61 protein-coding genes (1 of these 61 running past the window's edge) are annotated in these 54,788 nt (G+C 58.3%); 30 read left to right on the plus strand and 31 right to left on the minus strand.

The genetic code is table 11. The features are described 5' to 3' along the window. Positions 1–428: 428 nt before the first annotated feature. Both HNR03_RS30525 and HNR03_RS30530 read right to left on the minus strand, forming a co-directional pair. A complete protein-coding gene (locus HNR03_RS30525) occupies positions 429–641 on the minus strand; it encodes a DUF1059 domain-containing protein (protein WP_008074349.1) in 213 nt (70 codons plus the stop codon). 180 nt (positions 642–821) lie between these two features. After that, entirely contained in the window at positions 822–2,108 is a 1,287-nt protein-coding gene (locus HNR03_RS30530; protein ID WP_259158128.1) for an MFS transporter, read from the minus strand. 136 nt (positions 2,109–2,244) lie between these two features. On the opposite strand from HNR03_RS30530, the gene HNR03_RS30535 reads away from it, so the two are divergent. The 3 genes from HNR03_RS30535 to HNR03_RS30545 all read left to right on the plus strand — a co-directional run bounded on the left by HNR03_RS30535 (position 2,245) and on the right by HNR03_RS30545 (position 4,112). Then, positions 2,245–2,703, plus strand: a complete 459-nt coding sequence (locus HNR03_RS30535; RefSeq protein WP_259158004.1) for a helix-turn-helix domain-containing protein — start codon at positions 2,245–2,247, stop codon at positions 2,701–2,703. Between the two features lie 432 nt (positions 2,704–3,135). Continuing rightward, positions 3,136–3,441: a panthothenate synthetase gene (locus HNR03_RS30540; protein ID WP_259158006.1), complete on the plus strand. Its 306-nt coding sequence runs from the start codon at positions 3,136–3,138 to the stop codon at positions 3,439–3,441. A gap of 218 nt (positions 3,442–3,659) precedes the next feature. Further along, the gene (locus tag HNR03_RS30545; RefSeq protein WP_259158008.1) at positions 3,660–4,112 is read left to right on the plus strand and encodes a hypothetical protein; all 453 of its coding nucleotides are present in this window, start codon (positions 3,660–3,662) and stop codon (positions 4,110–4,112) included. 25 nt (positions 4,113–4,137) lie between these two features. Here the strand turns inward: HNR03_RS30545 and HNR03_RS30550 are convergent, their stop codons facing one another. The 3 genes from HNR03_RS30550 to HNR03_RS30560 form a co-directional block, all read right to left on the minus strand. Further along, positions 4,138–5,037 (minus strand): bifunctional helix-turn-helix transcriptional regulator/GNAT family N-acetyltransferase, encoded by a 900-nt coding sequence (locus tag HNR03_RS30550; RefSeq protein ID WP_259158130.1) that lies wholly within the window; start codon positions 5,035–5,037, stop codon positions 4,138–4,140. Positions 5,038–5,197: 160 nt separating this feature from the next. Further along, positions 5,198–5,857: a DUF2931 family protein gene (locus tag HNR03_RS30555; protein ID WP_259158010.1), complete on the minus strand. Its 660-nt coding sequence runs from the start codon at positions 5,855–5,857 to the stop codon at positions 5,198–5,200. Then, positions 5,857–7,404 (minus strand): DUF2235 domain-containing protein, encoded by a 1,548-nt coding sequence (locus HNR03_RS30560; protein WP_259158012.1) that lies wholly within the window; start codon positions 7,402–7,404, stop codon positions 5,857–5,859. The genes HNR03_RS30555 and HNR03_RS30560 overlap by 1 nt, the downstream gene beginning before the upstream one ends. A gap of 217 nt (positions 7,405–7,621) precedes the next feature. Between HNR03_RS30560 and HNR03_RS30565 the strand changes: the two genes are divergently transcribed. Then, positions 7,622–8,101: a phage infection protein gene (locus HNR03_RS30565; RefSeq protein WP_259158014.1), complete on the plus strand. Its 480-nt coding sequence runs from the start codon at positions 7,622–7,624 to the stop codon at positions 8,099–8,101. A gap of 117 nt (positions 8,102–8,218) precedes the next feature. On the opposite strand, the gene HNR03_RS30570 is transcribed toward HNR03_RS30565, so the two are convergent. Further along, positions 8,219–8,893 carry a TetR/AcrR family transcriptional regulator gene (locus tag HNR03_RS30570; protein WP_259158015.1) on the minus strand — a complete coding sequence of 225 codons (675 nt, stop codon included), beginning with the start codon at positions 8,891–8,893 and terminating at the stop codon, positions 8,219–8,221. A 96-nt stretch (positions 8,894–8,989) separates the two neighbouring features. On the opposite strand from HNR03_RS30570, the gene HNR03_RS30575 reads away from it, so the two are divergent. Next, positions 8,990–9,415 (plus strand): hypothetical protein, encoded by a 426-nt coding sequence (locus HNR03_RS30575; RefSeq protein ID WP_259158017.1) that lies wholly within the window; start codon positions 8,990–8,992, stop codon positions 9,413–9,415. Positions 9,416–9,520: 105 nt separating this feature from the next. On the opposite strand, the gene HNR03_RS30580 is transcribed toward HNR03_RS30575, so the two are convergent. Beyond that, positions 9,521–9,865: a cupin domain-containing protein gene (locus tag HNR03_RS30580; RefSeq protein ID WP_222587415.1), complete on the minus strand. Its 345-nt coding sequence runs from the start codon at positions 9,863–9,865 to the stop codon at positions 9,521–9,523. A gap of 212 nt (positions 9,866–10,077) precedes the next feature. On the opposite strand from HNR03_RS30580, the gene HNR03_RS30585 reads away from it, so the two are divergent. After that, the gene (locus tag HNR03_RS30585) at positions 10,078–10,377 is read left to right on the plus strand and encodes a hypothetical protein (RefSeq protein WP_259158022.1); all 300 of its coding nucleotides are present in this window, start codon (positions 10,078–10,080) and stop codon (positions 10,375–10,377) included. Between the two features lie 144 nt (positions 10,378–10,521). Beyond that, positions 10,522–10,794 (plus strand): hypothetical protein, encoded by a 273-nt coding sequence (locus tag HNR03_RS30590; protein ID WP_259158024.1) that lies wholly within the window; start codon positions 10,522–10,524, stop codon positions 10,792–10,794. A gap of 31 nt (positions 10,795–10,825) precedes the next feature. Here HNR03_RS30590 and HNR03_RS30595 read toward each other — a convergent pair whose 3' ends face one another. Continuing rightward, positions 10,826–11,470: an HD domain-containing protein gene (locus HNR03_RS30595; protein ID WP_259158026.1), complete on the minus strand. Its 645-nt coding sequence runs from the start codon at positions 11,468–11,470 to the stop codon at positions 10,826–10,828. A gap of 264 nt (positions 11,471–11,734) precedes the next feature. Then, the gene (locus tag HNR03_RS30600; protein ID WP_259158028.1) at positions 11,735–12,274 is read right to left on the minus strand and encodes a carbonic anhydrase; all 540 of its coding nucleotides are present in this window, start codon (positions 12,272–12,274) and stop codon (positions 11,735–11,737) included. Positions 12,275–12,554: 280 nt separating this feature from the next. On the opposite strand from HNR03_RS30600, the gene HNR03_RS30605 reads away from it, so the two are divergent. Then, complete coding sequence (locus HNR03_RS30605; protein ID WP_259158030.1) at positions 12,555–13,478, plus strand: LysR family transcriptional regulator; 924 nt, start codon at positions 12,555–12,557, stop codon at positions 13,476–13,478. Between the two features lie 123 nt (positions 13,479–13,601). On the opposite strand, the gene HNR03_RS30610 is transcribed toward HNR03_RS30605, so the two are convergent. Beyond that, positions 13,602–14,144 carry a hypothetical protein gene (locus HNR03_RS30610; protein WP_259158032.1) on the minus strand — a complete coding sequence of 181 codons (543 nt, stop codon included), beginning with the start codon at positions 14,142–14,144 and terminating at the stop codon, positions 13,602–13,604. A 160-nt stretch (positions 14,145–14,304) separates the two neighbouring features. Then, positions 14,305–14,775, minus strand: coding sequence for an anti-virulence regulator CigR family protein (locus HNR03_RS30615; RefSeq protein WP_259158034.1), 471 nt, complete (start codon positions 14,773–14,775; stop codon positions 14,305–14,307). A gap of 200 nt (positions 14,776–14,975) precedes the next feature. On the opposite strand from HNR03_RS30615, the gene HNR03_RS30620 reads away from it, so the two are divergent. Together HNR03_RS30620 and ftsH are read left to right on the plus strand one after the other, a co-directional pair. Continuing rightward, positions 14,976–15,623 (plus strand): BON domain-containing protein, encoded by a 648-nt coding sequence (locus tag HNR03_RS30620; RefSeq protein WP_222587423.1) that lies wholly within the window; start codon positions 14,976–14,978, stop codon positions 15,621–15,623. An 84-nt stretch (positions 15,624–15,707) separates the two neighbouring features. Further along, positions 15,708–17,558 (plus strand): ATP-dependent zinc metalloprotease FtsH, encoded by a 1,851-nt coding sequence (gene ftsH / locus HNR03_RS30625; protein ID WP_259158037.1) that lies wholly within the window; start codon positions 15,708–15,710, stop codon positions 17,556–17,558. Here ftsH and HNR03_RS30630 read toward each other — a convergent pair. Then, positions 17,546–19,936 (minus strand): phosphoketolase, encoded by a 2,391-nt coding sequence (locus HNR03_RS30630; protein ID WP_259158038.1) that lies wholly within the window; start codon positions 19,934–19,936, stop codon positions 17,546–17,548. The two genes, ftsH and HNR03_RS30630, sit on opposite strands and share 13 nt — an antisense overlap. A 112-nt stretch (positions 19,937–20,048) precedes the next feature. Then, the gene (locus HNR03_RS30635; RefSeq protein WP_259158039.1) at positions 20,049–20,591 is read right to left on the minus strand and encodes a c-type cytochrome; all 543 of its coding nucleotides are present in this window, start codon (positions 20,589–20,591) and stop codon (positions 20,049–20,051) included. A 537-nt stretch (positions 20,592–21,128) separates the two neighbouring features. On the opposite strand from HNR03_RS30635, the gene HNR03_RS30640 reads away from it, so the two are divergent. Beyond that, complete coding sequence (locus HNR03_RS30640) at positions 21,129–22,496, plus strand: erythromycin esterase family protein (RefSeq protein WP_259158041.1); 1,368 nt, start codon at positions 21,129–21,131, stop codon at positions 22,494–22,496. Between the two features lie 36 nt (positions 22,497–22,532). Here HNR03_RS30640 and HNR03_RS30645 read toward each other — a convergent pair whose 3' ends face one another. The 4 genes from HNR03_RS30645 to groL all read right to left on the minus strand — a co-directional run bounded on the left by HNR03_RS30645 (position 22,533) and on the right by groL (position 26,848). Next, complete coding sequence (locus HNR03_RS30645) at positions 22,533–23,240, minus strand: phosphoribosyltransferase (RefSeq protein ID WP_259158043.1); 708 nt, start codon at positions 23,238–23,240, stop codon at positions 22,533–22,535. 54 nt (positions 23,241–23,294) lie between these two features. Further along, positions 23,295–24,179 (minus strand): universal stress protein, encoded by an 885-nt coding sequence (locus HNR03_RS30650; protein ID WP_222587430.1) that lies wholly within the window; start codon positions 24,177–24,179, stop codon positions 23,295–23,297. Positions 24,180–24,328: 149 nt separating this feature from the next. Further along, positions 24,329–25,216 (minus strand): universal stress protein, encoded by an 888-nt coding sequence (locus HNR03_RS30655; protein WP_259158045.1) that lies wholly within the window; start codon positions 25,214–25,216, stop codon positions 24,329–24,331. A 15-nt stretch (positions 25,217–25,231) separates the two neighbouring features. Continuing rightward, entirely contained in the window at positions 25,232–26,848 is a 1,617-nt protein-coding gene (gene groL / locus HNR03_RS30660) for a chaperonin GroEL (RefSeq protein ID WP_259158046.1), read from the minus strand. A gap of 289 nt (positions 26,849–27,137) precedes the next feature. On the opposite strand from groL, the gene HNR03_RS30665 reads away from it, so the two are divergent. The 3 genes from HNR03_RS30665 (at position 27,138) to HNR03_RS30675 (ending at position 28,929) form a co-directional block, all read left to right on the plus strand. Beyond that, positions 27,138–27,635 (plus strand): BCAM0308 family protein, encoded by a 498-nt coding sequence (locus HNR03_RS30665; RefSeq protein WP_259158048.1) that lies wholly within the window; start codon positions 27,138–27,140, stop codon positions 27,633–27,635. 23 nt (positions 27,636–27,658) lie between these two features. Beyond that, positions 27,659–27,892: a hypothetical protein gene (locus HNR03_RS30670; protein ID WP_222587434.1), complete on the plus strand. Its 234-nt coding sequence runs from the start codon at positions 27,659–27,661 to the stop codon at positions 27,890–27,892. Between the two features lie 491 nt (positions 27,893–28,383). Continuing rightward, a complete protein-coding gene (locus tag HNR03_RS30675) occupies positions 28,384–28,929 on the plus strand; it encodes an Hsp20/alpha crystallin family protein (RefSeq protein ID WP_259158051.1) in 546 nt (181 codons plus the stop codon). A gap of 93 nt (positions 28,930–29,022) precedes the next feature. On the opposite strand, the gene HNR03_RS30680 is transcribed toward HNR03_RS30675, so the two are convergent. Beyond that, a complete protein-coding gene (locus tag HNR03_RS30680; protein WP_259158053.1) occupies positions 29,023–29,943 on the minus strand; it encodes a universal stress protein in 921 nt (306 codons plus the stop codon). Between the two features lie 78 nt (positions 29,944–30,021). After that, a complete protein-coding gene (locus tag HNR03_RS30685; RefSeq protein ID WP_222587437.1) occupies positions 30,022–30,276 on the minus strand; it encodes an Lpp/OprI family alanine-zipper lipoprotein in 255 nt (84 codons plus the stop codon). A gap of 233 nt (positions 30,277–30,509) precedes the next feature. Between HNR03_RS30685 and HNR03_RS30690 the strand changes: the two genes are divergently transcribed. Continuing rightward, entirely contained in the window at positions 30,510–30,935 is a 426-nt protein-coding gene (locus HNR03_RS30690; protein WP_222587438.1) for a potassium channel family protein, read from the plus strand. A 37-nt stretch (positions 30,936–30,972) separates the two neighbouring features. Here the strand turns inward: HNR03_RS30690 and HNR03_RS30695 are convergent, their stop codons facing one another. Next, positions 30,973–31,857: a universal stress protein gene (locus HNR03_RS30695; RefSeq protein ID WP_259158056.1), complete on the minus strand. Its 885-nt coding sequence runs from the start codon at positions 31,855–31,857 to the stop codon at positions 30,973–30,975. A 282-nt stretch (positions 31,858–32,139) separates the two neighbouring features. Between HNR03_RS30695 and fnr the strand changes: the two genes are divergently transcribed. Both fnr and HNR03_RS30705 read left to right on the plus strand, forming a co-directional pair. Beyond that, positions 32,140–32,883, plus strand: a complete 744-nt coding sequence (fnr, locus tag HNR03_RS30700; RefSeq protein WP_259158132.1) for a fumarate/nitrate reduction transcriptional regulator Fnr — start codon at positions 32,140–32,142, stop codon at positions 32,881–32,883. A 24-nt stretch (positions 32,884–32,907) separates the two neighbouring features. After that, positions 32,908–33,891, plus strand: a complete 984-nt coding sequence (locus tag HNR03_RS30705) for a zinc-dependent alcohol dehydrogenase family protein (RefSeq protein ID WP_259158057.1) — start codon at positions 32,908–32,910, stop codon at positions 33,889–33,891. On the opposite strand, the gene HNR03_RS30710 is transcribed toward HNR03_RS30705, so the two are convergent. Beyond that, positions 33,881–34,792: a universal stress protein gene (locus HNR03_RS30710; RefSeq protein WP_259158059.1), complete on the minus strand. Its 912-nt coding sequence runs from the start codon at positions 34,790–34,792 to the stop codon at positions 33,881–33,883. The two genes, HNR03_RS30705 and HNR03_RS30710, sit on opposite strands and share 11 nt — an antisense overlap. A gap of 221 nt (positions 34,793–35,013) precedes the next feature. On the opposite strand from HNR03_RS30710, the gene HNR03_RS30715 reads away from it, so the two are divergent. Beyond that, the gene (locus HNR03_RS30715; protein ID WP_259158060.1) at positions 35,014–35,577 is read left to right on the plus strand and encodes a GNAT family N-acetyltransferase; all 564 of its coding nucleotides are present in this window, start codon (positions 35,014–35,016) and stop codon (positions 35,575–35,577) included. A gap of 53 nt (positions 35,578–35,630) precedes the next feature. Here the strand turns inward: HNR03_RS30715 and HNR03_RS30720 are convergent, their stop codons facing one another. After that, complete coding sequence (locus tag HNR03_RS30720; protein WP_259158062.1) at positions 35,631–36,554, minus strand: universal stress protein; 924 nt, start codon at positions 36,552–36,554, stop codon at positions 35,631–35,633. Positions 36,555–36,845: 291 nt separating this feature from the next. Between HNR03_RS30720 and HNR03_RS30725 the strand changes: the two genes are divergently transcribed. The 7 genes from HNR03_RS30725 (at position 36,846) to HNR03_RS30755 (ending at position 43,040) form a co-directional block, all read left to right on the plus strand. Continuing rightward, complete coding sequence (locus HNR03_RS30725; RefSeq protein WP_259158064.1) at positions 36,846–37,772, plus strand: universal stress protein; 927 nt, start codon at positions 36,846–36,848, stop codon at positions 37,770–37,772. Positions 37,773–37,936: 164 nt separating this feature from the next. Further along, positions 37,937–38,341, plus strand: coding sequence for an antitoxin Xre-like helix-turn-helix domain-containing protein (locus HNR03_RS30730; protein WP_259158066.1), 405 nt, complete (start codon positions 37,937–37,939; stop codon positions 38,339–38,341). Continuing rightward, the gene (locus HNR03_RS30735) at positions 38,335–39,027 is read left to right on the plus strand and encodes an RES family NAD+ phosphorylase (RefSeq protein WP_259158068.1); all 693 of its coding nucleotides are present in this window, start codon (positions 38,335–38,337) and stop codon (positions 39,025–39,027) included. Before HNR03_RS30730 ends, HNR03_RS30735 begins: the two co-directional genes overlap by 7 nt. Before the next feature lie 103 nt (positions 39,028–39,130). Beyond that, complete coding sequence (locus tag HNR03_RS30740) at positions 39,131–39,631, plus strand: PaaI family thioesterase (RefSeq protein WP_259158070.1); 501 nt, start codon at positions 39,131–39,133, stop codon at positions 39,629–39,631. 40 nt (positions 39,632–39,671) lie between these two features. After that, positions 39,672–40,244: a chorismate mutase gene (locus HNR03_RS30745; protein WP_259158073.1), complete on the plus strand. Its 573-nt coding sequence runs from the start codon at positions 39,672–39,674 to the stop codon at positions 40,242–40,244. A gap of 1,080 nt (positions 40,245–41,324) precedes the next feature. Then, entirely contained in the window at positions 41,325–41,753 is a 429-nt protein-coding gene (locus tag HNR03_RS30750; RefSeq protein WP_259158074.1) for a nuclear transport factor 2 family protein, read from the plus strand. A gap of 222 nt (positions 41,754–41,975) precedes the next feature. Then, positions 41,976–43,040 (plus strand): alpha/beta fold hydrolase, encoded by a 1,065-nt coding sequence (locus tag HNR03_RS30755; RefSeq protein WP_259158076.1) that lies wholly within the window; start codon positions 41,976–41,978, stop codon positions 43,038–43,040. Between the two features lie 107 nt (positions 43,041–43,147). On the opposite strand, the gene HNR03_RS30760 is transcribed toward HNR03_RS30755, so the two are convergent. Next, positions 43,148–43,489, minus strand: coding sequence for a hypothetical protein (locus HNR03_RS30760; RefSeq protein ID WP_259158078.1), 342 nt, complete (start codon positions 43,487–43,489; stop codon positions 43,148–43,150). A 184-nt stretch (positions 43,490–43,673) separates the two neighbouring features. Between HNR03_RS30760 and HNR03_RS30765 the strand changes: the two genes are divergently transcribed. Beyond that, entirely contained in the window at positions 43,674–43,937 is a 264-nt protein-coding gene (locus tag HNR03_RS30765) for a hypothetical protein (RefSeq protein WP_259158079.1), read from the plus strand. On the opposite strand, the gene HNR03_RS30770 is transcribed toward HNR03_RS30765, so the two are convergent. Beyond that, complete coding sequence (locus HNR03_RS30770; RefSeq protein WP_222587453.1) at positions 43,934–44,095, minus strand: DUF2986 domain-containing protein; 162 nt, start codon at positions 44,093–44,095, stop codon at positions 43,934–43,936. The genes HNR03_RS30765 and HNR03_RS30770 overlap by 4 nt on opposite strands. A 91-nt stretch (positions 44,096–44,186) precedes the next feature. Then, positions 44,187–45,974: a SulP family inorganic anion transporter gene (locus tag HNR03_RS30775; RefSeq protein ID WP_259158081.1), complete on the minus strand. Its 1,788-nt coding sequence runs from the start codon at positions 45,972–45,974 to the stop codon at positions 44,187–44,189. A 301-nt stretch (positions 45,975–46,275) separates the two neighbouring features. Between HNR03_RS30775 and HNR03_RS30780 the strand changes: the two genes are divergently transcribed. From HNR03_RS30780 to HNR03_RS30790, 3 genes are all read left to right on the plus strand, one after another. After that, a complete protein-coding gene (locus tag HNR03_RS30780) occupies positions 46,276–46,854 on the plus strand; it encodes a hypothetical protein (RefSeq protein WP_222587455.1) in 579 nt (192 codons plus the stop codon). A 64-nt stretch (positions 46,855–46,918) separates the two neighbouring features. Then, positions 46,919–48,391, plus strand: a complete 1,473-nt coding sequence (locus HNR03_RS30785; protein WP_259158083.1) for a DUF3300 domain-containing protein — start codon at positions 46,919–46,921, stop codon at positions 48,389–48,391. Between the two features lie 26 nt (positions 48,392–48,417). Next, positions 48,418–49,308, plus strand: coding sequence for a DUF2950 domain-containing protein (locus HNR03_RS30790; RefSeq protein WP_259158133.1), 891 nt, complete (start codon positions 48,418–48,420; stop codon positions 49,306–49,308). 27 nt (positions 49,309–49,335) lie between these two features. On the opposite strand, the gene HNR03_RS30795 is transcribed toward HNR03_RS30790, so the two are convergent. After that, positions 49,336–49,770: a GFA family protein gene (locus tag HNR03_RS30795; RefSeq protein WP_259158085.1), complete on the minus strand. Its 435-nt coding sequence runs from the start codon at positions 49,768–49,770 to the stop codon at positions 49,336–49,338. A gap of 112 nt (positions 49,771–49,882) precedes the next feature. On the opposite strand from HNR03_RS30795, the gene HNR03_RS30800 reads away from it, so the two are divergent. Beyond that, a complete protein-coding gene (locus HNR03_RS30800; RefSeq protein ID WP_222587458.1) occupies positions 49,883–50,338 on the plus strand; it encodes a VOC family protein in 456 nt (151 codons plus the stop codon). A gap of 57 nt (positions 50,339–50,395) precedes the next feature. Here the strand turns inward: HNR03_RS30800 and HNR03_RS30805 are convergent, their stop codons facing one another. From HNR03_RS30805 to HNR03_RS30825, 5 genes are all read right to left on the minus strand, one after another. Beyond that, positions 50,396–50,920, minus strand: coding sequence for a DUF3833 domain-containing protein (locus HNR03_RS30805; RefSeq protein WP_259158088.1), 525 nt, complete (start codon positions 50,918–50,920; stop codon positions 50,396–50,398). A 19-nt stretch (positions 50,921–50,939) separates the two neighbouring features. Beyond that, positions 50,940–51,491 carry a chalcone isomerase family protein gene (locus HNR03_RS30810; RefSeq protein ID WP_405046103.1) on the minus strand — a complete coding sequence of 184 codons (552 nt, stop codon included), beginning with the start codon at positions 51,489–51,491 and terminating at the stop codon, positions 50,940–50,942. 145 nt (positions 51,492–51,636) lie between these two features. Further along, positions 51,637–52,017, minus strand: a complete 381-nt coding sequence (locus HNR03_RS30815; RefSeq protein ID WP_259158089.1) for a fe2+ zn2+ uptake regulation protein — start codon at positions 52,015–52,017, stop codon at positions 51,637–51,639. 73 nt (positions 52,018–52,090) lie between these two features. Continuing rightward, positions 52,091–54,331, minus strand: a complete 2,241-nt coding sequence (locus tag HNR03_RS30820; RefSeq protein WP_259158091.1) for a TonB-dependent siderophore receptor — start codon at positions 54,329–54,331, stop codon at positions 52,091–52,093. A 110-nt stretch (positions 54,332–54,441) separates the two neighbouring features. Continuing rightward, positions 54,442–54,788 carry the 3' portion of a ParB N-terminal domain-containing protein gene (locus tag HNR03_RS30825; protein ID WP_259158092.1) on the minus strand. Its footprint extends 55 nt past the window's final position, so only the last 347 of its 402 coding nucleotides appear in the window; the start codon falls outside the window, past its right edge — the gene reads right to left on this strand; it ends in the stop codon at positions 54,442–54,444.

Genomic DNA, 54,788 nt, shown 5'->3' on the forward strand with positions numbered 1-54,788 from the left:
TGTTGACTATCAGTCTGACTCCACAAGCACCCACACGAATTGCTTGATTCAGTTGTTAAAGAGCGGTTGGTTAAGATCTTTCGTCTCAACCGAGGAGCGCATCTTACAGCACATCTCCTCAAAAGCAAACCCTTAAAAGCGCATGATTTTTTCATTCAAATCAATTACTTACGCTAGGAGCAAGTTCAATATGCTCGTTAGCGGGAGGCGAATAATACAGGATTAAAACAGGTGGTCAACCCCCGTCTAAAAATTCTTTCCCCTCCCCCAGAGCCTGGGTGCTGACTCACCGCTTTTGGCGATTGCCGCCAGACGCCCATCGTTAACTCCAGGTCGATTAAAGACCTTCGCGAAAGACCACCATTAAAGAAGCGGGACAGATCACGATGGGTCAGCATTTGCCGTCATCGTAGTCTGCCCCTCTCATGCTAAGCGGGGCGCGGTGCTTCAACAGGTGGGGTACCGTCGTGAAACATCGTTTTCAGTTGAGCACGCAGTTCTGGTGAGTCGGTGTGCTTGTGAACGCTGACCGCATGCTGTGCGGCAGCCTCGAGCAGTTCGTTTTCAGAGTCTGCGCTGAGCGCGACGGAGCATTTGGAGTCGCTTGGAAACTCGCGGCAGTCGATGTATTTACGCGCCATGATCTTCTCCTCTTTACGACGAAGGCAGGCCGTGACCTGCGTGAACGATCACTCGACGCGCCACCCCATGTATTACCCAAGACTGCAGGTCGTATCGAGTGTGCTGACTCTTAAAGTATAGGCCCGCCTCCGCGGCCACCAGCGACGCGATGCCTGCTGAAAGACCAGAATTGATGCCAGTTAACGGGGCCTTGCCACTTGATGGGTCGTTAAGAGATGACGCGTGAGAAACCATAGAATCAATGCGCTGGCGCTGATCAAAGCGCCCAGCAGGCTGACTGCTGTCCAGCCCCAAAGCGCATACACCTGAGTCGCAGCGGCCGCACCCAGTGCGCTACCGACCGAGTAGAAGCACATATAGGCACCGACCATGCGGCTTTGGGCGTCGGGGCGTGCCGCGAAAATGATGCTCTGATTGGTGACGTGTATCGCCTGCACCGCAAAGTCGAGCACCACTACACCGCAGACCAGCGCGACCAGGGATGTCTCGGCAAACGTGATGGGCAACCAGGACAGCGTCAGGAGCACCAGCGAAATGCCGGTCACGCGTTGCCCATGACCTTGGTCGGCCCAGCGCCCCGCTCTTCTGGCCGCAAGTGCGCCGGCGACCCCGGCCAATCCAAACAGGCCGATTGCCGTGTGTGAAAGTGATAAAGGTGGCGCGCTCAATGGCAGCACCATCGACGTCCACAGTACGGAAAAAGCGGCAAAGATCATTAGACCCAGCAGGCCTCTGACGCGAAGTGTCCGCTCGGTGATGAACAGTTTGAAGAGCGATCCTATGAGCGCCCGGTAAGTAGCTTGATGCCTTGGCGACGCAGTGACTGGAACCACCCTCCACAGCACCAACGCAAGTATCAGCATCACCGCCGAGGACAGAAAATACACAGCGCGCCAGCCCGCGACGTCCGCGATCAGGCCAGAGGTGAACCGCGCCAATAGAATGCCCAGGACAATGCCACTGGTCACCGTGCCCACTGCCTGTCCGCGTTGCGATGGCGTTGCCAACGCCGCGGCGTAAGCCACCAGCACTTGGACGACCACTGCCAGCAGGCCCATTACGATCATTGCACTCAACAGGGCGATCCATTGCTGTGCTGCGCCGACGACCGCCAGCGCAATGGCAGACAGCAATACCTGAGTCAAAATCAGCCGCTTGCGGTTGACCAGATCGCCGAGCGGAACGATGAACAGCAGCCCCAGCGCGTATCCAATCTGAGTCGCGGTCACCACGACGCCGATCATTGATGAAGCAACACCCAGACTCTGAGCCATTGAGTCGAGTAAAGGTTGTGCGAAGTAAACGTTGGCTACTGCGAGCGCACAGGTGACAGAAAACAGTAACGTGAGCGAAGCAGAGAGTCCTGGAGTTCGGTGAGCCCTGGTGCTTTCTTCGATATCCGCAGGCGGCAATGCCGAGGGCTGACTGAGGAAACGCTGGGTAGCCGGGTCGGCATCTGCTGTCATGTACGCCTCCTTGGCGCTAAACTGGTTGCGATTAAAAACCAGATCGATTGTTGCCGTATCTTGTTTCAAATTGCAACCACATTACACCAACTCAGTGGACAGGCTTGGCAAACACATATTCCGGAAGGTCAAAAAAATGGTCGCAGACGCATCACCGCAAAGCAGCGAATGCCCCGTAGCAAGAACACTCGAGGCCATCGGAGATCGCTGGTCGCTCATGATCATCCGCGATGCCTTCGACGACATCCGTCGGTTCAGCGAATTTCAGAAGAGCTTGGGCGTAGCCAAGAATATTCTGACATCACGACTGAAAACGTTGGTTGCAGTCGGCGTATTCGACGTCCGACCAGCGTCCGATGGCAGCGCCTATAAGGAGTATGTGCTGACGGATAAAGGACGGGAGATCTTCCCGGTGGTGGTCAGCATGAGGCAGTGGGGCGAACGTTATCTGTTCCAGTCGCAGGAGGCGCGTTCTGTGCTGTTGGATAAAGAGTCAGGCCAGCCGTTGATGCCGCTGGATGTTCGCTCATCAAAAGGTCGGAAACTTGGCCCATCGGACTGCCGCAGGGTACGACTCGTTGACGGCGGGTCGTGAGCCGACAGCAACTACCTGATTGGAAGACCACCGCGCGACTTTCTGAAAGATCCGGAGGCAATCCATGAGCAAACAACCTCAGCCCCGCAGCCGCTCCAACCCTCAGCCCCGATCCCGTCCGGTAGTGCCCAGCCTGCCCGGTAAAACGGGAAATAAATCAGGGGGTTCACGCGGTATCTTTCCGTCGAAGCCTTCGAATTGAGCGATAAGCGGTTTATTTTCCGAATCGCGAAGCGAGGTCTGCTATCAGGACGTTCTCAATTCCCGACATGAGCCTTCATGACCACCCGTAACCCTGCCCCGAGAGCCGGCACCCGCTTGGCTATTCTTGATAACACGCGCTGCGAGGATTGTTGAATCGATGGCCAGCGGCACGGGCACCAGGCGCACAGGTCTGGTTACAGGTTTGCGGGTTGAGCAGAGGATTGAATCATGAAGATGTTAATGATGGTCGAATGCCCTAATGAACCCTTCAACTCCCTTATCAAAGCCGGCACGGCGGGCCAGCTGATTGAGCGCATTCTGGCGAGCATCAAGCCGGAGGCGGCTTATTTTACCGAGCAGGATGGCATGCGTGGCGGGATCTTTCTGGTCGACGTCAATGAGCCATCCGATATCCCCGCCTTGGCCGAACCCTTTTTTCTTAACTTCAATGCCAGCTGCAAGTTCCGCATCATGTTGAGCGCGCAAGATCTGCAAAAGGCTGATTTGGGAAGTCTCGGGCAAACCTGGGGGTGAGGCGCATCCATTGCTGCCATCGGTCACCATCAGATCAATGAAGTTCTTTTAAAACTCCGCGCTGCGTAAATGATTGGCTTTAACGCGGGATTCAAATAAGGACCCGGCCTCATCAGTCGGGTTTTAAATGCCCTACCCTCCAAGTCACTCCACAGAGGCGATTAATGAGCTATACCGGCTAATCTCCTATTGCAGTTCTTCAATACCGGAGGTTGGCAATGAAGCTCAGATATTCACTGACTGCTCTATTGATCAGCGCAAGCCTCTTTGGCTGCGCCACTTCATCACACCCAGGAGCGAGCGTCACCCTGGTTGCCACCCGACAGAACACCGGTCAGATCGGCAATGTGACATTGTCAGACTGGGGCAAAGAAACCGGACTCAGCTTCTTCATCAGTGGCGCTCCCAGTGGATCGATACTGCCCTTGCGGCTTTACACATTCATCAATAAAGGTAGTTGCCAACAACCTGGGCCCGTCGCCTACGCCATGAATGATCGCGTCAACACCGAACGCCAAGCGGTGCGTGGTTGGTCATTCTCAAGAACCGCACCTGTGGCTTTGCCGGTCCTGTTGTCCGGTGAGTACTCCATCGTCGTGCGGAGTGCACCGGACAGTGGCAACGTTGATATCTTTTGTGGGGATATCAAAGGTGGCGGTGCGGTGAAATAGCCGCGACCGAAGCCGATCCGAATGTTTACGACGGGCAGCGCCGTACATAGCATTGCTCGGTAACCCGTGCGCCCCATTGCTCCCCTTCTTGCTCCTGTTCCAATTTAAAACCAGCGTCTTCATAGAGTTTACGCGCGACATCGAGCCCCTTGAATGTCCAAAGCCTTGTCGCACAAAAGCCATGTTCGTCACAGAACTTGATGGCTTGCGCCAATAAGCGCTTGCCTGCGCCTTTGCCACGCGCCGAGTCATCAAGAATAAAGCATCGCAGAATCGCTTCGCCGCCCTCTCCTTCGCCATCTATGGCAATGGAACCGACAATCCGCTGACCGTCCAACGCCACCCAAACTTCATTGCGTGGATTGTCCAAACGCCCCATCAACTCCGCCATATCCGCAGCAACCAGACTTTCGAACGGCTGGCCGAAGTTCGCAAGCCTGGCATAGTAGTCGGAATGCATCTGCACAATTCGGCCGATTATGCCGGGTCGGTAACCCCGAGCAATGTCCAGCGGCGCCGAGGGCGGTTGAGCCATGCCGAGTCGATGCGCGTGCAGGGCCGCGGCGTAGTTGGCGATGCCCTCACTGACGGCCTGCTGTTGCTCGGTAGTTAAGTGCGACATCGCCGCACTCACTTGTTCCCTGGCGAAAGAATCAATGGCTCGCAGGGTCTCCATGCCCTTTGCCGTGAGCTGCAGCTTCTTGGAACGAGCATCTTCCTCGTTCGGGACTTCCTCGATCTCGCCCGCCTCAATTAACTTGCGGACCATGCGGCTCACCGAAGACTTCTCCAGGCCGAGAAGCTCCACCAGTTCCACGGCAGTCAACGACCTCCGCTCACCAATTTCCACAATTGTGTGAACCGACGAAGGCGGATAGTCCGTCGCCGCCAGAGTGGCTTGCATGAACCCCAGCTCGCGCACCATGAGGCGCGATGCTGAACGGACTTGGTTGATCAGGTCTGGCTGTGAATGAGTCACGGGGAGCACACCTCGAATGAACGGCTATTTAGTTGTATAGCACAACTAAATAGTCGTCGATTGAGATGGCTTGTGATCTTGGGGTGGCGTTTTTTTGCGGCGGAGATTACCAGCTGCCGTACGGGATCCCGAATCGCTCGATATAGCGCTTCGATTCTGCACTAACCGGATAAGCATAACGCCCTTCAGTTTTACCTTGGCTTGGCCCCAAAGGCTCCACTTCCGCCTGTGCGCGTGCAACTTTGATCGATTTCAAGCATTTGTCGGTCACCCAAACCTGCACGATGCCCCCCGGAGCAAGTCCGAGGTAAACCATTGTCAGGAAATTGGCAGGCTCTTGAGGTGTCGCCGGGCAACGCTCATTCACCGAAGCGTGCATTAGCTGCCGTGCTTCCTCAGGAATATCGACCCATGCGCGATATGTTTTCGACTCAACGATGGACTGCCAACGAACAAAAATACGCTTCGGTAGATCCGCACCGACTACGCCACGAATGCTACTGCTTATATTTTTATTCCAGCCACGAGCAGATTCCGTGCCGTCTTCTGGCTCACTACTCGCTGCCGTGCCACCTCCAGTTCGACGGAAAAGTTTGCCGTTGATGTCCTCAACAGCAGTGTCTTCCACCCAAACTTTCATATAAGAAGGCTCAACGAAACTGAGACTCCACCACTCACTCTTCGGGTCGTTTTTGCCAGAGAGCAAGTCGCCTGCATGGCAACCCACTACAAAAAAAGCGCCCAGTAAAATGAGGATCGAGCGCATCAGAATGTTCTCCAGGTAGAGTCAGGGACGTGAGGATGTCGTACACGAACACCGTCGCTCGTAGGCGCATTGGTGTAGCGGATGGTCAGGCCAAGCTCACGGCTTGCCCCTATTGGGTTACTCCAATTTGCAGACATGTGAATGTATTTGAGTTTCAACAGTTTCTCTTCAGCAGGTTGCGGCTTGTAGTTACCTGCCAGAACCCTGTCGCAAAATGGTTGGAGCTCGGAAGGCACGGAGTATTCCGGAGTATCCGGGATATCGTTCAATTGCACGCCTTTCTCCGTCGCCAATTTGTGCATTAACCGAAGATACACCGACGAAAGCTTGCCATTGACCGTCCGATTGAGTTGCAGGCCTGCGTACACCCGCAGCTCTTTTGGTCCGATCTTTTCCTGCGATGCGGCTATCGCCAAAGTCGGCTTGGGAGTGACAACATCCAGCATCGTTTCGGGCCAACCGTTGGCGACCATTTTTGCCTTTTGCTGCATTGCATCCCGATAGATGGATGTAGTTTTAACATCGGTACCATCTGGCACCGTGAGTGCCTGCATGGAACCTACCAGCACGCACTCCTCCACTTCCTCACGATAACCACCTCCAATATCGGAGTGCACTCCGGGCACAGGGATCTCAAGATGCGCGGGAATCACTGTGCTCAAGGCGAAATTGGCGCGTCGTTCGTCTCGGGCTGTTAATTGAACGACATCGGTAAAGTATTTACGATCCAAGTACAACTTGATTCCGGGAGCAGCAGGGCTTTGGATATTTCCCAGATTAGTGAATCCCGCGACTGAAGGGACAGTATCGAACAAACCAATGAAGCCCATCAAAATCTCACTGTTGTACTGCCCCGTAAATCTAGCGCTGAAGCCAGCAGAGTTGCCGCGCAACACCTCTCCCAATGGCCCCTGACTACAACGTACAACTTCGTTTGCAAAATGCCTGGCGGCTGCAGCCCCTCGGCTGAAACCAAAGGTATCGAAGGTCAACGAAGTGATCTCATCTCCAGGGTTTTGATCGATAGCCTGTTTGACCAAGGCTTTCAGTAAAGAAAATGCGTTTTGGACTTTGCCCGCAACACCCGTGGCACCGCGCCCGGTTGCGGCATTGCCGAAGCTGTCTTCGTTTCCGCTTTCGGTGCCTATGCCTTCGACGTAAAGACTTCGTAACATCAACTTGGTCGATCCTTCACCTTTTACATCTTTGGCTGCTGGATAAAGCTCATAAAGCTTGAAGACATTACTCACATCATTCCCGTAACTCCCTTCGGGATCCGCCATATAAGGCTTACAACTCGCGTCGACATCGGTCGGCAGAATCGGATGATGTGCGCCGCAAAGCAGTCCCGAAGCGGAGTTGCTGGCATTGTTCAGCGTCCCGTCGAAGAACACGCCAATGCGCAACGCGACCCTGACCTTCTCTTTTGCGGGAGCCGGTGCTTTGCCGTGTTTCTCATATTCGGCCCAGCGGTTGGCATGGATGTCGACGGGTTTGGCTTCGTCGTATCGATAGTTTTTCGGGGGGTTGGGTACGTATCCACTCATTCCTTGATCACCTGGCTCCTTGGTGTAACGGGCGCTGAGGGTGCCACCGTGGATCCAATCAAGCAACGCGTAGCCTGATGCCATCATTCAGGGAAGGACAGCTCGTCCATCCATTGCCGACGTCGATAGTCACCATCAATTCAATGAAGTTCTCTTAAAAACTCCGCGGCGTAACATCGCATCCATACCAAACAACTACACCCCGGAGCACACCATCATGAAACGCCAACTCTTCCTCAGCATCGCTTTCTCGGTTTTTGCAGCTAACGCTTTCGCCGCTACTTCGGCTTACCCTGTTGTCGCTGAAGGCGGCTCGGATCGTCTGATTGAAAGTCGAGTGGCTGAGGGTGGCTCGGATCGTCTGATCGAGAATCGCGTTGCCGAAGGCGGCTCTGACCGTCTGATGGAAAAACGCGTCGCCGAAGGTGGTTCCGACCGTCTGATCGAAAACCGCGTAGCCGAAGGCGGCTCTGACCGTCTGATGGAAAAACGCGTCGCCGAAGGTGGCTCGGATCGTCTGATCGAAAACCGCGTTGCCGAAGGTGGCTCTGACCGTCTGATGGAAAAACGCGTCGCCGAAGGTGGTTCTGACCGTCTGATCGAAAACCGCGTTGCCGAAGGCGGCTCTGACCGACTGATGGAAAAACGCGTCGCCGAAGGTGGTTCCGACCGTCTGATCGAAAGCCGCGCTGCATAAATGCCTGGTTTCACCGCACTACTCAACGCAGAAGCCCGGCCTGAACAGCCGGGCTTTTTCGTATGCAATTGATCGGTTTCGTTTGCTGCCTGTCTGCCTTGAACAAACGCGGGTCGTTCACTCAGATGAAGCAACCGAACGGGCCTTGCGTTTGCGTCTAGCCTGTTCATCCTCCTCCAGTGCCTGACGCATAAGCGCCCGAGCGGCCCAGGCGGCAGTGTCGAGAGACTCTTCGATACTCGCCTGACCGATGTCGCGCACGGCGATCAACGCCTCGGTGCCCATGACGATCGACAGCGCCTGCTTCAATCGTTTGCGTGCACGGGGTGAAAGCACGTCCTTCAGCGAATCGACAATCGGCGCTACGTAGCTCATGCGTCGACCCGGTCGCAGCGGCTCGTGGGCTTCACTGTCCAGCCATACCGTCATGAATGAACGCTCCATCACGTGCAGGGCGATTTCGTCTTCGATCAAGAGTGTGTTCAATGCATTCGCCGCCAGGCCTATGCCCTTGACCGGATCTTCTCCCGGCTGCCAGAGCTGCTCCAGCGGTGGCATATCCCGATCGGTCGCCGTTTCGCTGATCAATGCTTCAGGCGAGGGGAAGTAACGATAGGCCGTGGCCCGCGACACCCGCGCGCGCTCGGCCACTTGTGCAACCGTTGGGTTCAGGCCTTCGTCGCGCAATGCGACGGCGGCATCGAGCAACGCTTGACGCGTTCGCAGGCGCTGATTGGCACGGCCTTGGGTATCGCCGTCTCTGACCGACGGGCTTGACGTGGAATTCGACATGGAATAAATGATACTCCGTCTTGTAATGAGACTTGAGTCTCATGATAGACACATTTCAGCAACTGAGCGCGCCTCAGGGCGCATGAGGTAAATGTCATGAATATCAACCCTCGTTCGCGGACGTGGTTTCGGCTCGCCGCCCTCTACTTTGCGATTGGCGTGGTGCTGGGTGTGGTGATGGGCGCTTCCGGCGACCACTCACTCTTCGCGGTTCATGCTCATATCAATCTGTTGGGATGGGTATCGATGGCACTGTTTGGGCTGATCGGCACCGTGCATCCGGCAATGAATGAAGGGCGCGTTGCGACAGCACAGTACTGGATGTACAACCTGGGCGTCCCGGTGATGCTCGGTGCGCTGACGCTGCGCCTGAAGGGTTTCACGGCGGTGGAGCCATTGATCGGTGCCGCATCAATCCTCGTCGGCTGCAGTGTGCTGCTCTATGTGTGGCTGGTTTTCTCGCGCATCGCCATCACGGCCGAACGTTTGCGGAGCACAACTGGCGAATCAAGCCTTTCATAAGGCAAAACAGGACACGGCGTCAGGGCAGCGATCGGTGCGTGACGATTGCTGCCCTTGCGTTCCGAGAAAATAAGCCCCGCAGATACCCGCCGCAAGGACGCGAAATTACGTCTGCCGCACAATATCGACCGAGATCTCCACCGCTGCAATCGTTCCTCGATTCTCAAGCCAGTGAGTGGTGTGCCTGTCCTCGGGCCAGCCCACGCCCGGCCCATAGTCGGTCGCGACGCCATTACGGTGATCGGTGATTGTCCCTTGCAGGATGTAGACGGTGCCGGGCCTGTCCACATGGTTGTGAATCGGTCCGAAGACGCCGCCGGGCTCGATGGTTACCCGACGCATTCTGAGTTGGCGCCCTGCCATGCCCTCGATCTCGGGACCCAGATCAATCGTTGCCAACAAGTCCACTGTCACGCCTTTCGTCTCAGGTGCCACCTGTTCGTCGCTCATGGCGCGCCTCTTTTTAAACACAGGGCCTGCCTTTAAGTAGAGACACTAAAAGCGCCGATCAGTCGGGAGGCGACGAAGGGTCTATGGTTTGGTCCACGATTCAGGGGTTTTTGTCCGCTCTTCCCCATGGACAGGCGCAACACCAACTAATCTCAACAGAGCACGGCACGAGCCCATTCACGCCTCAAGCCTCTTGATCCAGGGGAGATGAGATGACCGGTCTAACAGCGCATCAATGCTCGTTATGGATTCTGCCCTCCCTGCTCGCCATCAGCCTGGCGCTGACAGCGGGTTGCGCGGGCAAACCGGCCTCGACGCGTTATCTGGCCTCCAATGCCAGCTCTGCTTGCTACGCAAAAGCCCTCCCCACCGCTGGCGAAGGCGGCCTGGCTTGGGGGAATACGTTGGGCATGGCGCGCAAGAAATCCCTGGATAATTGCATTCGCTATGCCGGCCGCTCCGGTGGCACGCCAGATACCTGCAAAGTGGTGTTGGCGCAATGCAAGAACTGATCAACACTCCGTCGTTGGAGCAATAGAGTTTCAGTGCGCGCCATCTGCTTGATGGTTCATTGGCCTCCGCTTGTCAGCTTCTCAGCACCTTCTGCCTTGCATTTTTTCCAACGCCGTATACCCCCTCATACGGCGGATCAAACCATGAACGGAACAATCGCTGCTCTCATGATCGCTGGCCTGGTGTCCGTTGGCACGCTGCCCGCACTGGCAGGCGAAAACACGGTTGCAGACTCGGCGGTTCCACCGGCCGCGCTTCCGGGTATCAACCAGCCTCAGGGTGTTGAATCCAAGGAGGACAAGGCCGACAAAAAAGGCGAGGAAGCGTCAGGCTCCAACTCCGGCGCCGATTCGCAGGCCACGGACAATGATGCGGCGACTTCGAGCGGTGGCGACGACACTGAGAAAAAGCCCTAGGAAGGATCAGCGGTCCTCTTGAGTGGCCGGTTCATCGCTCCCAGTGTGAGCCCAGGATGATGCTGCACAGATTGACTCGCTTGAAGTCTGGATCCTTGTAGGCCAGAAAATCATCGTTGAAGGTACCGAACGTACTGCCGGGGCGATGCATCATCCCGAGATAAAATTCGTCGATCATCTTGTGGGCGAAATCGCTTTCACGCGGATAGGCGGCAATCACCGCCTCGCGTTGTGCGTCCGTGAACAAATCAAAACCACGTCCTGCCACGTCCATGCCCGCTCCGGCTTGCACCAGGGCGATTTCTGCGTGCATGTGTTCCGGGATGCCCGGCGTCGTATGGAGAGCAACGGCGGTCCAGACTTTTTCGATATCGCCCTCGTTGATGTGATGGCTTCGCAGGAAATCACGCGCGGCGTTGGCACTGTCTACCTCGAAGCGCAGCTGACTCTCCCGGTAGATTGAGGTCAGGCCCAGATCGTGGAACATGGCGGCGACGTACAGCAACTCTGGATCAAAGATCAGGCCCTTGCGTTTTCCGAGCAAAGCGCCCCAGTGGTAAACGCGCGTGGAGTGGGTAAACAGCAATTCGCTTTCGGTGTCACGAATGAGTTGCGTCACTTCCCGAGCCATCGTGCTGTCGGGGATTTGTACGCCGGCAATGTCGTTCGTCGACATGGATTTTCCTCCTGTGTCTAGCGCCGCCGGTTTTACATCGGCAACGCCGGCCAGCTGATCGGCCCTGATCGCTCCATTGGAGACGGCTACCTCAAGGGTTCGAACCCAGGCAGATCAACCCGTTGAAACTGAAAAAAATACACGTCGAGCAGGTTGCAACACAGTGCCAATATTGCGGATTTTTAGTGCGCCAATGACCGGCGTGACCACACTCACCATTGGCCCTTTCAAGCAATAAACGCAGCACGAATGAAGTCGATCGGCTTACTCGGGTCTCAGCTGGCTCGCGGGCACCACCGTGTCGATGCGCCCGGTGGCCACGTCGTAGACCAGGCCTGTCACGGTAAATCCACCGGGCAGGTTTGGATTGGCTTTCAGGGCTGCCACATCGACTCCGACCGCTTTGTAAGGATCGTCGATTTGCAATGCCGTCAGGTCAGCCTCGGACACGCCCATGTGTTTCGCCAACAATGCGGGGGCGTGGTGATAGCAGCCACTGATACCGCAATCGGTGTGCTGCAGGACGATCAGGTTCCAGCCCTGGCCCACCGCCGCGCCACCGACACGGGACACGGTGCCGAGGATGGCCATCGTCTCGAACAGCGCCGGGTTCACCCGGCCACCGACATTGCGGATAACTGCCGCCTCGCCAGGGGCAAGCTTGAGCACGTCCATCGGGTCGACGCGGGGGTCGACACAGCCGAGGATCAGTGTTTTTTGCGAAGGAATAATCTTGAGGTCGGGATGAAAACCGGTCGTTGCGAACTCGCTGTTGCGTTGGGTCAGCGTCTGTAAAAAATCCATGATGAGCTCCGTCAAACAGGTGGGGGACTGCCGCGTTGCGGCAACCGGGTGAACATCATCGCCTGCAGGATCTGCGGTTCGGCGGTGAACGGGCACCCGTCAGTTCGGGGAAGCGCTGGAGGGCTTCGGCTCCGATGGGCCAACTATGTCGTCTTGCCCAAACCGGCGGTAGCGGTTGAATCAGGCTAAGATTTATATCGAGTCAGCATTAATCATCGCCTGCGACACTTGCGACGCTCTCGGGTGAGCGGCACGGGCTCGCTTGAACAGGTAAACCGGCATGCCGTTGAAAGACATCCTCGCCTTGCGGCTGTATACCCGCGTAGCCCGACTCGGCAGCTTCTCGGCCGCCGCACGGGAAAGCGGGCTGGCGCAGTCCCAGGTGTCACGGATGATTGCCGAGCTGGAGGCGAGCCTGGGCGCGCGGCTGCTGTCGCGGACCACGCGGGCCGTGGTGCCGACCGAAGCCGGGATGGAGTTTCTGGCGCGCATGGAACCGATCCTGGCGGCGGTCGACGATGCCGAGAACAGCGTGCGCGAGAACGGAGAATTGCGGGGTTTGCTGCGTATCGGCATGCCCTCGACGATGGGTATTCGCGTGATCATCCCCAGATTGTCGGCCTTTACTGAACGCCACCCGATGCTGCACCTGGAGCTGATGCTCGAAGATCAGTGGCAGGACATGGTCAAGGAAGCCGTCGACATCGGCATCCGCGTGGGCAACTTGCCGGACCTGGCGGGCACGGCCAGACGGATTGGCACCATGCACCGTGTGATCGTTGCCTCTCCCGCTTACCTTGCACGCCACGGCACGCCAATGACCCCGACCGACCTGGAGCGACACCGGATCGTCGGTGGTCCGGCAGGTTCGCAGGCTTCATCCTGGCAATTCGAACGCGACGGCGTAGCGTCAACCATCAACCTCGCCCCACAGTTTTCTACCAACGACACCGCCGGGGCGCTGGCAGCCGCGGCAGGAGGCCTGGGCATCGTTTCGACCACGTCCTGGGCCTGCGCTCTGGAGTTGGCCAGTGGCACCCTGGTGCATCTGCTTGCGGAGTGGAAAATGGCCGACCTGCCCGTCCATGCGTACTTTCCGCAGGGACGCACGACGCGTCTGGCGGCGCGTGCGTTTGCCGACTTCCTCGCCACCACGCTCGGCAATAAACATGCGGAATCTGCCGTTTTGGGAGACGGTGCATAAACCACGGAATATCGCCTACCTCGCTTCATGCCAAGCGTGTGTTCGGGCGTTTGCGGGCTAAAGCGAGGCTCAATGAAAACGGGCGCCGAAAACGGGCGCCATCAAGGCGCCCGTTTTTCAGTGTCAGTGCGTTTTATTCGAGATCGAGTTACCAATCTTGCTTAACCCTTTGGTGTTGTGATCACCGGGCGTTGTGGCCGAAATGGCCCTGGCTTTGGCTAAGCCGCGAGTATCTTTGGAGTGGGCGACGCCAGAAGTCGTTGCTCCGTGACCGCGATCACTGCCGTAATGGTTTCCGCTTTCACCACGGTCGCGGACTGCCTTGCCGGCATGATCGCTGGCCAGCCCTTTACCGTGTCCGTTGCTGTCGGAGCGGCCGTCATGATCCGCGTCGCTATGGCTGCCACTTACACCGCCGCTATGGCCACCACTCGTACCGCCGCTATGGCCACCACCATTTCCGCCACTGTTTCCACCACCATGCCCCCCTCCGTTACCGCCACCGCCTCCATTACCGCCGCCGCCTCCATTGCCACCGCCACCGCCACCGCCATCTTTCGCATAGGCAGAGCCCATGATGGACAGGTCAACGGGGAGCAATGGCGCAGCTGCAAGCATCAGGGCGCAGGAAAAGACTGCAAAGAGACTTTTATTCTTTAAAAGCATGATGGCTTCCGTAGGTTGATATCGCGTGTCATAGGACGTGATAACCCGGTTTCAGTTCCGGGTGTTGCGACGGACGGAAGCCTTGCAGACATGCCTGAGTCGCACGAAGAAAAAAAACCTCTTCGGGTAATGAGATTCAAGCGCTTTAACTCATCTACCATTAATCAAAAGCGCCGTTCAAAACTTCGTAGACAAGCCCCGTCGCCAACGCGACCAGGATCAAGTCGACGCCGACTTGCTGCCACTCGTACCCGTCATAATGAGGCAATCTGCCGACCAGGCGGCCATCCAGCTTTTTAGCAATTCCCGGCGGCAATGGTTTGCCGCGAGCGAGGTTTTTCTGAATGCCGGGGGGCAAGGCAGGACCAGGACTCCAGTAGTCCCGGTGGCCGCCAATAATCCCCAGGATATTGTCGCGATTGACGCTCGGACCATGATCCCAATCGCCGCCCGTGGCATTTTTGCCTTTATTGGCATGACCTGCCTGATTGCCATGATTCTGGCTGTTCTGCGGGTTTCCCTTGCCGTTACCTTGGCCCTTTCCATTTCCAGGGTCAGCCAGCGCAGTGGTCGAGCCGCAGACCAGTGCAAGGCTTGTCACGGCGGCAATCAATGAGCGAAATCTGAACATCGAGTCGTTCCTTCAGCAGGGAGATAGCCCCCTGACTGTAGACGCTTTCAACGGTGTGGGTTTCATATCACCCGGCCAGCCCCTGGCTCACCGACGCATTGTTGATATAACTCAACGATTTTCCTTCGTTCAAGCGTAAAAAATACTGACCGGGTAATCACAATCCGTTATCTCTCGCGCACTTTACAGAGGACTCCATCATGAACGACTTGAGCCTGCGTAATGCCATCCTCGATGAACTGCAGTTCCAGCCTGAAATCGATGCCGCCAACATTGGCGTGGCCGTGGATAACGGTGTGGTGACGCTCTCTGGACACGTTTCAAGCTACGCCCAGAAAATCAGTGCAGAGCGCGCAGTCAAAAGTCTCAAAGGCGTACGCGCAGTCGCTGAAGAAATCCAGGTGCGGCCGGAGAAAGGCGCCGGCACGGCAGATGACACCATCGCCAGTCGCGCGTTGAAGATCATCAACTGGAGCTCCGATGTCCCCGATGGCGACATAAAAATCATCGTGCAGGACGGCTGGGTCACCCTGGAAGGCGAAGTTGACTGGCAGTACCAGAAGGAAACCGTGGAGCGGGCCGTGCGTAAATTGTCCGGCGTGGTGGGCATTCACAATGACCTTACCCTGCGTCCTCGTGTAGACGCCGGGAATATCCAGCGCAGCATCGAAGAAGCACTCAAGCGCAATGCCGAAGTCGATGCCGAGGGGATTCACGTCAAGGTTCAGGGCGATGTGGTGAAACTCGAAGGCAGGGTGCATTTGTGGCGCCAGCGCCAGATTGCGGAACGGGCGGCCTGGTCGGTGCCCGGCGTCAAGGAGGTCATCGATCACATATTGCTTGCCTGAATCGCGGACCCGGGGAGCCTGCGACCTCCCCGGGAGGCTCAAGAACGGCCTGTTCGACAGCCGTTACTTATCCGAGCAAAGGTCATGAAAAAAAACCACCAATGGAACCTGTCTTACTTCGCGATCACCTTTATCGTGCTCAGCCTCTTTCAATTTCTGTTCATAGAACGGCATGTCGTTCAGAGCATTCCCTACAGTCAGTTCCAGCAACTGCTCAGCGAGCACAAGGTCAGTGATTTGCGGATCGAGAAGGACCAGATCAGCGGAAAGCTGCTGGAACCCATCGACGGCCGCAACCTGTTTTCGACGGTTCGGGTCGATCCAACGCTGGCCAGCGACCTTGGTCAATCAGGTGTGGAGTTTACCGGGGTCAGTGAAAACACCTTGCTCAACGGTCTGATCGGGTGGCTGCTGCCGTTTATCCTGATCATGGTGATCTGGCATTTTCTGTTTCGCGGGATGGCAGAAAAACAAGGCCTCGGCGGCCTGATGAGTATTGGCAAGTCACGCGCCAAAGTGTTCGTCGAGCGTGACACCGGGGTGACCTTCGCCGATGTCGCTGGCATCGATGAAGCCAAGGTTGAATTGGTCGAGATTGTCTCGTTCCTCAAGGACAAGACCCGATACGCCCGGCTCGGGGCGCACATTCCCAAGGGCACGCTGCTGGTCGGCCCGCCGGGGACCGGCAAGACGCTGGTGGCCAAAGCCATCGCCGGTGAAGCCGGTGTGCCATTTTTCTCGATATCAGGGTCTGAGTTTGTCGAAATGTTCGTCGGCGTGGGCGCTGCCCGGGTACACGACTTGTTTGACCAGGCGCGCCAGGCGGCACCTTGCATCATCTTCATTGACGAACTCGATGCATTGGGAAAAATGCGCGGCGTCGGCGCATTTGGCGGCAACGACGAAAAAGAGCAAACCCTCAACCAGTTACTGGCAGAGCTGGACGGATTTGATCCCCGGGAAGGTGTCGTGCTGTTGGCCGCGACCAATCGGCCAGAGATTCTCGATCCGGCACTGCTTCGCGCCGGGCGGATCGACCGGCAGATCCTGATCGATCGCCCCGACCGCAAAGGCCGACAGGCGATTCTCAACGTCCATCTGAAGAAAATCGTCATAAAGCCGGGCCTCGACGCCGAACAGGTCGCTGACATCACTACCGGTTTTACCGGCGCCGACCTGGCCAACCTGGTCAACGAAGCGGCCATCGTCGCCACCCGTCGCGGCGCCGAAGCGGTCAGCCTCGATGACTTCACCCGGGCCGTGGAACGCATCGTCGCCGGGGTTGAGCGCAAGAGCAGCTTGTTGCACGCCGACGAACGCCAAGTGGTGGCGTACCACGAAATGGGGCACGCCCTGGCCGCCAGCAGCCTGCCGGCCATGGACCCGGTGCACAAAGTCTCCATCGTGCCCCGCGCCATTGGCTCGCTGGGGTATACGTTGCAGCGCCCCACCGAAGACCACTTCCTCATCAGCTATCAAATGCTCAAGGACCGGATTGTCGTCCTGATGGCCGGACGCGCCGCCGAGTTCCTTACCTATGGCCAGATTTCCACCGGGGCGGCTGATGACCTGGCCCACGCGACGGATATTGCCCGCCAATTGATCACCCGTTTTGGCATGAGCCCTGAACTTGGACAGGCGGTTCTGGAGCGGCAAAACGCGACGTATCTGGGCGAACGGATGCAAGGCGTCGGCGAAAAAGACTATTCGGAACAAACCGCCAGGGAAGTTGACCTGGGGATTCGCGCCCTGCTCGATGAAGCGTACGAGCGCGCAAAAGCCTTGCTCGACAGTCGTCGGGCTGACCTGGACGCCGGAGCACGTCTTTTGCTGGAGAAAGAAACCCTGACACCTGAAGAATTCCCACCGCTCAAGCCCATCGAGCCCATCCCGATAGCCCCCCGACTGCCCGCCCCTCCACCTCAGGTCGGCTGATTATTGGCGGCGCTTGCCGAGGTCCATTGCCAGTTCAGCACCTCGGGCATGTCCTGCCCGTGCTCGATCAGGTAGAGCTTGTGCCGCTCAAGCGTTGACCAATAGCGCGACCGGGCCACGTGCAACTGATCGTGCAGCCGGGGGACCCGTTCGAAGACGTCCAGGGCCAACTGATAACGGTCCAGGTTATTCATCACGGCCATGTCGAAGGGTGTCGTGGTCGCGCCCTCGTCCTTGAACCCACGGACATGGAAATTCTCGTGATTGGTGCGTTTGTACAGCAGCCGATGAATCAGCGCGGGGTAACCGTGGAAGGCGAAGATCACCGGTTTGTCGACGGTGAACAGCTCGTCGAACGTACTGTCGGGCAAGCCATGGGGATGCTGGTATGAGGGCTGCAACACCATCAGGTCCACGACATTGACCACCCTCACCCGCAAGTCCGGCACGTACTCGCGCAACAGGGTCACGGCAGCCAGGGTTTCCAGGGTCGGCACGTCACCGGCGCAGGCCATGACCACGTCCGGGTCTTGATCATCCTTGCACGCCCAATCCCAACGGCCGATACCCGCCTGGCAATGAAGGACGGCTGCATCGATATCCAGCCATTGCCACTCCGGCTGTTTGCCCGCCACGATCACGTTGATGTAATCGCGACTTTTCAAGCAGTGGTCAGCCACCGATAACAGGCAATTGGCATCGGGCGGCAGGTAGATCCGCACCACGTCCGATTTTTTATTGGCCACCAGATCGATGAAGCCCGGGTCCTGATGGGAAAAGCCGTTATGGTCCTGACGCCAGACGTGCGACGTCAGCAAATAATTGAGCGAAGCAATCGGTTTGCGCCAAGGCACCTCGGCGGCGGTTTTCAGCCATTTCGCATGCTGGTTGACCATCGAATCGACGATATGGATGAAGGCCTCGTAGCAGGACAACACACCATGGCGACCGGTCAGCAAATAGCCCTCGAGCCAACCCTCGCAAACCTGTTCACTGAGAATTTCCATCACCCGGCCATCGGGTGCCAGATTGAGGTCGTCCGGTTCTCGCGGCTCCATCCACGCCTTGGCGCTGACCTCATAGACGGCGTCCAGTCGGTTCGAGGCGGTTTCATCCGGGCCAAACAGGCGAAAGTTGCTGGAGGCCAGGTTGTGTTTCATCACATCGCGCAAAAACGTGCCCATGACCCGCGTGGCCTCCGCGCGCAGGCTGCCGGGAGCTTTGAACCGCACGGCATAGTCACTGAAACGTGGCAGATCCAGCGCTCGCAACAACCCGCCGCCATTGGCGTGGGGGTTGGCACTCATGCGCCGGTGACCGGTCGGCGCCAGCGCCGCGATGTCGGGCAGCAACGTACCGTTGGCATCAAACAGTTCATCGGGACGGTAGCTTTTGAGCCACTCTTCGAGTTGGCGCAGGTGCACCGGTTGCTGGAAATCGGCCAGCGGCACCTGATGTGCGCGCCAGGTGCCCTCGACTCGATGGCCATCGACGAACTTCGGCCCGGTCCAGCCTTTGGGTGTGCGCAAGACCAGCATCGGCCACAGCGGCCGTTCCGGCGGTGCCGAACGCCCGGAGCGGCGCGCCTCGAGTTGAATATCACGGATCTTCAGCACCAAGGTGTCCAGTGTCTGTGCCAGGGCCAGATGCACCTGCACCGGGTCGTCACCTTCCACAAAATAGGGGTCGTAGCCATAGCCATACAGCAAGGCTGATAGTTCATCCTCGCTGATCCTGGACAGCACCGTGGGGTTGGCGATTTTGTAGCCGTTGAGGTGCAGGATCGGCAACACCGCGCCGTCACGCGCCGGATTGAGGAACTTGTTGGAATGCCAACTGGCCGCCAGCGTGCCGGTTTCGGCTTCACCGTCGCCGATCACGCAGGCGACGATCAGGTCCGGATTATCAAATGCAGCGCCATAGGCGTGGGCCAGGCTGTAACCCAACTCGCCACCTTCATGGATCGACCCCGGAACCTGCGCCGAGACGTGACTGGAGATCCCGTACGGCCAGGAAAACTGCCGAAAAAGACGAACCAGGCCATTGGTATTACGTTCCACCGAGGGATAAAACTCGGTATAGGTGCCTTCCAGATACGTCTGCGCCACCACTGCCGGCCCGCCATGACCGGGACCGGCGATAAACAGCATGTTCAGGTTGTACAGATTTATCAGGCGATTGAGGTGCGTATAGATCAGGTTCAGCCCCGGCGTGGTCCCCCAGTGCCCCAGCAACCGTGGTTTCAGGTGCGCCAGGGTGAGCGGCTCCTTCAGCAGCGGATTGTCCTTGAGGTAGATCTGCCCGACGGCCAGATAATTGGACGCCCTCCAATAGGCATCCAGTCCTTCCAGTTGCTCGGCATTCAGAAAATCGCTCATTGCAGTGCTCCGCCAGCTGTCGGTCCAATGATCGGCATGGGTTGATTCTGCAAGTCTTGAACCGAGGAGACTTGATTTACCTCAATTATCAAGACGGCGATTCAAGATCGTTTCACTGGGTCTTGGCCCCAAGCGTCGCCAGGTAATGCGCTACAAATTGAGCGTCTGCATCGGACAGGGAATGATTCTCCCGCTTTATTTGAGCGCCACGGGGACGCTGGTCTGTCTGCCCAAGCACTTTCATCTGGCTGACCACATAGTCTGCGTGTTGACCCGCCAAGCGGGGCACCGCGCCTTTGCCCTCCCCGCCAGCACCATGGCAAGCGCTGCACCGAGCCACGCCGGACTCGGGAATGCCATTGCGAAAAATCGATTCGCCGCGGGCGTCCGACGCACCGACATCCGCTTTCATGGGGCTCTGACTCGAAAAATAGTCTGCCAATTCCTCAATCTGGGTCTCGGTCAAATGGGTCAGCCCGCTCATGTACTGAGCCCCGGTTTTATCGCTGCGCGTATGCAGTTTGAAGTCGCTCAATTGCAACTTCAGGTACTCCTTCTGCTGACCGGCCAACTTGGGAAACAGCGGCGACACGGACTCTCCCGTCAGGCCATGACACAACGAGCACACTTGATCGGCCATGGCGAGACCGGGCATGGGCGACACCTCTTGGGAGGTGTCCTCTTTGGTACTCGTGCAGCTCATGAGCGCAACGGCGCAGAGCGCGACAACACGATGCAACCGGTTGAAAGTACGCTTGTTGCCACAGGTTTCCATGGTCGACGCCCCTCGATTCAACTATCGACAGACACGCCCGTCACTGTCATTGCGAATCTCCCAAGAGGCGCGCGGGTGACACCTCTGAATTGAGCTTAGCCAGACCTCGCCCCTCTACAGGTCACGGGCAACGAGCCGCTCAGCCTGATTCGCAATAATGCCCATCGCTTGTACTCATATCCGGCTCGTGAAGACCTGGCTTGTACACTTTCTCCCGAGGCATTGCAGCCTTTGTTGATCAAACTCAATCATTCGCCTGAATCAGCGTGTAGGAATGATCGAACGTCGACCAGGCGCCACACGGGGCGGAGCGTGAACACCGCGTCGAGCGCCTGCGAATTGAGTTCTGGTGGTTGCGCGCCTGATGGAAAACAAGCGCAATGCCGGTGGCAGTTACCTACCCATGGGAGGGCCGTCATGCCTACACCCACTCAAGACTCGCTGGACACATTCCATGGTTCACCTCGGCCCATCGACGAGGCCGCCATCGCGCCGATCCTGCGCCGATACGCGGAACCCTTGCCGACGCTGACCTCGGCGACGTTTGGTGAGATGTTCGATCGTTACGCGGATGCGCGCGTGGTGCTGATCGGTGAGGCCAGCCATGGCACCAGCGAGTTCTATAAAACCCGCGCAGCGATTACCCAAAGGCTGATTGAACACCACGGGTTCACTGTGCTGGCGATGGAAGCCGATTGGCCGGACGCGTGCCATGTCGACCAGTACGTCCGGGGACTCGCCCGTTCGGCGTGGAAACGCCACATCTTCAGCCGATTTCCGACCTGGATGTGGCGCAATACCGAAGTGAGGGCCTTCGTCCACTGGCTGCATGACTTCAATCACCAGCACGCCCCTGAACGTCGTGTCGAATTCCGCGGTCTCGACGTTTACAGTCTGCGCAACTCCATCCATGACGTGCTGAGCTACCTGGACCATGTCGATCCGCGGTTGGCCCAGGAAGCGCGCCAGCGCTACGGCTGTCTGACGCCGTGGCAGGACGATCCGGCGCTTTACGGACACTTCGTCGAACGCGCCGGCCTCATGCCCTGCGAGCAACCGGTGGTCGAGCAACTCAACGCCATGCTGGCCGAACAATTGGCCGGACTTGTCCGCAATGACGAAGCGTTCTTCAATGCGGCGCAAAACGCCCGGGTGGTGCAGGCGGCGGAACAGTATTACCGCGCGATTTATCGCGGCTCGACCGCCTCCTGGAACCTGCGGGACCGGCATATGTTCGACACGCTACAGGCGCTGCTCAAGCACCGGGGGCCTCAGGCCAAAGCCGTGGTCTGGGCGCACAACTCCCATATCGGCAACGCGGCCGCCACGGAAATGGGTTGGAAGGGGCAGTTCAACATTGGACATCTATGCCGCAGCGCCTTCGGGCGCGATGCCGTGCTGATTGGCATGAGCACCGACCGCGGCCAGGTGGCGGCTGCCGATGACTGGGACGGCGCCATGCTCATCAAGGACATCAGGCCCTCGCACCCGGACAGTTGGGAACATCAGTTTTTCAAGGCCGGCGTACCGGCGTCCTTGACCGATTGGCGAGATCCGCGCCGCAAAGAATTGCGCCAGGCCTTGACCGGACCGTTGCTGGAGCGGGCCATCGGGGTGATTTATCGCCCGGAAACCGAGCGCCGCAGCCATTACTTCGAGGCCTCGCTGGCCGAGCAGTTTGACGCGATGATCTGGATTGAACAGACCCGCCCCGTGAGCGCATTGGCGCTGCCGAAAAGCCAGGCCATCGAACCGGAAGACGAAACCTTTCCGTTTGGTGTGTGAGGCGCGTCATTCAGGTCCAGCTGTCGAGGTTGAAGTTCAAACATCGACACTGCCCTCAGTTGCACCGCCAGCAGCAGCTTCTCGTTGCCAGGCGCGCTGCAGCAACTCAATGACCTGCGCATCCGAGGTCTGGGAAAAATTCAAATACCAATAACCGATCGAGACCATCCACTCAGGCACGAGCGGGCAGATCACTTCATCGACTTCGATGAGCAATGTCTCCATCGTTTCGAGCGGCGCAACCGGCACGGCGACAACGATGCGAGCAGGTGCTTGTTTTCTCACTGCCTGTATCGCAGCCATCATCGAGGCCCCTGTCGCCAGCCCGTCATCGATCAGAATCACCACCCGGTCCTTGATCTGCACCGGTGGGCGATTGCCCCGGTACAGCTGTTCACGACGCAGCAACTCGCGTGTTTCTCGTGCGACCACCGCGTCGAAACTGGCTCGATCAATGGGATGGGCGCGCAGAGCATCTTCGTTGAGTATTTGAATGCCACCGCTGGCAATGGCGCCCATGGCGTACTCCTCATGAGACGGAACGCCCAGCTTGCGGACCAGCATCAGGTCCAGGTGAACATTAAGCGCCGTGGCCACTTCATAGGCCACCGGGACGCCGCCACGCGGCAAGGCGAGGACGATGACATCCGGTCGATTTGCGTACTTGAGCAACGGTTCTACCAGACCTCGACCTGCCGCGGCCCGATCCTTCAAGGTCGTTTGCAATGAGGGACTCTGAGTCATGAAAACCTCCCGAGCGATGACGCCTGCCGTTGTTTACCCAGGGCTTTGCCCGCGCTAGACCGCCAGAACGTTGCAAGCCACCTGGTACAGAATATGTTCAGTGGTGCTGCCCAGAAGTTTCTCCAGGCCGTGATACTGAGCCCTGCCCATCACGATCACATCCACCTCCTGTTCGCTGGCAAACTCACTCAGCGCCGAGACGGGTTGTCCCAGAATGAAATGGTGACGATCGGCGGGCACACCGTAGCGATGGGCCAATTCGAGAAACGCTTGTTCATCGTTTCTACGCAAATCCTCGGTCAGGTCAGACAGCGCCAGCCCGCCCATGTCCGTCATGTACACCGAGGAAATATCACAGGCATACAGCAGATGCAGTTCGGCCCCGCACTGCAACGCCAGGCTGGTGGCCTGTTGAATGATCCGCTCGTTCAGCTCGTTGTTGGCAGGCGCCGTATCGGACGCGTCGACGGCCGCCACGACCTTGCGCGGCAAGGCGTGAGCGCCCCCGCCCACCAGGTACACCGGCACGGGGCAATGTCGCAATAAACGCCAATCGAGCGGGGTGAAAAAAACACGTTTGAGCGCTGATTCGTGTTGGGTTTCTTTGATCACCAAATCAGGTTGCATTTCCGTAACGTGATCAAGGATGTCCTGCTGCAAGTCATCGGCCCAGCTCACCTCCATGGTGACCTCGATACCGCGACCACGGAGGCTCTTTGCCTGGTTTTTCAGCCATTCCGTATGGTCCTGCAGGTAGCTTTTCCGGGCCTTTTCCCGCACGCCTTCTTCAAGCAGTGACAGTATCTCTACCGGCTTGGCCAACGCCGCAATATGCAAGCTCGCACCGCTGGCCTTGGCCACGGCGGCAGCATGGTTGATCGCCGGGGAATGGCGCTGGGCCGGGTTGATGATCAGTAACAAGCGTTGATATTGGCTCATGATCTGACTCCACACAGAGGGGGTTCGTCGTCCACCACAGGCCCTTTGCCGAGGCTGACGCCGACGCCTGCGCCGGATCAGCACCAGCGTTGATTAAGCGTCCTCCGTTGAGGATTCTCCGGCGTTGACTTATGTCAAATCTGCGCCCGCTAGACTGCCAATACACTGCACGGCACCTGATACAGGATGTGTTCAGTGGTACTGCCCACCTGCTTTTCCAGACCCTGATACTGAACTCTGCCCATCACGATCACATCCATCTGATGCGTATCGACGAACTCGCTCAGCGCCGAGACCGGATGCCCCACAACGAAATGCCGACGATCAGCGGGCACGCTGTGCCGACTGGCCAACTGGATGAACGATTTTTCCAGCTCGTTGCGCAGCTTCCTCGTCAACTTCGACAGTGCCAACCCTGCATCCAATTCCTCCAGAACAACTTCCGACACCTCACAGGCGCACAGCAGATGTAATTCGGCATCGCACTGTATGGCCAGGCCGATGGCCTGCTCGATAATGCGATCATTCAGTTCGCTGTTCGTCGACTCGCCTGCCGCAGCGTCGACCGCCGCCACGACCTTGCGCGGCAAGGCGTGACGAGCCTCTCCGACCAGATAAACCGGCACAGGGCAATGGCGCAACAAGCGCCAGTCGAGAGGCGTGAAGAACGCACGCTTGAGCGCCGATTCATGCTGAACTTCCTTGATCAGCAGGTCGGGCCGCAGTAGCGCCACGTGATCAAGAATGTCTTGCTCCATATCATCAGCCCAGGCCACCTGCGTGGTGACGCTGATCCCTTGGCCATGCAGATATTTCGCCTGCTCCCGCAGCCAGTCTCGGTGATCCTGCAGATAACGCTCCCGCGCGGTTGCCCTGTCCCTCTCCTCCAGCAGCGACAACAGTTTCAGTGGCGCAATCAACGCCGCAATATGCAAACGTGCAGCGCTGGCCCGGGCCAACGCTGCGGCCTGGTCGATTGCCGGGGAGTGGCGCAGGGCGAGATGGGTAATGAGTAACAACTGTTGATACTGGCTCATGAGCTCACCCCTGTTTCATTCAGGGAACGGTGGCTGGACCGGCGATTCCTTTTCCGGAATGTCGGTCAGGGTTGCCTCGGTCAGCAGCAAGATGCTGGCGACTGAAACGGCATTTTCCAGGGCAATGCGCACCACTTTGGTCGGATCGATAATGCCGGCGTCATACATGTCCACGTAACAGTTGGCGGACGCGTCGAAACCGACGTTGCCGGGTTCGGCGAGCATGCGTGCAACCACCACGCCGGCGTCCACCGCGGAGTTTTCCGCGATGAGTCTGGCCGGGGCTTCCAGCGCCCGGCGCAGGATCTGCAGACCGGTCCTGGCATCGCCCTCATAAAGGGCCTCTTCGGCCGCGATAATCGGGACAGCCTTGAGTAGCGCAAGCCCACCCCCCGGAACAATGCCTTCGGCGATTGCCGCCCGGGTCGCCGAGATGGCGTCATCCAGCGCATCCTTGCGTGCTTTCATCTCGGCTTCGGAAGGCGCCCCGACCCGGATCACCGCAACACCGCCAGAAAGCCTGGCCAGTCGTTCCTGGAGTTTTTCCCGGTCGTAATCGCTGGTGGTGCTGTCCATTTGCGCATGAATCTGCTGCAGACGCGCCTCAATGGCCTCACGTGTGCCCGCCCCGCCTATCAATGCCGTGCTGTCTTTTTGCACCACCACGCGATGCGCCCGTCCCAGCTGGCTCAGTTCTACCTGTTCCAGGGGGATGCCCAGGTCGTTGGAAATCACCGTCGCCCCTGTCAGAACCGCCATGTCGTGGAGCATCTCCTTGCGCCGATCGCCAAAGCCTGGTGCCTTGATGGCCACCGCCCGCAATACGCCGCGTATCTGGTTGACGACCAACGTGGTCAACGCCTCACCTTCAATGTCGTCCGCGATCAACACCAGGGGTTGACCGCTTTTGGCAACGAGTTCAAGCAAGGGAAGCAAGTCTTTGAGTGCGCCGATCTTATGGTCACAGAGCAGCAAATACGCGTCATCGAGTTCAACCTGCATTTTCTCGGCGTCGGTAACGAAATACGGCGAGACATAGCCCCGGTCAAAGCGCATCCCTTCCATGACCTCGACCACGGTTTCGGTCGTCTTCGATTCCTCTACGCTGACGACACCTTCTACGCCGACCTTCTCCAATGCATCCGCCACCAATTGACCGATGACCGTGTCGTTGTGCGCCGACAGCGCGGCGACCTGGGCTTTTTCCTTGGGTGTGCTGACGGGTCGCGACTGGGCGGCAAGTGATTCCACGACCAGCGACAAGCCGCGATCCAGGCCACGCTTGAGGTCGATCGCACTGGCACCCGCGACAACGTTACGAATGCCATCGGCCAGGATGGCATGGGCCAGTACTGTTGAGGTGCTGGTGCCATCCCCTACGGCATCGCCTGTGCGTTCGGCGGCCTGGCGCAGCATTTGCGCGCCCAGGTTTTCCTCGGGGTCTTGCAGGTCAACGCGTTTGGCAATCGTCACGCCGTCATTGGAGACCGTCGGATTGCCCCATTTACTTTGAATCAACACCGATTTTGATTTCGGGCCCAGCGTCACACGCACGGCGTCCGCCAACTGCGTGGCGCCACTGAGGATTTTCTCGCGAGCTGTCGCACGAAACACGATTTTACTGTGAGCCATCGGGGTGCACTCCTCGCCATTTGTATAACAACTGCATGCTGGAATGCTTCTATGGAATGGCCGGCTCCACGTTGACTTTTATCAACAAAATTACAGGGTCCCCCGACCCTTCGGCCGCCTGTAGCCTCAGGAAGACCGACTGTCAGCTCGCGCCTCGGAATTGACAAAAATCAATCCCAACGCCAAGAAACCGGGCCCCAATAAAGTCATGAAATCCACGGTGAAAATCCGAGTGTCGGTCGCTGCTGAACGTGGATTATTTTCATCTCAACGGGCGAGGAAAAACACGATGGACAAGTATCAACAGAGCCAGAAAGACAAGCTGTTCAAAACCTCCACCCATGACCCCTATTGCTTGCAGCGAGTTGAAGGCTCAGCCGTTTGTGCGCAGTGTGGCGCGGTGTATCAAGCCGGGAACTGGACCTGGAATCGTCCCGAAAACACCGTGGTGCATGACGCGAAAGAAACCACCTGCCCAGCCTGCCGACGCATCGCGGACAACATGCCAGCGGGCACCCTCACGCTGTCGGGGAGCTTCTCGCAAAAGCATCGAAATGAAATCATCCACCTGGTGGAACACACCGAGAAAACTGAAAAAGCCGAGCATGCCCTGGAGCGCATCATCAAGCTGACCGACTCCGGGGATGACCTGATCGTGACCACGACCGGCATCCATCTCGCGAATCGCTTGGGCCATGCGCTGGAAGGTGCTTTCAAAGGCAAATCCGATTACCGGTACAGCGAGGATCAGTACGGGGTGAGCATCCACTGGACACGTGACGAATAGGTGCTTTCAGAAAGAGTACGACCATGACCAACAATCATTCAGCCATACAGCACGCTGCCAACTTCGAATCGAACGACAGTATCGCCGCGCTGTTTTTTGAAGCCGACCAACTGAACGATCAAGCCTACGCATTGTTGAACGAGCCCATTTCGGCGCCGACCATGCATAAGTTTTCCGAAGCGAAAAAACGCGCCGATGAAAAATACCGGCAAGCCTGGCAGGAATGGATGCGGTTCAGGGACAAGGCCAATCGATGACAGCGCCAGGCATAACCCAGGGTCGGCCAACACGTGCGTAAAGCATGACGACGGGATAAGGGGTGACGCTCCATCAGCAATCGAGGGAAGGATTCGACATCAGTGAAATGCAGCGCGATACCAACGACCGTCGCACACATCGCCGCCCCCAGCAGCCAAGTCAACCACGCCGGCCAGCACTGACCTTTGTCCCCCAAGGCACTCAACGTTTGCCCTGTTTCTGATCTAAATCAAACGGCTCCTGGACATTCTCGCCGACAGTAAAGTCAGCAGCCGCACCCTGACATTCGAGGGATGCAGAAACTCAGGGCCAACCGCTCCATGCCCCCGACACGGGAGTGTCATCTATCGGGGCGGCGGTAGTCTTCGTCGGCTGGAGGCTGTGGACCGGGCCACTGATCTTGTAAGGCCAGGACCTGCTTTTTATTCTTTCAGGGTGGAGTGCAGCAAAATGTTCGCCGTCCGCCCTCAATCCAAGAGGAGGAGTAAACATGAGCAATTCCGTGAAAAAAATGCCGATAACGACTGAAGACAAAGCCAGTCAGCACCCTATGACGACAGCAGACCTTTGGCGACCTCTGGAAAAACTCCGGCAACAGGTCGATCAACTGTTCTCGGACTTTGGTCGCGGCCGGGGACTTTCCCCCTTCAGTCGTGGGCTGTTCGATGTCGAGCCATTCTGGCCACTGGAGCTGACCGGCCAAAGTCTGCCTGCGGTGGACATCACCGAGAAAGACAAAAGCTACGAGATCTCAGCCGAACTGCCCGGCATGGACCAAAAAAACATCGAGATCAAACTGTCCAACGGCAGCCTGATCATCAAAGGGGAGAAGAAAGAGGATAAGGAAGAAAAAAGGAAGGGTTATCACCTTAGCGAGCGTCACTATGGCTCGTTCGAACGGGTGTTCAACCTGCCCAAAGGCGTCGATCCCGAGAAGATCGAAGCGAGCTTCAGCAAAGGCGTGCTGCACGTCTCGTTGCCAAAAAAACCTGAGGCCATGAAAGCCGACAAGGTTGTGCCGATCAAAGGCGAGTGAAACCCTGCAAGTCCAGCCCCTGCCGGGAAACCGGCGGGGGCTTTTTTTATCAGCTTGATGGCGTAGCAGGCGGATCGATGACGCGATGTTCTCTCACTGAAGCCAGGGCAACGGCTTGACGATGGTCAAACTGCAGGGCGCGCGGTTCAACACACTCTCGGCGGTACTGCCGATGAACCGGTCAATCCCGCGTTGGTAGACCGCGCCCATCACCACCATGTCGAAGGCATTGCGTTGCGCGAAATGTGTAATCACCTTGTGAGGAATACCTCTGAGCTGATGTCGACGTTTTTGTTCGATACCGTAGCGCTCGGCCAGCACCTCGAAGGCTTCTGTCTGGGCATCGGTGACGGCGTCGCCCAGACTGGCTTTCAGGCTCTGTGTCGGCACGCTCTGGGTAGCGTCGCCCATCACCGACCAGTTGCTGACGTTGAGCAGGTGCAAGGACGCATCGCAGGAGGCTGCGAATGTCGAGGCCAGGTCGAGAATCCGGTCATTGAGCCCATGCGTGAGGTCTTCCAGGTGTGAAAGATCGATGGCCGCGAGGATCTTCGACGGCTTGGGATTCCTGGGGTCAGTCACCAGATGCAAATGAGCCGGGCAGTCACGCAGCAACAGCCAGTCCAGAGGTCGATGGAAGGCGCGATCGAGGGCCGGAATCTGCTGGGTGTCCTTGATCACCAAATCCGCATGGAAGTCATTCACGTACTCAAGCACATGCGCCAGATTCGACTTGGCCCACACCACTTCAGTGGTCACTTGCACCCCGGTGCATCGCTGAAACCGGGCTTGCTGCTCCAACCAGTGGCGATGCACCTGCAAATAGCCCTCCCGGGCCTGGGCCATTGCGTCGTGATCGAACAACCCGGCCAGCGCCAGTGTCTGCACGTAGTCGAACGCGACGATGTGCAACAAAGCCCCGGAGGCGCAGGCCAGTGCGCGCGCCCGGTCGAACGCCGGGGTGCGGTTCATTTCGGAGGGGGCGATCAACAGGATCCGCTTGAGTTTCAGCATGACCTACCTCGTCCTCGGAATACCTTGCCTGCCTTGCCGCCAATCCTTTGTTGGCGGATGTCCTGCAAACCGGTTCCTTTATTTTCGAGTCGACTTTTCCGCCATCCGACTGGCACGAACATTGGCTTCATCGGCAGTGCGTTGCGCCTGGCTGGCCGCTTGCGCCGCCTGTTGCGCCTTCACCATCGCCTCATCGGCGCGATGTCCTGCCGTCGCGGCGTTGCTTTCAGCGGATTCGAGCCGCGCCTCGAATTCCTGAGTTTGCCGGTGACTGCAACCGGCAGTCGCAGCTAACAGGATGCTCAGTAATGCAAAGGACAAGCGCTTGTTCATGACGGTGCTCCCTGGATTTAATGCGACTCGAAAGCTTTTGTTCAAGTATCTGGCGTTATCCCCTGAGGGCTCTGATTTTTGTCAACAAACTCTCAGAGACTTTGTTCCTGCGACGCCCGCTCATGGAAGCCTTGTTGATGTAGCTCAATGACTTTCAGCCGCCCTGGGGTAGAAATGGACACGTCCACCGCCGATGCTGATGAAGCTCGCCCCGATACCGCTGGAGGCTCACCATGCTGGCAGTCACGCTGATCAACACGCTAGTGGTCGTCATCGTCGTGGTGAACCATTACGAATGCCTTTTACGGCTGAACGACTGGCTGCCGCGGCTCAAGATCTGGAGCCGCTTTCGGATTGTCGCCGGGGTCTTCGGTGCCCTGCTTGCCCACGCGATAGAAGTCTGGTGCTTCGCGCTGGCCTATTACCTGATGGCACGTTCCGGCGAATGGGGAACCCTGATCGGCAATTTCGATGGCTCGTTCATGGACTGCGTGTACTTTTCCTTCACCACCTACACGACCATCGGCTTCGGCGATATTTCACCGGTGGGCAACCTCAAATACCTGACCGGCCTGGAAGCCCTGACGGGGCTGGTATTGATTACCTGGACGGCTTCGTTTCTGTTTCTCGAAATGCAGAAATACTGGAAGCGCAAATAACCGCCCCCGCGCACCCGGGCCCTTCTTCGACGCCTTTCTAGACCGCCAGGACGCTGCAAGGCACCTGATACAAAATATGCTCGGTGGTGCTGCCCAGCAGCTTGTCCACTCCGTGGGACTGGACTTTGCCCATCACGATCACATCCACTTGATGCTCGCTGGCGAAGTCGCTCAGTGCCGTGACGGGGTGGCCCTGTATGAAATGTCGACGGTCCGAGCCCACGCCGTATCGAGCGGCTAAATGCAGGAACGATTTTTCCAGGTCTCTGCGCAGCGACTTGGTGAGGTCCGCGAGCGTCAGTCCACCCATGTCTGCCAGAAAAGCCGCGGAAATATCGCAGGCATAAAGCAGATGCAACTCGGCATCACACTGCAGGGCGAGGCCGCAAGCCTGCTCGATGATCCGGTCATTGAGCGCCTCGTCCGGTGACCCGGTATCCGACACTTCCACCGCCGCCACGACCTTGCGCGGCAAGGCAAAGCTGCTGGCTCCGATCAGGTAGACCGGTATCGGGCATTGACGCAGCAATCGCCAGTCCAGCGGGGTGAAGAAGGCGCGTTTGAGCACCGATTCATGCTGCACTTCCTTGAGCAGCAGGTCGGGCTGCAATTGCGTGACGTGATCGAGGATGTCTTGCGACAGGTCATCGGCCCAGGTCACCTGTGTGGTCACCTCAATGCCCCTGCCACGCAACGTATGGGCCTGTGCCTTGAGCCAGTCCTCATGGTCACGCCGATAGACTTCCCGGGCCTGGTCACGGTCTCCTTCTTCAAGCAGCGACAACAATTTGAAGGAAGGAATCAAGGCGGCAATATGCAAATTCGCACCGCTGGCCTTGGCCAGCGCCGCCGCATGGTTGATTGCCGGAGACTGGCGCAGGGCCGGGTTGATGATGAGTAGCAAACGTTGATACTGACTCATGATTGACCTCCAGACAGGTGAGCGTTCGACCCGTTTGCCCAGCAGCGCGGGTCGATCCACTGATCGACATGGGGTGATTGTGCGAGTCTGGCACCGGGCAGAACTTGATTTACCTCAAGTGTCCAAGCCGTGGAATCGGTGCGAGGGCCTTCGGGCGCGGGGGGGCGACACTGCCGAGCATGGATCCATTCGTCTAAATCCCTTGTCCATGGGACCAATTAGCCTTACCTGCGACGCACAGGAAACTATGCTTTATAAGCTGACACCGAGGGCTATATGAACATGCCTGACGCTCGTTCGTATCGAGACCATCATCTCAAGGCCGCGTGCTCCAACTGCAGCGTGTTGGATCTGTGCCTGCCGTTAGGCCTCTCCGGCCCGGAAATCGAGCAGCTCGACACGCTGATCGTACAACGCGTCAAAGTCAAAAAAGGCGCCGCACTCTATCGCGCAGACGACCCGTTGCGCTCGCTGTACGCCGTGCGTATCGGCTCGTTCAAGACCTGCGTGCTCTCGCTCGATGGCCGGGAGCAGGTCACCGGGTTCCAGATGCCCGGCGAAATGCTCGGTCTGGACGCCATCAGCACCGAGCGGCACACCTGCGATGCCTACGCGCTGGAAGACAGCGAAGTCTGTCCTATCCACTTCGCTCATTTGGAAAAACTCGCAAGTGAACTGCCCTCACTGCAGCACAACCTGAACAAGATATTGAGCCGTGAAATCGTCCGCGATCACGACATGCTGATGATGCTGGGCAACATGAACTCCGATGAGCGCCTGGCCGCGTTTCTGCTGAACCTGTCGCAACGACTGAACCAGCGCGGGTATTCATCCCGGGAATTTGTCCTGAAAATGCGCCGCGAGGAAATCGGCTCCTACCTGGGCCTGCGCCTGGAAACCATCTGCCGGGGCATCGCGCACCTGCGGGATCAGGGGCTGGCGCAAATATCCGGCCGCGACGTCAAGATCCTGAACATGGATGGGCTCAAGCAGTTGGTCGCCGGTTGTCATCGCCACCAAAGCTGACCCCCCTGACGCCGGAGAATCATCATGCGCGCCATGGTTTTGCACAGGCCCGGCCAGCCGCTGCAACAGCAGGAACGCCCGGTGCCGACACCCGGTCCGCAGCAACTGCTGATCAAAGTCCTGGCCTGCGGCGTGTGCCGCACCGACCTGCACCTTGTGGACGGCGAGTTGCCACAAGCGGTGCTGCCGCGAGTGCCGGGGCATGAAATCGTCGGCGTGGTCACAGCAGTCGGAGCCGATGTCACGCCCGACTGGATCGGTCGGCGAGTGGGCGTCCCATGGCTGGGCTGGACCTGCGGTGAATGTGTGTTCTGCACCTCGGGCCGGGAAAACCTTTGTGATCATGCACAGTTCACCGGTTGTCATCTGGACGGCGGTTATGCCGAGTACACGGTTGCCGACCGGCGCTTCTGTTTCCCGATTCCCGAGGGGCTCTCGGACGTTCAGGCGGCACCGCTGCTGTGTGCCGGGCTGATCGGATTTCGGGCGTTGCAAATGGCCAAGGGCACGCGCCATCTGGGCCTCTACGGGTTTGGTGCGGCGGCGCATCTGGCGATTCAGGTGGCGCGTGGCCGGGGGCAGAAGGTCTATGCGTTCACTCGCCCGGATGACAGCGAGGGTCAGGCCTATGCCCGTTCATTGGGCGCCGAATGGGCCGGGCCTTCGGACCAGCCACCGCCACACCTGCTCGATGCCAGCCTGATTTTCGCCCCTGTCGGCGCGCTGGTGCCGCTGGCACTGGCGGTCACCGTCAAGGGTGGCTGCGTGATTTGCGCCGGCATTCACATGAGCGACATTCCCGCATTTCCTTACCGGCTGCTATGGGGCGAGCGCAGCGTTCGTTCGGTGGCCAACCTGACCCGTGAAGACGGCACCACGTTTTTCCAGGAGCTGGAGCACACGCCCGTGCACTGTGACGTCACCTGTTTTGCCCTGGCCGAGGCCAATCAGGCCTTGGCGTGCCTGCGAGCCGGCCAGTTCAAGGGCGCCATCGTGCTTACCCCCTGACCGGGGACCTGACGGCGAGGATGCTGCCCGGCACCGAATACAGGGCCCGTTCGGTGTTACTGCCAATGAACCGGTCGATCCCCACCCGGTGCACCGTGCCCATCACCACGACATCCGCCACGTACTCTTCGACAAACTCGTGGATCACGGGCACTGGTAACCCCATGATGAAATGCCGCCGCTCCGGCGGTATGCCGTAGCGATCGGCCAACGTGATAAACGCCAGGTGCAAGGACTCGCGCAGTTCCTCGATAAAGTCCACGGTCCAGCCTCCACCGGCCAGTGGCGCATCGCCGTTGAAGGCTGGTGACAAGTCATACGCGTAAAGCAGGTGCAGTGGGGCATCGCATTGCAAGGCCAAGGCGTTCGCGGTCTGAATGATGGTGTCATTCAAACCGTTGATCTGGGTGGAAGGATCGAACGGGTCCACCGCCGCCACGACGCGGTGCGGCAAGCCGTAACGGGTCTGGTTGACCAGATGCACCGGGGCCGGGCATTCGCGCAGCAAATGGCAATCGAGCGGTGTGATGAACACCCGTTTCAGCATCGGCTCCAGGGTCACGTCCTTGATCAGCATGTCGGGTTTGAGGTCTTCGACCATTTTCAAGATATCCAGCAGCGGATGCGTGGTAAAAACCACCTCGACCGTCACGTCCAGCCCCATATCATTGAGTCTATCGAGCTCATCGGCGGCCCAGCGACGGTAACGGCGCAAATACCCCTGATACCGTGCATCGTCGATTTTCTCTTCCCACAAATGCACGACCGGTGCCGGTTCGACAAAGGCCCGCACGGCCAGCACTGCACCGCTCGCCTTGGCCAGGGCTACCGCCCGCAGCATGGCCGGGGACTGATGCAGGGTTTGGTCGGCGACCAGCAACAAACGTTGATATTGACCCATCACACACCTCGAGTTCGACGGCGGTCGCAGGACCGGCAGGTTCCAAGCGTGCGCGCGTTGCCCCCTCTTCCAGGTTGATTTACATCAAATACAGGTCAATGAACCTCCTGCGTCACGACTCTCTGATCCAGATCAGATTCAGGCCCGGCCATGGGCGTAGAAAGGACTGAACTGTACGGTTCACCACCGCGCACCTTTCAAACCGGATGGAGGATCACCCCATGCTGACTGTCAAAGACCACAATGAACGGGCCGCAGCCGCTTACGCCGCAGTCACCGGACAACACTGGATCGAATCGCTCAAGGATGGTCGCCATGTGCTGATCCGGCCGCTGTCGGAAAAAGACCGCGACCGTGAATACGCCTTCATCAAACGGCTGTCCCCCGAGTCCAGGCACATGCGTTTTCTCGCCCAGATCAACGAGCCCGGCATCTCGATGCTCAATCAGCTGATGGACACCGACAACAAACAGCGGATGGCCTACGTCGCGCTGACCCATGAAAACGGCCAACTGATCGAGATCGGCGTCAGCCGCTACGCCGCCACGGCCGAGAAAGAATGCGAATGCGCCGTGACGGTCGCCGATGAGTGGACGCACCTGGGCCTGGGAACATTGCTGATGGAGCATCTGATCAAGGCCGCACGCAAAAATGGTTTTACCCAGATGTATTCGGTGGATGCCTCCAGCAATACACCGATGCGTGACCTGGCCAAGGCGCTGGGTTTCCAGACAAGCAATGACCCAGATGACAGCCATCAGGTCATTCACCGTCTTTACCTGTAAAAAATCGCCCCGCGATGTTCAGGCCAACGGTTCATCGCGGGGCGATCCAGTTTTCAGGATTGCAGCGTCTTGCCTGGCTTGATGGCCAGCACACTGCAGGGCGCGCGATGCAGCAATTGCTCTGCCGTGGTGCCCAACAGGATGTTCAATTTGTTGTGCTGCACCGTGCCCATGACAATGACATCCGTGTGATGCTCGGCGACGAAGTCACAAATACTGGTCAACGGTGAGCCCTCGATGAAGTGCCGGGATGCTGGAGGCACGCCATGACGTTCGGCGAGGGCCGCAAAGGCATCGTTCTGAGCCGTCCCCAACGCTTCATAAATACCGGTGGCCAGCGGCAATGCGCCAAAGCCCATGTCCTGGGCATACACCGCCGTCCAGTCATACACATGCAGCAGGTCCAGCCCCGCATCACACAGGGCTGCCAGCTTGGCGGCGGCGTCGACAATCTGGTCGTTGAACACCCGATCCTGGTCTTCGCTGCGCAATACATCGACGATGGCGAGGACGTTGCGTGGCTTGGGATTGAGGGCATTGGTCACCAAGTGCACCGGCACCGGACAATCGCGCAGCAACTGCCAGTCCAGCGGCGTGAAAAACACCCGTTTTAGCGCCGACTCTTCCTGGGCGTCCTTGATGATCAGCGCCAGCGACATCTCGTTGACGAAGTGCAGGATTTCCTCATACGGATGCTGCACCCAGACCACCTCGCTGGTGACATCGACCCCGTGCCGGCCGATCAAACCGGCTTGTTCGGCGAGCCATTTCCGATGGGTCTGCAAGTACCCTTCCCGGGCCAGGTTGATTTGTTCGGGGGCGAACAGGCCAGCGACCGCCAGAGCCTGCAAATAATCGAACGCCACAATGTGCAACGGCATCTGCATCGCGTGCGCCAACGCGGCGGCCCGGTCGAACGCCGGCGTGCGGGTCATGGCTGGGGGAGCAATTAACAGTAAGCGTTGAGTCTGCGACATGGGGCACCTCGACAGGCAGTCATCGGCTGGGGTCAGTAGAGTTTCAGATTGCACGCTCCCAGCCCCGGACCAGTTGATCTTTATCAGTTTCGCCGTCCCTTTTCATCAAGCGCGGATACTTCAAACCCCATCCGACAACCACGCGTCGTGCCGTCTCCCGGCACACCGCATCGGGTTGACAAAGATCAAGCGGCGACGGCAACGGCGGCGGCAACCTTGCTTTCAGGTACACGCCCCATCCAACCCTCGTGGCCATTTCGGCCAGTTTCTGTGCGCCAAGGGAGCATTGTCATGTCCGAGCAATCACGTTTCATGCTGGTCGTCTCACCCCTGATGGAAAACAGCCCCGCATTCGACCGCGCTGCCGCACTGGCCAAGGCAGAAGATGCCGCGCTGCACATCGTGGCCTTCGATTACCTGGAAGGCCTGGCAACCGCAGGCCTGGTCAACGAGCAGGCGCTGGAACAGATGCGCCTCGGTTACCTCGAACGCCACCGCCAATGGCTGGAAGAACAGGCTCGGCCGTTGCGCAAAATCGGCGTGACCGTCACCACCGAAGTGGTCTGGGTCCGAAATCCCTTGAAGGAAATCCTGATTCACCTCAAAGAGCAGCCAATGGCCCTGCTGATCAAGGCGCTGGAACATGAAACGGCGTTTTCGCGCATGATGTTTACGCCCCTGGATATCCATCTGCTGCGCGAATGCCCGGTGCCGCTGCACTTTGTCAGTCATATGCAGCATGCGTTGCCGCGCAGGATTGTTGCGGCGGTCGACCCGTTTCATCGCGACGCTCAATACGAAGGCTTCAACGACCGCATCCTGCATGAAGCGGTGAAGCTGGCGACCGCGTGCAACGCCCAGCTCGACGTGGTCTACGCCTACGACCTGTCGTCGATCGGTGCCGATGAATTCGGTTTTGGCGACGCCAACAGATTCTTCTCCTCGAAAACCGCCAAGACCCTGTTCGACGCCCAGGGCGAAGCCTTCAACGAACTGGCCGAGCGCAACGGCATCCCACCGGAGCAGCGCCACATGGTCATGGGCAACCCGGCCAAGGTCCTGGCCAGCTATGCCGATGCCTACAACGTCGACGTGATCGTCATGGGACGGGTTGGCCACCGTGGCTTGGGCCGCTTGATTGGCAGCACGGTCGAACATCTGCTCTATAAAATGCCTTGCAGCGTTTGGGTGGTCTCGCCGCAAGAACTCGCCGATTGATACAACGTGGCGCAAATCAACAAGGGCAGCCCTATCAAGGCAGCCCTTTTTGATTTATTCATCTGGAAACAACCACCGTTCCTGCCCATTGGTCGATACAGACTTGCTCTACAGATTCAATATGGATAGTTTTGACTCTACGGAGTCATCGAGAGATATCGAACATGGCAGTCCCCCTCCAGGCACAAGCACTCACCAAGACCCAGTGCGTCACGGGTCTGCGTGCAGCCGTCGGCATACTCGACAAATGGCACGCCTCCAGCGACCAGGCCTGTCGCATCCTGCGCATTTCCCGCAGCACCTACACCCGCGCCCGGCAGCGCGATGCGCAATGGACGGTGTCCCTGGACGCGGACCAGATGCAGCGCATCAGTTTTGTACTCAACATCCATGCCGCCCTGCGCCTGGTTTTCGATAACCCGGAAAACGTCTACGGGTTCCCGTCGATGGCCAATCACAACGAGTTCTTCAACGGCCGCAGCCCGCTCGAGATCATGGCGCAGGGCGACATGATTTCCTTGTATGAAACCTTCCGGCGCATTGACGTGCTGCGTGGCGCGCAATGGTAGAAATCAACCAACTGACAGCGTGTGCCGGAGAGCGCCTACAGGCCTACCGACTGGTCAACTCCAAGTATCCACCCGTGGCGTTGTTCGACGACGTGGCGGACGCGGAGGCGTTTGAAGCCCTGTACCAGATTCAGGCACTGACCAACCCCAGGCTGAAAAATGAAGTGGGTCATCTGGAGTGGATCCCGCGCGATCAGATCCCGTTCGGCATTCCGGGCTGCTCCTATGCCACCGCGCCGTTCACCCACGTCAACCCGGCCGGTTCGCGGTTCAGCGATGGCAGTTTCGGGGTGTTGTACCTGGCCGACACCCTGGAAACGGCACTGGCCGAAGTCCGTCATCACCAAAGCCTGTATTGGTCGAATGTGCCGAGCCTCAACTATGAGCGCTTCGTTTTTCGCGGGCTGTCCTGCAGCTTTGTCGACACAGACATGAAAGACGCTGCACCCATTGCGCTGACCGATCCTGTGTACGCGCCTGACGATTACACCCATTCCCGTCGGCTCGGGCGCTCAGTCAAAGAATCCGGCGTGCCCGGCCTGCGCTATCGGTCCGTGAGGATGCAAGGCAGTTATTGCTGGGCGCTGATGACACCGAAACCGGTCTTATCGATCATTCAGGCAGCGCACTACGAGATGGTCTGGAACGGCCAGATCACCAGCGTCAGCAAGATCAGCGAAGCCTGAGCACGGCAAGCTCAACGGGACGCCATCCCCCCAATGACCAAAACCTGCCTGTCGCGTTAATATCCGCCAGATTGGGTTCACACGATCAAGGAGAATCAAAGGCATGTCCGCACTCGACACTTCCCTGCAAGACACCGCGGCGCCCGAAGGCGTGTGTTATGGCTGCGGCAGCAGCAACCCGCACGGGCTGCACATCAAGAGCTTCTGGCATGAAGACGGCATCCACGTCATGGCCGAACACACGCCCGACGCCATGTATTGCGGCTGGCCGGACCTGGTGTACGGCGGGTTGATCGCGATGCTGGTGGATTGCCATTCAAACTGGACGGCGATGGCCTATCACTACCGGATGGAAAACCGCGGCGCGGCAAGCCTTCCGCGCATCAATTGCGTTACTGGCAACCTGGGCATCAAGTTCATCAAACCGACACCGATGGGTGTGCCGCTGACCTTGCGTGCGAAAGTGGAAGGTGAGGTCGGACGCAAGAGTCGGGTTATTTGCGAGGTCTACGCCGGGGACGTACTCACGGCGATTGGCGACTCGGTTTTCGTTCGCGTAGATGCCGCGCAATTGGCAGACAGTGCGCGCGTAAAGCCTGAATAAATCGCCCTTGATTGTGAATCGTGAGCCCAAGAGGTTGTCCATGCCCCGCTTCCCGCATTTATCGCAACTGCTGACCTGCGCCCTGCTCGGTTTATTCGCGTGCAGCACACAGGCCAGTACGCCCTCCTCTGCACCTGACAGTTTGCAGCCGCTGCTGGTCACGATGAACGAGCGCTTGAACATCGGCGACCTTGTGGCGCTGACCAAGTGGGACAGTGGCAAGCCGATTCAGGACAGTGCACGAGAGGCGCAAGTGATCGCCAATGCCAGGAAAATGGCCGTTGACCGTAAACTCGACCCGGATGAGGTCGCCGAGCTGATCGCCGCGCAGATAGAGGCCAACAAACTGGTGCAGTACGGGCTGCTTGCGCAATGGCAAGCGGCGGGTAAGGCGCCGGACACCCCACGGCCTGACCTCGCCGGGCAGATCCGGCCTCAGCTGGATGAGTTGCAAAACCGTCTGTTGCAGCAGTACGCCGACTTTTCCGCCTATCGCAAGGATCCGAATTGCCCGAGTTGGCTGGGCAAGGCGCGAGCCCGTCTGATCAAGGATCAATTGCATGGGCAGGCCCTGATTCGTGCGACTGGCGAGTTGTGTGTCGCGAGTCAGTGAGCCCTTTGATCGAACGGCGTGTTGGCTGAAGGGATAGGTTTGTAGCTTGGACCAACAACAAGCCTGGCCTTATCCGCCTGATGTTGTTCGCTGTTTTGAGGTGGGGGTGGGGTTGGTTTTGGGTACATATCCGTTTCTGCGGTAACGGCGGCTATTGGTTCCGCCCTGACGGCGGGTCACTTTGGAAAAGCCCCAAAGTAACCAAAGGGCTCTTGCCCCTGACGTTCGGTGCCTCGCTAAGGCTCGGCATGCCCTCGCTCCGGTCCTGCTCCGTGGGCCCGCCGCCATCGGCCATCCATGGCCGGGGGCGGCTAACCCGGCATCCTTGCCGGGTTGCCCACTGCGCAGAACCTGCGCTCGGCCTCACGAGGGGGCGTGCAGTGCCAAAGCCAAGCGAGGCGGCCTACGGGCCGACCTGGTTCTTCAACGCTTGCGCGTCCTGATCGTTCCCATGCTCCGCGTGGGAATGCCGCCGGGGACGCTCTGCGTTCCGCTGTCGACGCGGGGCTTGAGTCTTGCGCGATGGTGACGCGGAGCGTCACGGGATGCATTCCCACGCGGAGCGTGGGAACGATCAACAGCATCGCGAGCAAGCTCGCTCCCACATAAAGCAGATCGGCGCGCAGCTTTTGCTCCTCACCACTCTTCAGGTCGAGCGTTAGCTCGCCTTCAGCTTTTGATCTTGATCTTGATCTGCTCCGTCGGAAGGCCGAACGCAGGTTCTGCGTAGTGGGCAACCCGGCATGGATGCCGGGTTAGCCGCCCCCGGCCATGGATGGCCGATGGCGGCGGGCCCACGGAGCAGGACCGGAGTGAGGGAATGCCGAGCCTAGGCGAGGCACCGTACGTCAGGGGCGCAGGCGCTTGGTTACTTGGCGCTCTTCCAAGTAACCCGCCGTCAGGGCGGAACCAATAGCCGCCGTTACCCCAAAAACGGATATGTCCCCAACCCCAAAAACACTTTTTAAGCGAACCGCATCAAGGCCCCATCCGCCGGGCTTTTGTTTCAGCTATGTTTAGTGCCTGCACAAAACCGCCAATGCACTATGAATGCCTCGCGCCAAACAACAGGAGTTGAAAATGTCTGAACCGAAACTGCACCCCAATGCCGCGCAATCCCTGAAACAGTGGCACGACATGATCCGCAAGGGTGACTTGAGCGACCTGCCCGGCTTGCTGGACCCACAAGCAGTATTTCGCTCACCAATGGCACACAAGCCTTATCCGGGAGCCGCCGTGGTATCGATGATTCTCAACACAGTGGTCAACGTATTCGAAGACTTTGCCTACCACCGCGAATTGTCGACAGCAGACGGCCTGAACGTGGTCCTGGAGTTCAGCGCCAAAATCGGAGACAAAGAACTCAAAGGCATCGACATGATCCGGTTCAACGAACAGGGAAAAATCGTCGAGTTCGAAGTCATGGTCCGCCCGTTCAGTGCCCTGCAAGCCTTGGGCGAACAAATGGGACAACGCCTGGGCGCTTACCTGGTGGCCAGCAAAACCTGATGTCCTGACAGCGTCCCAGGCTGCTAATACCAGTGCCGGACAGCAAAACCCGGTACCTCCGGCTGTGTATCACAGTGTGTCTCGCTATTCCCTTGATACATGAGTTTTCACCTGGCCTGCGATTCGACACAGGCCAGATACGTCACCGGGTTCAAATGCATGCAAGGTTTCAAGGGGCTCAGCCGGAACCCCTGGCCAATGGCATGCGACGGAGACATCACCATGAAGATGGCATTGCACAACAAAAACCCTATACCCCAAGGCCGTCTGATCGGCTCGTCGGTCTTGGCGCTCGCCCTGTTCGGCGTTCTCGGTGCGGCCCACGCACAAACGTCCGCCGCCGCACAACCAACCGCGATCAAGGCCGACACCGCCCAAGCAACACCCTCTCCGTTCGGCCCGCTGAAGCACGTCAACGCCGGTCTGCTGACCGTGGCGTATGCCGAAACAGGCCCGGCCAATGGGCCTGTGGTGATTCTTTTGCACGGCTGGCCGTACGATATCCATAGCTATGACGAGGTTGCACCGCTACTGGCCGCCAAAGGCTATCGCGTGCTGATGCCGTATGCGCGGGGTTATGGCGATACGCATTTTCTCTCGGACAAAACCGTTCGCAATGGCCAGCCGGCCGCGCTGGCCAGTGACGTCATCGACTTCATGGACGCGCTGAAGATCAAACAAGCCGTGCTCGGTGGCTACGACTGGGGCGCGCGTTCGGCCGACATCGTTTCGGCGCTGTGGCCAGAACGGGTGAAGGCGCTGGTCTCGGTCAGCGGCTATCTGATCGGCAACCAGGCGGCCGGCAAGAACCCGCTCCCGCCCAAGGCTGAACTGCAGTGGTGGTATCAGTTCTACTTCGCCACCGACCGTGGCCGCGCCGGCTACGAGAAAAACACCCACGACTTTGCCAAGTTGATCTGGCAACTGGCTTCGCCGAAATGGGCGTTCGACGACGCCACGTTCGACCGCAGCGCCAAGGCACTGGAAAACCCCGATCACGTCGACATCACGGTATTCAACTACCGCTGGCGCCTGGGCTTGGTCCAGGGTGAGCCTCAGTACGAAGCGCTCGAACAGAAACTGGCCACGGCGCCGTCCATCAGCGTGCCGACCATCACCCTGGAAGGCGATGCCAACGGTGCACCGCATCCCGCTCCTGAGGATTACGCCAAGCGCTTCACCGGTAAATACGAGTTCCGGCTGATCAACGGCGGCATCGGCCACAACCTGCCACAAGAAGATCCGCAGGCGTTCGCCAAGGCGATCATTGATGCGGACCACCTCTGAAGCGCACACAAAAAAAAAGCCCCGCAACCAACTGGGCTGCGGGGCAAAAAATTGGTTGGTTGCGGCCAACCAAAGGAGCTCGATAAAAAAACGATGCGCAGCCTGGGTCAGATGCAATCCTGTGCGGCACGTTCAAAACTCGAAGGCAGGAAGTTGGAAGCCAGCAAATGCCGCTCGTAGATGAACACCTTGCCACCGCTGCCGGCCTTGTAGGCTTCCAGCACGTTATCCGCCGAGACTTTGCTCGGCACCACGATGCGGTAGCTGCGTTGAGTCTGCGAAACCGTCGGGTTCAACGCGCTGCCCTGCAATTTCGGCACGACGCAATCGGCGTACTGCGCTGGCGTCTTGCGGGTTTGCAAGGTCAGGGTCGGATCATTCGGTGCAGAAGCACAACCGGCGAGCAACAAAGAGGCAAACGCCGTGGCAGGGACGAATAAAGCGCGCATCGTTCTCATCCTGAAAATTAAAAGTTCGGTTGTTTCAGCCAGTGGAGGCGATTTTCCGACGTTTGACGGCAAAGCAGAACTTGCGTTTGGTAATGGTCACTATTACTTCTAACGATAGTTGTGCGCCGCGCACGAGAATGCACAATCAATCACCACTGGAAATGACCTTAGTGAGGATCTCACCTTGAGAACTTTTGACCTGATCCGCGACGCCGTTCTGCCAGACTTTCGTGAGCGGGTGGCCGATTACCTGACCCAATACGAAAGCGTGCTGTTGGGCGAAACAGCGGCCGAACCGGAGCTCGTGCGCGACACCGCCAATCAATTGCGTGGTTATTTGCGCGGGTTGAACACCACGCGGGTGCTGGGCATGGCGGATTGGGAGGAGTTGGATCGACGGGTGGCTAATACGTGGCTGCGCACGTATTCGGAAGCTAGCCAGGATTAGCTCTCGGAGGAATTGTCTGTTTCCTGACTGGTTTCAGCAGCCAGCTTCAGTCGGTCAGCCTTACTGATGTATTTCGACTTGCTGGCGGGTGCCAATTTGGCACTGGCCTTTTTTGCGTGAGCCTTTAATAACTGCGTGATCTTTTTACGACGGTTCATGTTTTTTGCTCGGCGTGTAAGTGCCCGAATGATACCAGCTTAAGAAATCGGACCAAATAACCACAGCTCCATCACCGCTCGTCGTGAACGCCTATTCACGGTCCTCGCCCTTCCCTTCCAGCCCCTTCCCACGAAGGGTCTGGAGATAGCCGCTGACCGCCGTGTCGATCGTGGGAAAGAACGCCGTTTCGCCGAGGCGAGCGAACAGCCCGAAGCGCTTCATTTTGTCCTTCACCGGATCCTTCATCTCGGCCACGCATAACTTGATGCCGCTCGCGTGCAGCGTTTCGTCGAGTTCGGCCAGCATGTCGGCGGACGTCACGTCCACGCTGGTGACCGGCTCAGCCGCCACGACCAGCCAGCGTACCGGCGTTGGCGATGCCGCCACGACGTCCAGCACCCGGTCATGAAAGAGCTCGGCGTTGGCAAAGAACAGCGGCGAATCCCAGCGAAACAGCACCAGGCCGGGAATAAGCTGCGCATCGGGATAACGCGTGATGTCGTGATAGCCTTCGACACCTTCGGCGCGCCCCAATACCGTCGAATAGGGACGCCAGCCATCCCACAGAAACTCGATGACGGCGATGACGATTGCCAGGCCAATGCCCTCGATCGCGCCGAATACCGCCACGCCAACGGTACACGCAATCGAGAGCCAGAACTCCCAACGCTGGATGCGGTAGATGCGCCGCAGGTCGGTGATCTCGATCAGGCCGATGGCCGATGCGATCACCACCGCCGCCAGTGCGCTGGTCGGCAGGTTCTTCAGCAAATCGGGCTCCACCACCAACAGCAAGGCCACTGCCAGCGCACCGACGACGCCGGCCAGTTGGGTCTTGGCGCCCGCCGCTTCGGCGACGGGAGTGCGTGACGAGCTGCTGCTGATCGGAAAGCCCTGGAAAAAACCGCCGGCGAGGTTGGCGACGCCGAGACCGACCATCTCCTGGTTCGGATCGACGTAGGTTTGGGTTTTCGCCGCGTAGACCCGCGACAGCACGCTGGTGTCGGCGAACGACACCAGCGCAACGGCAAAGCCACCGATCAGCACCGGGACGATATCGGCGCGGGTGATCCAGGGAATGACGAGCGAAGGCAGGCCTTGTGGAAGTGTGCCGAGGACTGCTACGCCGCGTGCGGCGAGGTCGAGCATGCCAACGACGAGGGTGGCGGCGGCCACGGCGATCAGAATGCCCGGTACGCGCTTATAGTTCTTGAGGGCCAGGATCACCACCAGGGTGACGGCGCCGATCATGAAGGTGATCCAGTTGGTTTTCCCAGCTATCACCGCGCTGGCAATCGCCCACAAATTTCTCAAGGGTCCATCGGATTCGATCTTGAAGCCGAATAACTTCGGCAATTGGCTGATCAGTACTGTCAGTGCGATGCCGTTCATGTAGCCGTAGCGAATGGGTTTGGACAGCAACTCGGTGATGAAACCCAGCCTCGCTACCCCCGCCAGGATGCACACCGTCCCGGAGACGATCGCCATCATGCCCGCCAGGGCGATTGCACGATGCGGGTCGCCCCCGGACAGGGGCAGGATCACAGCGAGAATGACCGCTGCCAGCGACGAGTCAGGCCCCAGAACCAGAATGCGGCTGGGTCCGAACAAGGCATAAGCAAGCAAAGGAACGATGGTCGCGTACAGGCCGTAGATGCCCGACAACCCCGACGCCACCGCATAGGCGATACCGACGGGCACCAGCATTGTGGTCAGTACCAGTCCGGCCACGATATCGTGCGGCAACCATTCCATCTTGTAGCTGCGCAACGTCTGTAACCCGGGCAGCCAACGACTCCAGCCAGAGGGCTTGGTTGTGCGGCTACGCGCAATGCGGCCGGGTTCCGGAACGGGAGGCGACGTCTGCGAATCACTCATACGACTTGCCTTTTGCCATGGCCAGACAGTTCGATGCGCCGGTAACAGCGATCTGAAAGAGCTTAGTCGTTAGTTCCACATTACAAATAAAAGTAGAGGTGCCGACTTTCGTCTGTTCTGCTGTTTCGGCATATCGTCCAGTTCGAATTAGCCTAAGCAACACTTAGGAAACATGAATATCCACGGTCCGAGTGATCAAACACATTGGCAATCACTGTCTATGCTTTGACCTAGGTGCAAAGCGCTCTGACCCGAAATCCGTCGCGCTGCGTTGCCGGCCATCACACGGAAAAGCAGGCTCATGAAACCGATCCGCGTTCTTGCCTACGCTGTGGCTCTTGCCTCATTCATCCCCACTGCCGGCTATATAGCCCGGGCCGCTGAAGTGCCGTTGGGCAGTACTACGATGGAAGGTCACATCGTCACCCAAGTGCTGGCCGTCGATCCGGCGAATTATCAGATCACCATTGAAGGCGCCGATAAAAGTCCGATGCCCCTCCAACTCACGGACAAAGCCAAGGCACTGCACAACTTGAAAGTCGGCGACAAGGTCGACATCCATGTCATTCGCACAGTCGCCTACACGCTCGACACCAATCTCGACAACGCGCCAGGTATCAGCAACGAATCAACGACCGTGCGCGCCGGCAAAGACAATCCCAATCCGGGCGGCGAGGCGTTTCGCCGGGTCAAGGTCACTTCGAAGATCACTCACATCGACTTGAAAAAGCATGAAGTGACTTTGCTTCCCCCCGAAGGCCAAGCGAGGGTCATGAAGGTCGAAGACCCCAAGCTCCAGGCCCGAATGAAGAAGCTCCAGGTGGGTCAGACAATCAACGCTGTTTACACCGAAGTCATGCATGTCAAAACCTCACGCTAGCAACGTAGGCGGACAACACAGGCGTCAAAGAATACGGTCTGCATGACCGCATGAGGGTGGAGCGATGCGTATTTCATTGGTTTACGCGGTTTCAGCGGTGCTGCTTCTAGGTGGACCCTGGTGCCTGGCGCAGCCATTGGAGGCGCCGGCAAACGCGGCCGGTACAGCGCCCGTGACGGCAGCGGCCAAAGATGCGGTGTTTACTCAGGAACAGCTGGATCAGATGCTGGCGCCCATCGCGCTTTACCCGGACCCACTGCTGGCGCAGGTGCTGATGGCTGTCACGTACCCGGGGGAAATCGCCGAAGCGGTGACGTGGTCAAAAGCGCATCCGGACGCCAAAGGCGATGATGCGGTCAAACAGGTGGCCAGTCAGCCTTGGGATCCGAGCGTTCAGGCGCTGGTCGCCTTCCCACAGGTGTTGGCAACGCTGGGACAGGATCCCGTCTGGGTGCAGCGCCTGGGCGATGCCTTCCTGGCGCAACCGGATGATGTCATGGGGGGCGTGCAGCGGTTGCGTCATCAGGCGCAGGCCGCAGGCAACCTCCAGAGCAACCAATATCAGAATGTGACGGTTCAGAACCTGGCGCCGCCGGCCCCCTCCTCCACAGCGCCGGCTCCGGCTCCGGCCAGCAGCACTTCCACCATCATCATTCAGCCTTCCGATCCGCAAGTGGTGTACGTACCCAGCTATAACCCGACAACAACCTATGGCACCTGGGCCTATCCAGCGTCGCCGCCCACGTACTATCCACCGCCGCCCGCTTATTACCCCGGTTCGGCATTGGTGGCCGGGCTGGCGTTTGGTACCGGTGTGGCGATCGTCGCTTCGTTGTGGGGCAATTGTAACTGGGGCAATAACGACGTCGATATCAACGTCAACCGCTACAACAACATCAATCGCAACAACCAGATCACCCAGAATCAGAACAAGTGGCAGCACAACTCCGCCCATCGCGATGGCGTTCCCTATCGGGACAGCCGCAGCCGTGAACAATACGGCCGACAACTCAACGGGGCCACTCAGCGTGAGGCCTTTCGAGGGGACAATGCCCAACGAGCCCAGGCTCGCGAAAAAGCCCGCGGTTCAATGGACAAATACGGTATCGAACGACCCGCCACCAGTAATCGCCAGGCCCGTGATCAAGCGCGCAAAGCTCAGTCCACACCTTCAGCCGGCAATCGCATGCAAGCCGGTGCCGACAGACCCAAGGCGTCTGACCGCAGCCAAGGCACTGCACGAAACACGCGGGAAAACCAGCAACCCAGGCACCAGACCGCCCAGACAAATCAACGCAGGCAGGACTCCTCGCAGGCGCGCCAAGGCACGCAAAATCGACCGGCCAGTACGGCGGGCAGTGCCCGCAACAACGCATTCGCCGGTGCGCGCTCACCGTCCCAGACCAGCGCACAAGCCGCCCGCGGTCGAACCAGCGAGGCATCCGCGCGGCGCCCCAGTGCCCAGCGATCGGCTGGCCACCAGATCAGCAGGCCATCCAGTCCCCCCATGCGACAAAGATCGGGAGGCCGGCGGTGAAAAACCATTCTCGAGTGACAGCATTCATGGGTTTGCTCCCGCTGATCCTGTCGATGATCGTCAGCTTGGCGTGGTCGTGCATGGCGGCGGCACAGCAGGCATTTCCAACGCCGGAAAAGGCTGCTGAAGCGTTCGTCGAAGCGCTGGGTACGGAGCACGCCGATCAGGCCCGTCTGACAGAGTTGCTGGGTGATCAATGGCGCAGCCTCATCCCGCGAAGTGGCGTGCAGCGCAGTGACGTGGATGCTTTTTTGAAGCTGTATCACGAACAGCACAAGATCGAAAAACCTAGCGACCGCAAGGCCATTCTGTCTGTCGGTAACGATCAATGGACGCTGCCGATTCCCCTGATAAAAACCGGGAACGGTTGGCGCTTCGATATCAAGGCCGGTGACGCCGAAATCCGTGCACGTCGCATCGGCAGAAACGAACTCGCCGCGATGCAATCGGCGATGACCTATCACGACGCCCAGATGGACTACGCGTTAGTGGATCATAACGGTGACGGCGCACTCGAATATGCGCAGAACATCTTCAGCACACCCGGCACGCACGACGGACTCTATTGGGCGGACGACGACAGTGGTCAGATCAGTCCATTAGGCCCCCTGTTCGGCAAAACCATCGCCGGGGAGGATTGGCATGGTTACCACTTCCGTATCCTCAAGGGACAAGGCCCCTCGGCACCGGGTGGCGCCTACAGCTACCTCATCGGCAACAAAATGAGCCGTGGCTTTGCGCTGATCGCCTGGCCGGCAAAATACGCTGACACCGGCGTCATGAGCTTCATGATCAGTCACGATGGCCAGGTCTTTGAGAAAGACCTGGGACCCGAGGGTAATAAAGTGGCGCAGTCGATGAAGCTTTTTGATCCAGATGACAGCTGGCAGGAGGTTACCGAAGATCAGAAGCATTGATGGATTCTGATCCCGCAAACTTGCGGTTCAATCAACATCGACCTGGAGTTCACGCAGAAGGAACCCAAGTGAGTCCGGGGCTGCGGGATGGCTTTTTTCCGAGCGCTGTTCATCCCATGGCATCGCATCATCGGTGCAGAAATCGCCGACACACGCCATGTTCGACTGAACATCGAGAAGCCCAAGCGGAATCCAGAAGTAAGGCGTTTCACGAAGAACATTGGGCACGGTCGAGCCACATTGCGAGCAAAAGTCATTTCTGTACCCGCTGGGTTTACGCCAACTGGCGATCACTTCTTGCCCCTCTTCCCACCTAAAATCGCGAGCGTTGACCAGCGTCGCGAGATTATGGCCGACCCCGGTTTGCTTGCGGCACAGGCTGCAATGGCAGCGATAGAAAAATCGTGGTTCAACCGCGAGGGAAAAGCGTACAGACCCGCAAAGACATTGTCCTGATGCCATGAATATCTCCTTTGAAAACCAAGTTATCGGTGCCTTTCCCGTAGAACTTTGCTATTGAAACAGCGGTAGGCGACATATTTACCATGGACGCAGGCTTAGCAGGAGGCATGCAATGGAACTGAAGTTCAGTCACGTCGATGTACTGGTCAAGGATCTCGAAGAAGCCTGTGCCTACTACGCGCAGATATTGAACGCGAGGATCTCAAAAACACTGGTCTGGGAACGCGGTGGCCTGCACGTGCGCTATGCAATTGCATTGATCGGTCAAGAGCGTTTCATGCTGGTACAACCGTTGGCGGGAAACCTCAAAGAGCTGATGGACTCATCGGGCGAAGGAATGATCTACCGCCACTGCTACTCGACGCCAGACATCGAGAAAGCCTATGACGAATTGATCATCGCCGGCGTTCAGCCCGAGGACGAAAACGGCGCGCCATTGACCCGTGAGAATCTGCAGTCTCCTTCTGGAACACGCATCATCTGGCTACCCAAGCGCTTCGGGCATTTCTCTATCGAGATTTTGGAAGATGAGGCGCTGGAGGCGTTTATCGAGGCGGCGTTTGTTTGAGGAAGGCCCGGCGCGACAGGCAATAAACGGCCAAAAGCGGCGCAGTCTGTTTTTGAATCAAGGTTGCTTGCGGAAGAACAAGGTGATCTGGCCTACCTCCACCCCGAACTTGGACATGAACGAGCGATTGATCATGGTGTTCTTGTCCATAAGGTACATCCAGTCGTCCAACTGAACCTGATACTCCTTGCCATCCACCGGCAGGCTCAGCACATAGTTCCAGCGCAGCGTATTGCCTGCCACCTCACCCAGCGCCTCGCCCACCACGTCGCCAGCGGTTCCGCGCCATTGACTGGAGCCAACCGGGGTTAATGTCCACACGCGTTTTTGCTGGGTACCGTCGCTGTACGTAAATGATTCGTCGAGTATCAGCTTGCTACCTTCGGAGTGGCCATTGATCTCCACGTGGAAGCGTTTGGCGACCAAGCCAGAACGCTTTTGAAACATCCCCCAGGCTTCAACCCGGCCCTCGAAGAATTCGCGCAACTCAAGCGCGGGCTTCTCCTGACTGTAGGTGTGCACATCCACTTGGCTGCAACTTGCAAGGCCAATGCAAAGCAGCAATATGCCTATCTTCAACATGTGCATTTCCTCAACGGTCTCAGGGTTGAGCTACGCCCAGCAATTGGGCGCGCAGTTCCGGGTTGCGTGTTCGGGGGTCAAGCCATATCGCAAAAAAGGCTTTGGCGAACGCAACGTCCCTCACCACATGCTGAAGGTGCTCACCAACGTAAAAACGTGCGCCTTCTCCAGGCATATAAACTCCGGTGATGCGGTCGCCGGCACGCACATCGACAAACGCCTTGGACATCTCCGACTCCCAGCGAGCCATCAGCTCTGAATTCGGAGTGTTGGGCGACAGACGACGGATTTCCTTGATGCTGGCCTCAACCAGATCATCGCGACTGATAGCGCGACGGTAGGTCAGCTCCAGCGCAAAGGGCACATCGGCATCCAGCGTTTCACCGGCAACGAGGCGTGAGCTCCAGAACTGCGCGCTGTAGATGGAAAACCCGAATACGCGCATCTCCCCGTACCCCAACCGATGAGCATTGGGAACAGCCTCGCGCCAGTCAGCAAGCAGTTCTGCGCTCTGGAGCATCAGAACAAAACAGATCGCGTGGCGGATGAAGCGGCCCGTCTGCATAGTCATGCGAAGCCCTCGATATGACTCAATAGGCGCCTTTAAAAGTTATACCAACGTGCTGAAGTGGCCATCGTCAGGTGGCTTTTTAGGCCTATCTTGCACAAAACATATACAAACATATCTTCCACGTACAATAAAAAGCAGTGATCACTCACGCTTTTCTTAGATTTGGTTTGAGGATCTCCCACGCCTCGGCAGTAAAGCGGTAGCTCTTGTCCGCTTGAAAAACGATCACGCCTTCATCAGCCAGACGCTTCAGTACTTCACGCACACTGACGAGCGTCAGCTCAACAGAGGACGACTCTAAATAGGCACGCACCCCACACACACCGATCGAGCGCCCCTCCTGCGTAGCCAAGACCAGTGCTTTGATAACTTTTAGACGGAACAGACTGGTGCGCAGTCCATGCAAACGAAGCAGCTCACGGATATGACCGTTCGCACTGCGATCAGACTCGGGGGGCAGTGAATGAGTCGTTGCGAGGAACGGACGACGTTTAACAGCAGAGGACAGGTTGTGGTTAAACAACATGCAAATACTCCTGTTCAGCAATGATCAGGTCGGGGCAACAACGCTCAATGGTCGCTCCCCCTTCCCGTCCTTCTCAAAAATCGACCGTGGCCGATAACTGCAAGGTGCGCGGATAACCAGCCGAGAACGCGCCGTAGGAGGCGACGCCCGACCAGTACTCACGATCGAAAACGTTCTGTACGGTGGCGCGGAAGGTCGTCGGCCGCCCTTCGATTTTGGTGGCGTAACGCGCGCCGGCATCAAAGCGAGTCCAGGAAGCCAGCTCCTGGGTATTGGCTTGATTGACGTATTGGCTGTCGGTGTAAATGGCACCGCTGGTGAGGGTGAAACCCTCAAGCCAAGGCGTGTCATATTCGGCCCACAGGTTGGCTTGCACGTCTGGCACGCCTACCGGTTTGTTGCCGCGATTGGCGGCCGTGGCCGAATCGGTCAACTCGCCATCGAGCAGCGTCACGCCCCCCATCAAGCGCGTGCCCGGTGCTACTTCGCCAAACATGCTCAACTCGACACCGCGGTTACGCTGTTCGGCTTGCACCGAAAACACGTTGCCGGCGCCGATTTCGCCACTCGGTTTTTCGATCTGAAACAACGCCAGCGTGGTCATGAACGTGCCGTGTTCATACTTGACGCCGATTTCATGCTGCTTCGATTCATAAGGTGCGAACGTCTCGCCGGCGTTGGCCGCCGAGCCCGGTGCGATATCACCTTTGCTCAAGCCTTCGACGTAGTTGTAGTAGAGCGAAACGTCTTCCCAGGGCTTGACCACCACGCCGACGAGCGGGGTCGTGGCACTCTCGTTATATTTCGAGCTGACCGAGCCTGCCGCGTTGTAATTACGTGACTCGATGTCTTGTCGACGCACACCCAGGGTCAACTGAAAGCGGTCATCAAGCATGGACAGCGTGTCGGTCAACGCAACACCGGACAAATCCGATTCGGAAACACGGAGCACCTGGGGCGAGTTGATAAATTGCTTGGGCACTTCCACCGGATGGTAGATGTTCGAACGCACTTCAGTGCCGTTGTTGATCCCTCGGGACAGCTCATCCTGGTATCGGGTCGCCATCAGCGTCGTCGTGTGGGTGACGGGACCGGTTGCGAACACTCCGCGGATCCCGACGTCGGCGGTAGAGCGGTCGACGTTGAATTTGTAGTACCCGGGAATGTTGCTGGTATCGCCGGCCTCATTGATGATTCTCGGCACCTGGTCGGACATCCGCTTGACGTCTGACTTGCCGCCCCCCGCATGGGCAAACACGGTGACCGCATCACTCAGGTCATATTCGCCGCCCAGCAATGCCGACTGCTCTTTGGTATCTGACCACCCCCAGTCCTGCGACACATTGGTCCGGCCATTGGGTGCGGAGGGAATATCAATTCCAGGCGCGACAGTGAATGGCCTCGACGGTGCATCGAAGCTTTCTTTCTGGCTGATGTAGTCAAGGTTCAAGCGCAAGCGCTCGCCTCGATAATCCAGCGCGATGGCACCGATCCCCAGGTCTCGGCGCTGATCATCAACGGCAGTGTCACCGCCTTGCAGGTTGCCGTTGAAGCGCACGCCGAACTGATTTTCTTCACCAAAGCGCCGGCTGAGATCCAGGTGACCGCCGACTTGGGAGTCCGAGGCGTAGCTGGTGGTAACACGAGTCAGGTCTTCGTCCAGCGGACGTTTGGGAACGATATTGATCACGCCACCGACGCCACTGTTTGGCGAAATGCCGTACATCAGGGCGCCCGGTCCCTTCAGCACTTCGACACGCTCGGCATACTCGGTGAATACCCGGTAGTTTGGCGCCACGCCATACACACCATCGAACGCCAGTTCGCCCAGGTTGCCTTCACCCACCGGAAAGCCACGGATGAAAAACGAATCGACGATGCCGCCCGTCTGACCCGTGGAGCGCACCGAAGGGTCACGTTCCAATGCATCGGCCACGGTCACCGTTTGCAGGTCGGCCAATGTCTTGGCGGTGTAACTGGTCACGCTGAACGGGGTATCCATCACGTCTTTGTTGCCCAGCATGCCCAGTCGCGCACCACGCGCCACCTGGCCACCGGCGAAAACTTCCGGCAACGCAGTCGGGCCGCTGTAACTGGCGTTGATGTCAGTGGTACCGAGGGTCAGCGTATTCGTGCTGTGGTCGGCCGGCGTCGCGGCCGGAGTGTTCGTGGTTGTGTCAGCGGCAACGTCCTGTTGCTCAGGGGCTGCGGCCCAGGCGTTGGCGCTTCCTGCGACCAAGACAAAATTCAGCATGGCGGTACGAATGGCGAGTGTTAACACGCGCTCACCGCAAGGACGACTGACAACAGGCATGACGTGAGGATCCTTTTCAAACAGGGAAAATGGTAATCACTCCTATTGCCAGTCGATATGCGAAAAAGTATCACTCTCAGTAGAGTTTTTTTGCTGCTGTGCCTCCATCGCTAGGCATACAGGCGCTCCAGCGGTATCGCGATCACCGGCAACGCCGGGTCAAACGCGTGACGGGTGGTCTTGTAGGGAAAGATTTCACCCCGGGCGATCGTGGTGAAAATCCGCGCCACTTCAAACGCCTGGCCGGACTGCCAGTGCCATACACACACCCGCGGATCGGTGTAATCGAGCTGGATGCAAGGCACCCTCTTCAACCCCAATTGCAACGCCGCGTTGAACCGGTGATTGCCGTCCATCACGATGCCCAGCGAGCGCTCGACGATGATCGGTTCCAGCCAATGGCCGGCCCGCACAATCGACTCCCGCAGCAACGTCACGTTGGCAGGATCGACCTGCT

This window comes from Pseudomonas sp. JAI111, assembly GCF_024809425.1.
Taxonomy (GTDB): domain Bacteria; phylum Pseudomonadota; class Gammaproteobacteria; order Pseudomonadales; family Pseudomonadaceae; genus Aquipseudomonas.

Coding starts and splice junctions, on each gene's coding strand:
- HNR03_RS30525 (WP_008074349.1), bottom strand. CDS start 641: ATGGCGCGTAAATACATCGACTGCCGCGAGTTTCCAAGCGACTCCAAA.
- HNR03_RS30530 (WP_259158128.1), bottom strand. CDS start 2,108: ATGACAGCAGATGCCGACCCGGCTACCCAGCGTTTCCTCAGTCAGCCC.
- HNR03_RS30535 (WP_259158004.1), top strand. CDS start 2,245: ATGGTCGCAGACGCATCACCGCAAAGCAGCGAATGCCCCGTAGCAAGA.
- HNR03_RS30540 (WP_259158006.1), top strand. CDS start 3,136: ATGAAGATGTTAATGATGGTCGAATGCCCTAATGAACCCTTCAACTCC.
- HNR03_RS30545 (WP_259158008.1), top strand. CDS start 3,660: ATGAAGCTCAGATATTCACTGACTGCTCTATTGATCAGCGCAAGCCTC.
- HNR03_RS30550 (WP_259158130.1), bottom strand. CDS start 5,037: ATGGTGCGCGAGCTGGGGTTCATGCAAGCCACTCTGGCGGCGACGGAC.
- HNR03_RS30555 (WP_259158010.1), bottom strand. CDS start 5,857: ATGCGCTCGATCCTCATTTTACTGGGCGCTTTTTTTGTAGTGGGTTGC.
- HNR03_RS30560 (WP_259158012.1), bottom strand. CDS start 7,404: ATGAGTGGATACGTACCCAACCCCCCGAAAAACTATCGATACGACGAA.
- HNR03_RS30565 (WP_259158014.1), top strand. CDS start 7,622: ATGAAACGCCAACTCTTCCTCAGCATCGCTTTCTCGGTTTTTGCAGCT.
- HNR03_RS30570 (WP_259158015.1), bottom strand. CDS start 8,893: ATGTCGAATTCCACGTCAAGCCCGTCGGTCAGAGACGGCGATACCCAA.
- HNR03_RS30575 (WP_259158017.1), top strand. CDS start 8,990: ATGAATATCAACCCTCGTTCGCGGACGTGGTTTCGGCTCGCCGCCCTC.
- HNR03_RS30580 (WP_222587415.1), bottom strand. CDS start 9,865: ATGAGCGACGAACAGGTGGCACCTGAGACGAAAGGCGTGACAGTGGAC.
- HNR03_RS30585 (WP_259158022.1), top strand. CDS start 10,078: ATGACCGGTCTAACAGCGCATCAATGCTCGTTATGGATTCTGCCCTCC.
- HNR03_RS30590 (WP_259158024.1), top strand. CDS start 10,522: ATGAACGGAACAATCGCTGCTCTCATGATCGCTGGCCTGGTGTCCGTT.
- HNR03_RS30595 (WP_259158026.1), bottom strand. CDS start 11,470: ATGTCGACGAACGACATTGCCGGCGTACAAATCCCCGACAGCACGATG.
- HNR03_RS30600 (WP_259158028.1), bottom strand. CDS start 12,274: ATGGATTTTTTACAGACGCTGACCCAACGCAACAGCGAGTTCGCAACG.
- HNR03_RS30605 (WP_259158030.1), top strand. CDS start 12,555: ATGCCGTTGAAAGACATCCTCGCCTTGCGGCTGTATACCCGCGTAGCC.
- HNR03_RS30610 (WP_259158032.1), bottom strand. CDS start 14,144: ATGCTTTTAAAGAATAAAAGTCTCTTTGCAGTCTTTTCCTGCGCCCTG.
- HNR03_RS30615 (WP_259158034.1), bottom strand. CDS start 14,775: ATGTTCAGATTTCGCTCATTGATTGCCGCCGTGACAAGCCTTGCACTG.
- HNR03_RS30620 (WP_222587423.1), top strand. CDS start 14,976: ATGAACGACTTGAGCCTGCGTAATGCCATCCTCGATGAACTGCAGTTC.
- ftsH (WP_259158037.1), top strand. CDS start 15,708: ATGAAAAAAAACCACCAATGGAACCTGTCTTACTTCGCGATCACCTTT.
- HNR03_RS30630 (WP_259158038.1), bottom strand. CDS start 19,936: ATGAGCGATTTTCTGAATGCCGAGCAACTGGAAGGACTGGATGCCTAT.
- HNR03_RS30635 (WP_259158039.1), bottom strand. CDS start 20,591: ATGCCCGGTCTCGCCATGGCCGATCAAGTGTGCTCGTTGTGTCATGGC.
- HNR03_RS30640 (WP_259158041.1), top strand. CDS start 21,129: ATGCCTACACCCACTCAAGACTCGCTGGACACATTCCATGGTTCACCT.
- HNR03_RS30645 (WP_259158043.1), bottom strand. CDS start 23,240: ATGACTCAGAGTCCCTCATTGCAAACGACCTTGAAGGATCGGGCCGCG.
- HNR03_RS30650 (WP_222587430.1), bottom strand. CDS start 24,179: ATGAGCCAATATCAACGCTTGTTACTGATCATCAACCCGGCCCAGCGC.
- HNR03_RS30655 (WP_259158045.1), bottom strand. CDS start 25,216: ATGAGCCAGTATCAACAGTTGTTACTCATTACCCATCTCGCCCTGCGC.
- groL (WP_259158046.1), bottom strand. CDS start 26,848: ATGGCTCACAGTAAAATCGTGTTTCGTGCGACAGCTCGCGAGAAAATC.
- HNR03_RS30665 (WP_259158048.1), top strand. CDS start 27,138: ATGGACAAGTATCAACAGAGCCAGAAAGACAAGCTGTTCAAAACCTCC.
- HNR03_RS30670 (WP_222587434.1), top strand. CDS start 27,659: ATGACCAACAATCATTCAGCCATACAGCACGCTGCCAACTTCGAATCG.
- HNR03_RS30675 (WP_259158051.1), top strand. CDS start 28,384: ATGAGCAATTCCGTGAAAAAAATGCCGATAACGACTGAAGACAAAGCC.
- HNR03_RS30680 (WP_259158053.1), bottom strand. CDS start 29,943: ATGCTGAAACTCAAGCGGATCCTGTTGATCGCCCCCTCCGAAATGAAC.
- HNR03_RS30685 (WP_222587437.1), bottom strand. CDS start 30,276: ATGAACAAGCGCTTGTCCTTTGCATTACTGAGCATCCTGTTAGCTGCG.
- HNR03_RS30690 (WP_222587438.1), top strand. CDS start 30,510: ATGCTGGCAGTCACGCTGATCAACACGCTAGTGGTCGTCATCGTCGTG.
- HNR03_RS30695 (WP_259158056.1), bottom strand. CDS start 31,857: ATGAGTCAGTATCAACGTTTGCTACTCATCATCAACCCGGCCCTGCGC.
- fnr (WP_259158132.1), top strand. CDS start 32,140: ATGCCTGACGCTCGTTCGTATCGAGACCATCATCTCAAGGCCGCGTGC.
- HNR03_RS30705 (WP_259158057.1), top strand. CDS start 32,908: ATGCGCGCCATGGTTTTGCACAGGCCCGGCCAGCCGCTGCAACAGCAG.
- HNR03_RS30710 (WP_259158059.1), bottom strand. CDS start 34,792: ATGGGTCAATATCAACGTTTGTTGCTGGTCGCCGACCAAACCCTGCAT.
- HNR03_RS30715 (WP_259158060.1), top strand. CDS start 35,014: ATGCTGACTGTCAAAGACCACAATGAACGGGCCGCAGCCGCTTACGCC.
- HNR03_RS30720 (WP_259158062.1), bottom strand. CDS start 36,554: ATGTCGCAGACTCAACGCTTACTGTTAATTGCTCCCCCAGCCATGACC.
- HNR03_RS30725 (WP_259158064.1), top strand. CDS start 36,846: ATGTCCGAGCAATCACGTTTCATGCTGGTCGTCTCACCCCTGATGGAA.
- HNR03_RS30730 (WP_259158066.1), top strand. CDS start 37,937: ATGGCAGTCCCCCTCCAGGCACAAGCACTCACCAAGACCCAGTGCGTC.
- HNR03_RS30735 (WP_259158068.1), top strand. CDS start 38,335: ATGGTAGAAATCAACCAACTGACAGCGTGTGCCGGAGAGCGCCTACAG.
- HNR03_RS30740 (WP_259158070.1), top strand. CDS start 39,131: ATGTCCGCACTCGACACTTCCCTGCAAGACACCGCGGCGCCCGAAGGC.
- HNR03_RS30745 (WP_259158073.1), top strand. CDS start 39,672: ATGCCCCGCTTCCCGCATTTATCGCAACTGCTGACCTGCGCCCTGCTC.
- HNR03_RS30750 (WP_259158074.1), top strand. CDS start 41,325: ATGTCTGAACCGAAACTGCACCCCAATGCCGCGCAATCCCTGAAACAG.
- HNR03_RS30755 (WP_259158076.1), top strand. CDS start 41,976: ATGAAGATGGCATTGCACAACAAAAACCCTATACCCCAAGGCCGTCTG.
- HNR03_RS30760 (WP_259158078.1), bottom strand. CDS start 43,489: ATGCGCGCTTTATTCGTCCCTGCCACGGCGTTTGCCTCTTTGTTGCTC.
- HNR03_RS30770 (WP_222587453.1), bottom strand. CDS start 44,095: ATGAACCGTCGTAAAAAGATCACGCAGTTATTAAAGGCTCACGCAAAA.
- HNR03_RS30775 (WP_259158081.1), bottom strand. CDS start 45,974: ATGAGTGATTCGCAGACGTCGCCTCCCGTTCCGGAACCCGGCCGCATT.
- HNR03_RS30780 (WP_222587455.1), top strand. CDS start 46,276: ATGAAACCGATCCGCGTTCTTGCCTACGCTGTGGCTCTTGCCTCATTC.
- HNR03_RS30785 (WP_259158083.1), top strand. CDS start 46,919: ATGCGTATTTCATTGGTTTACGCGGTTTCAGCGGTGCTGCTTCTAGGT.
- HNR03_RS30790 (WP_259158133.1), top strand. CDS start 48,418: ATGGGTTTGCTCCCGCTGATCCTGTCGATGATCGTCAGCTTGGCGTGG.
- HNR03_RS30795 (WP_259158085.1), bottom strand. CDS start 49,770: ATGGCATCAGGACAATGTCTTTGCGGGTCTGTACGCTTTTCCCTCGCG.
- HNR03_RS30800 (WP_222587458.1), top strand. CDS start 49,883: ATGGAACTGAAGTTCAGTCACGTCGATGTACTGGTCAAGGATCTCGAA.
- HNR03_RS30805 (WP_259158088.1), bottom strand. CDS start 50,920: ATGTTGAAGATAGGCATATTGCTGCTTTGCATTGGCCTTGCAAGTTGC.
- HNR03_RS30810 (WP_405046103.1), bottom strand. CDS start 51,491: ATGACTATGCAGACGGGCCGCTTCATCCGCCACGCGATCTGTTTTGTT.
- HNR03_RS30815 (WP_259158089.1), bottom strand. CDS start 52,017: ATGTTGTTTAACCACAACCTGTCCTCTGCTGTTAAACGTCGTCCGTTC.
- HNR03_RS30820 (WP_259158091.1), bottom strand. CDS start 54,331: ATGCCTGTTGTCAGTCGTCCTTGCGGTGAGCGCGTGTTAACACTCGCC.